This window comes from Cellulomonas gelida (assembly GCF_006538725.1).
GTDB classification, from domain to species: Bacteria; Actinomycetota; Actinomycetes; order Actinomycetales; family Cellulomonadaceae; genus Cellulomonas; species Cellulomonas gelida.
The window spans coordinates 1-57671 of sequence record NZ_BJLQ01000005.1 but is presented as its reverse complement, the minus strand read 5'-3'; the positions used below and the strand labels follow the sequence as shown (position 1 = coordinate 57671).

The following is a 57671-nucleotide window of genomic DNA, read 5'->3' as shown; positions in this document are numbered from 1 at the left end:
CGCCGAGGGGGAGACGCTCGACGACATCCTCGCGGAGGCCTTCGCGGCCGTGCGTGAGGCGTCGCGGCGCACCCTCGGGCAGCGGCACTTCGACGTCCAGCTCATGGGCGGCGCGGCGCTGCACCTCGGCAACATCGCCGAGATGAAGACCGGTGAGGGCAAGACCCTGGTCGCCACCGCGCCGGCCTACCTGAACGCGCTCACCGGCAAGGGCGTGCACGTCGTCACGGTCAACGACTACCTGGCGAGCTACCAGAGCGAGCTCATGGGCCGCGTCTTCCGCTTCCTGGGCCTGACGACCGGCTGCATCATGGGCACCATGACGCCGGCCGAGCGTCGTGAGCAGTACGCCGCGGACATCACGTACGGCACGAACAACGAGTTCGGCTTCGACTACCTGCGCGACAACATGGCGTGGAGCACGGACGAGCTCGTGCAGCGCGGACACAACTTCGCGATCGTCGACGAGGTCGACTCGATCCTCATCGACGAGGCCCGTACGCCGCTGATCATCTCGGGCCCGGCGTCCGGCGACGCGAACCGTTGGTACGGCGAGTTCGCCAAGGTCGTACGGCGTCTGCAGGCGGAGCGCGACTACGAGGTCGACGAGAAGAAGCGCACGATCGGCGTCCTCGAGCCCGGGATCGAGCGCGTCGAGGACTACCTCGGCATCGAGAACCTGTACGAGTCGCTCAACACGCCGCTCATCGGGTTCCTCAACAACGCGATCCGCGCCAAGGAGCTGTTCAAGCGCGACAAGGACTACGTCGTGATGAACGGCGAGGTGCTCATCGTCGACGAGCACACCGGCCGCATCCTGCCGGGGCGCCGCTACAACGAGGGCATGCACCAGGCCATCGAGGCCAAGGAGGGCGTGGCGATCAAGGCGGAGAACCAGACGCTCGCCACGATCACGCTCCAGAACTACTTCCGTCTGTACGGCAAGCTCTCGGGCATGACCGGTACGGCCGAGACCGAGGCGGCCGAGTTCCAGGGCACGTACAAGCTCGGTGTCGTTCCGATCCCGACGAACCGTCCGATGCAGCGCATCGACCAGAAGGACCTCGTCTACAAGAGCGAGAGCGGCAAGTTCGACGCGGTCGTCGAGGACATCGTCGAGCGGCACGCGAAGGGCCAGCCGGTGCTCGTCGGCACGACGAGCGTCGAGAAGTCCGAGCTGCTGTCGACCAAGCTCCGCAAGCTCGGCGTCCCGCACGAGGTGCTCAACGCCAAGCAGCACGCGCGTGAGGCGTCGATCGTCGCGCAGGCCGGTCGCAAGGGCGCCGTGACGGTCGCGACGAACATGGCCGGCCGTGGCACGGACATCATGCTCGGCGGCAACGCCGAGTTCATGGCGGTCGCGGACCTCGCCGCGCGCGGGCTGGACCCGGCCGAGAACGCCGACGAGTACGAGGCCGCGTGGCCGGGCGCGCTCGAGAAGGCGCGCGAGGCGGTCAAGGCCGAGCACGACGAGGTCGTCGAGCTGGGCGGGCTCTACGTGCTCGGCACCGAGCGCCACGAGTCGCGCCGCATCGACAACCAGCTGCGCGGTCGTTCCGGCCGTCAGGGCGACCCGGGCGAGTCCCGGTTCTACCTGTCGCTGCAGGACGACCTCATGCGCCTGTTCAACTCGGGCCTCGCGGAGTCGATGATGACGCGCGCGGGCTTCCCCGAGGACCTGCCGCTGGAGTCGAAGATCGTCACGCGCGGCATCCAGTCCGCGCAGTCGCAGGTCGAGGCCCGCAACTTCGAGATCCGCAAGAACGTCCTCAAGTACGACGACGTCATGTCCCGCCAGCGCGAGGTCATCTACGAGCAGCGTCGCCGCGTGCTCGAGGGAGAGGACCTGCACGAGCAGATCCGCCACTTCCGTTCGGACGTGCTCACGGCGTACGTCGAGGGTGCGACCGGCGAGGGGCGCCCGGAGGACTGGGACCTCGACGCCCTGTGGACGGCGCTGCGCGCGGTCTACCCGGTGACGATCACGCCCGAGGACGTCGTCGAGGAGGTCGGTGGCCCCACCCGCCTGACCTCGGACCTCATCCTGCGCGAGCTCGCGTCGGACGCGGACGTGGCCTACGCCGAGCGCGAGGAGCAGATCGGCTCCGAGAACATGCGTCAGCTCGAGCGGCGCGTCACCCTCTCGGTGCTCGACCGCAAGTGGCGTGAGCACCTCTACGAGATGGACTACCTCAAGGAGGGCATCGGCCTGCGCGCGATGGCGCAGCGTGACCCGCTCGTGGAGTACCAGCGCGAGGGCTTCCAGCTGTTCAACGCGATGACCGACGCCATCAAGGAGGAGACGGTCGGCTACCTGTACAACCTGCAGGTCCAGGTGCAGACCGACGACGCGCCGGCGGGTGAGGACGCTCCGGTGCTCACGGCCGACTCGGCCGCGGCTGCTGCGGGCAGCGGACCGCGCCTGGTCGCCAAGGGCATCGACGGTCCTGAGCGGCGGGTCCCGCTGCAGTACTCCGCGCCGTCGGTCGACGGCGACACCGGGGTCTCGGCGGATTCGGCGCCCACCGCCGACGAGCCGGGCGCGCCCGCAGCGCCCGCCGCGGGGGATGCGGGCAACCGCGAGGCACGCCGCCGCGCGGCCAAGCAGCAGAAGAAGCGCTGATGGCGCGACTCTGAGCGCGGCCGGTCGGTCGAGCACAGGGCAGCAGAGCGCACGAACGCCGCCGACGGGATCTCCCGTCGGCGGCGTTCGTCGTCCCTGGGGGTGTGCGCCGTCAGCCGATCTCGAGCGCGGTGACCCGCCAGGACTGCCGGTGGGCCTCGAGCCGCAGCGCCAGCGCGCGCACGCGGATGCCGTCGTCCACCACGGCGCTCGCCTCGACGACGCGCTCGTCGAGCCGGCACGTCCGCACGTTGCGCACGACGACGGCGCGTCCACCCGACCGCGGTCCCAGGACCCGCGCGGACGCGGTCGCACGCGCGTGCAGGGCGTCGTAGACGCCGGGGGTGAGCCACCGGGCGAGCTGCGCCACGGGCCGACGGCCCACGAGCGACTCGATGCTCGCGAGCGCCAACGAGCCGACGAGCGAGCGGTGGTCGACGGCGACGGCGGCGGGCTGGTCGTCGGCGGCCTCTTGGACGTGCGTGCGGTCGGCGCCGCGGAGCACGGAGATCCGGGTGCGCAGCGTGTGCACGGGCCGCAGGTCGTGCTCGACGCGGGGCACCGGAGCCAACGCGGGCCCGACCTCGGGCACGGGGCGCACGCGGGGGAGCGCGGCCCGGCGCGGGCGCGGACCCGGTCGAGGACGAGGGTGCGCGAGGCCTGCGGCCAGTGCGTCCTCGAGCGTCGACGTCGCCTCGGCCACCGTGAGCGCGGTCATCGTGCCGTCTCCATCGGGACCTCGAGGGACTGGCCGACGAGCAGCACGTCGGGGTCTGCACCGATCACCGTGCGGTTCGCCTCGTACCAGCGCGGCCACGCCGCGGCGATGGCGGCGTCGCTCGCGCCAGCAGGAAGGTGGGCCGCGGCGATCGACCACAGCGAGTCGCCCTGCCCGACGACGACGCGCGGGGCGACGTCCTCGTCCACGTCGACGAGGCGGTCTCCGTCGTGATCGGGGTCCGTGGACCGCTGCGCCGCGGCGCGCGTCGGGGACGTGGCGGTGACGGTGAGGTCTCCCGGTGCGTCAGCGGTGGCCGGAGCCGTACCGGTCGTCGCGTCACGTCCCTCGTCGGTCGCGTCGAGAGCGGGCGACGGAGCAGAGGACTCCTGCGGGTCGACGCGGGGAGCCTGCTCGGGCGTCGTGACCTGCCACGTGAGGGGCGGCGCTCCGGGGTCCGGTGCCGTCACTCCCGCGACCTCGGGTGCGACACCCGCGTCGCGGCCCTGTGCGGCACGTCCGCCCGCGCCGGGGGCGACGCCGACGAAGCCGTCCGCCCCCGTGTCGGCGCCCGTGCCTGCGTCGGTGCCGGTACCGGCGCCGACGCCGGTCCCCGCAGCGGTGCCCGCGGCGTCGGCGGCCGACGGTCGCCACCCGGTGGTCGCGGTGGAGTCCGCCGCCGTGCTCACTGACGTCGGCTCGACGACCGGAGCCGCGTGTGCACCGGTCGCGACCAACCCGAGCCCCAGGCTCGCCCCGACCGCGCCGGCGACGGCCCGTCGGACGACGACCGGCGCGCACCGCCGCAGCGCGATCTCGCCTGCCCGCCAGTGAGCGCCGAGCAGGCGCCCGGCGAGGCAGGCCCACCCGAGGGCGCAGGACGCCGCGAGCCAGGCGGCCGTCACCGCGCCGAGAGTCGCGACGCCTGCGCTGACCAGGTCCTGCACTGCGACCGGGCGGCCGGGGCGCGCCGCGGCCAGGGCGACCGCCGCCAGCACGACGGCCAGCAGCCCGGCGCCGAGCGCTCCCAGCGCCAGCAGCGTCAGCGTGACCAGCCTCCGTTGTCCCGTCCCAACCATCGTTTCCCCCTGCTTAGGTACTGATGATGCCGTTTGATTTCGTTTGAGGCCCCTAGGTCTACCGGGTGCGTGTCCGATCTGTCCAGTCCTGCCCGTCGTCAGGTGAGGAGGTGCGCCGTCCGGCCGGCGAGAAGGCCGGTCGCGTGCGCGCGCACGGCCCTACGGTGGGGCGGTGCGGTGGGAGGCGCTCTTCGCGGACCTGGAGGCGGGGCTCGACGCTGCGGCGGCGCAGGACCTGCGCGACGAGGTCGCCGAGCTCACGCGCGCGGAACGTGCTCAGGTGCGCCTCGCGGACCGGTTGCGGGCTTCACGTGCCACGCCGCTGCGGCTCGTGCTGCGCGACGGTCAGAGCGTCGACGGCGTGGTCGTCGACACGGCGCCGCAATGGGTGCTGCTCGCGCCCGACCCGGTGCGCCGCGCGCTCGTGCCGGTGCCCGCGGTGACCGCCGTCGTCGGGCTCGCGCCGTATGCCGCGCCGTCCGCGGGGGAGGTCGAGCGCAGGCTCGCCCTCGGGCATGCGCTGCGGGCGCTGGCCCGCGACCGGACGGCGGTCCGTGTCGACGCCGACGGCGTCAGCGTGTCAGGCCGGCTCGAGCGTGTCGGTGCCGATCACGTCGACGTCACCCCGATGCACGCGGAGCGTGCGACGGCCGCCTGGACGTTCGCCTTCGACGCGCTCGTCGTCGTCCGCTCGGGCTGACCCGGCGAGGGAACGCGCGGGTCCCGCCCCTGCGGAGCGGGCGGACGCCCGGCGGCCCGCGACCGGGCCCGAGGCGTGGCTCAGTCGGCGCGCTCCGCGTCGTCGTCGAAGCCCGCGCCGCTCGTGATGCGCTCGCGCGTGCGCGCCTTCGCGCGCTGCACGTAGGCCTCGAGGTCGTCCACGCCGACCCGCCAGATGTTGCGTCCGCCCATCTGGAACCCCTCGAGATCCCCGGATGTCACGAGCGTGCGCACCTGCCCGACCGAGACCCCGAGGATCTCGGCGACGTCGGCGAGGGAGAGGTACTGCTGCGGCATGCCCGCAGTCTGGCACGCGGGAGCGCGCGTCTCCGGTTATCCACAATGCTGCGGTTCGCACCCTTTGTCCGCTCGCCTGCGGCAGGATGCGACGCGCTGGACCTCACGACGAAGGAGCCCGCCTGTGGACACCGCCCTGCTCGACCTCCCCGCGCCGACGGCCGCGCGGCTGCGCCGCCCGGGCTGGCGCGACCCTCGCCTGCTGGCGGGGATCGCCCTGGTGGCCGCCGCCGTGGCGCTCGGTGCGTGGGCGGTGCGCTCGGCACAGGCGACGGTCCCGGTGTACGCGACGCGGGCCGTGCTGGTCCCCGGGACGTCGGTCGACGCCGCCGCGCTGGTGGTCGTCGACGTCAGGCTCCCGGAGATCGCGAGCGGGGGCTACCTGTCGGCGCTCGAGCCGTTGCCCGAGGACGTCGTGGCGCTGCGGACCGTCGGCGCGGGAGAGCTCGTGCCCCAGGATGCGGTCGGAGCGGCGGCCGACGTCGCGCTGCGGCCCGTGGCGATCCCCGTGCGCGCCGCGCCGTCGGACGCGGTGGTCCCCGGCGCGGTGGTCGACGTGTGGTTCACCCCCGCGCGCCCGACGGGTGCGGGTTCGGACGACGCGCCGGCGGCGGAGCTCGCGCCGCGCGCGCTGGCCACCGCGGTCACCGTCGCCGAGGTGCGGCGGCCGGACGGTGCGTTCTCCGCGAGCGGGGCGAGCGTCGTCCACGTCCTGGTGCCTCAGGACGCCCTCGAACCCCTGCTCGAGGCGCTCTCGGCCGACGGCGGGCTCGACGTGCTCCCCGTCCCGGGCGGGGCCCGCTGATGGCGGAGACGACGGCCCGCGCGGCTGCAGTCGGGGTGCTGTGCGGCGTGCGCGGAGGCGGCGAGGTGCTGGTCGTACGCGCGCTCGACGACGGACCGGGGCTGCGCGTCACGCGGCGTTGCGCCGATCTCGCCGAGCTGCAGGCCGCGGCCGAGGCGGGGCTCGGCAGGGTGGCCGTGCTGTCGGCCGATCTCGACCAGCTCGACCTGACGGCGGTCGCGACGCTGCGGGCGACGGGCGTGGCCGTGGTCGTCCTGCTCGACCCGGAACGGACGACGGCGGCCGAGCGCGCTCGCGTCGCGGGTGCCGACCTGGTGCTCGAGGCGCCCACCGAGCCCGCGGGTGCGGCCATGCTGGCCGACCGCGTCGCGGTGCTCGCGACGACGGTCGGGTCCGCGCACGTCGTGCATCCGCAGGAGCGCGTCTCGGCCGGCGGTGACCCGTGGGACGCGGTCGCCGCGCCGCCGGTGCAGCGCGGCAGGCTTGTCGCGGTCTGGGGGCCCACGGGGGCGCCCGGTCGCTCGACGGTCGCCCTGCACCTGGCTGCGGAGGTCGCCGCGAGCGGGACCGCGACCCTGCTGGCGGACGCGGACAGCTACGGCGGGTGCCTCGCCCAGCTGCTCGGCGTGCTCGACGAGGCGCCGGGGCTCGCCGCAGCGGCGCGTGCGGCGGGGCAGGGTTCGCTCGACCTCGTGATGCTCGCGCGTCTGGCCCCGTACGTGGCGCCCGACCTGCGGCTGCTGTCCGGCATCACGCGCGCGGACCGCTGGCCCGAGCTCGCGGCGACGGCGCTCGACGCCGTCTGGGTGGTCGCGCGCCGCCTCGCGGCCGTCGTGGTCCTCGACTGCGGCTTCTCGGTCGAGCAGGACGAGGTGCTCAGCTACGACACACGAGCGCCTCGGCGCAACGCGGCGACCCTGGGCGCGCTCGCCGCGGCCGACGAGGTCGTGGTGGTCGGTGCGGCGGACCCGGTCGGGATCCAGCGCCTGGTGCGGGCGCTGTCGGACCTGGCGGAGCTCGGGGTGAGCCCGCAGCACGTCGTCGTGAACCGGGTGCGGGCCTCGGTCGCGGGGCCGCAGCCGGCGCGGGCCGTGGCGCGCGCGCTCGAGCGCTACGCGGGCATCCGCGACGCGATCCTAGTGCCCGACGACCGCCCGAGCCTCGACGCAGCCGTGCTGGAGGCGCGCACGCTGCGCGAGATCGCGCCGGGGTCCCCGGCGCGTCGAGCACTGGTCGAGCTCGCGGGTCGCCTCGGCGGGACGAACGGCGCCGCGCGCGGCGAGGCCCCGCGGCGGTCAGCGGTCCCGGCGCCGTTCGCCTGAGGGCGCGCGCCGCCGTGCGCAGGCGGCCGTGCGAGCAGGCAGACTGACGACGTGCGCCTCTACCTGCCTGCCACGCTGGACGACCTCGCCCTCGCCGCCGACGGCGCCGTGACGCTCACGCCACGCGTGGCGCACGCGGTCACGCCGGAGCTGCGTGCGGCGCTGCCCGACGAGGACGAGGAGGGCCTCGAGTTCTCCGCGCACCTGGCCGCGGCCGACGACAGCCTCGCGCTGCTCGCGGTGGCCCCGGCCGCTCCGCAGCTGCGGCTCGTCGTGACGGTCGACGTCCCGGCGGGTGCCGTGCGGGAGGGGACTGCGACGGACGCGGGCCCCAGTGCGGTCGAGCTCGTCGAGCCCGTGGGACGCGACGCGATCGTGTGCGTGCACGTCGACGAGCCCGCGCTGCGCGACGACGTGCGCGCGGCGCTCGCGGGCGACGAGGCCGCGGCGGAGCGCGTCGCCGAGGCGGACCTGCTCTGGTACGACGTCGCGGAGCTCGCCGAGCTGCCACGCTGACCCGGACGGCGAGCGGCCGGCTCGAGCGCCGCAGCGCAGGGTGCCGAAGGTCGCGGTTTGGTCGCGGGGCTCGCGACCGGGTATCGTTCACGCCCGGTACGACGCCCGCCCGGGGACGTGTCGCGCAGGTCGCGGCGACGTCCGAGGAGCGGGGGTTATACCCCCATGGGGTATGGTGTAATTGGCAGCACGACTGATTCTGGTTCAGTTAGTCTAGGTTCGAGTCCTGGTACCCCAGCGCGAGCACCGCTGACCTGCGAGTTCGGAGCACTCCGGACCTTCGGGTAAAGTGTTCACACGCAAGCGAGGCCCACGGGTCACGCAGGCGATAGGCCCCCGTTGTGTAGCGGCCTAGCACGCCGCCCTCTCACGGCGGTAGCGCCGGTTCGAATCCGGTCGGGGGTACAGCGGAAGGCCCGGTCACCACGGTGACCGGGCCTTCGTCGTTCCTGAGCACTGCGACTCCCCGCCCTCGGCAACGACTGCCTGCGACCGCCTCGATGTCCGTGCGGCATGCGAAAGGCCCCGGGTCATCGTGACCCGGGGCCTTCGGCAGGCGTGGTGTTCGTCACTCCGCGGTGCTGTTCGTCACACCGCGGTGCGGCTCATCACTCCGCGGTGCGGCGCAGGACCTCCGTGAGGCGGTTGGCGGCCGAGACGACGGCTGCGGCGTGCAGACGGCCCGGCTGCCGTGTGAGGCGCTCGAGCGGCCCGGAGACCGACACGGCGGCCACGACGCGGCCCGAGGGCCCGCGCACGGGGGCGGAGACCGACGCCACGCCTACCTCGCGCTCCGAGACCGACTGCGCCCAGCCACGGCGACGCACGCCCGACAGGATCGTCGCGGTGAACTTGGCGCCCTGCAGCCCTCGGTGCAGCCGGTCCGGCTCCTCCCACGCGAGCAGCACCTGCGCGGCCGACCCGGCCTGCATGGTGAGGGTCGCGCCGACGGGGATCGAGTCGCGTAGGCCGATGGGCCGCTCGGCGGCGGCGACGCAGATGCGCTGGTCACCCTGCCGGCGGTAGAGCTGGGCGCTCTCACCGGTATGGTCGCGCACGGCCGCGAGCACGGGCCCGGCGGCGGCGAGCAGGCGGTCCTCGCCGGCGGCCGTCGCGAGCTCGGACAGTCGCGGTCCGAGCACGAAACGCCCCTGCATGTCGCGGGCGACGAGGCGATGGTGCTCGAGCGCGACGGCGAGCCGGTGGGCCGTCGGGCGAGCAAGATGGGTGGCGGTCACGAGCTGCGCAAGGGTTGCCGGCCCGGCCTCGAGAGCGCTGAGGACCGATGCGGCCTTGTCCAGGACGCCGACTCCGCTAGAGTTGTCCATAGGCCGATATTGGCGTCTCGAAGGCTGAGATGCAAGTACCGACACCAGAAGTCAGCCCGATTGGCCGAAGAACCGGGACGACCCCCACCCGGACGAGCAGAACAGGACCGCACCACATGGCCGGCACGTTGGCAGAGAAGGTCTGGGACGCGCACGTCGTGCGACGAGGCACCGACGGAGCGCCCGACCTCCTGTACATCGACCTCCACCTCGTCCACGAGGTCACGAGCCCGCAGGCCTTCGAGGGCCTGCGCCTGGCGGGGCGCAAGGTCCGCCGTCCGGACCTCACGCTCGCGACCGAGGACCACAACACCCCGACGCTCGACATCGACCTGCCGATCGCGGACACGACGAGCCGCACGCAGATCGAGACGCTGCGCACCAACGCGGCGGAGTTCGGCGTGCGCATCCACTCGCTGGGTGACGCGGACCAGGGGATCGTCCACCAGGTCGGCCCGCAGCTCGGCCTCACGCAGCCCGGCCTGACGGTCGTCTGCGGCGACTCGCACACCTCGACGCACGGCGCGTTCGGTGCCCTCGCGTTCGGCATCGGCACGTCCGAGGTCGAGCACGTGCTCGCCACGCAGACGCTCCCGCTGGCGCCGTTCAAGACCATGGCGATCACGGTCGACGGCCAGCTCCCGCCCGGTGCGACGAGCAAGGACATCATCCTGGCGATCATCGCCAAGATCGGCACCGGCGGTGGCCAGGGCTACGTCCTGGAGTACCGCGGCGAGGCCATCCGCAGCCTGTCGATGGAGGCGCGGATGACCATCTGCAACATGTCGATCGAGGCCGGCGCCCGCGCCGGCATGATCGCGCCCGACGAGACGACGTTCGCGTACCTCAAGGGTCGTCCGCACGCGCCCGAGGGTGCCGACTGGGACGCCGCGGTCGCGTACTGGTCGACGCTGCGCTCGGACGACGACGCGGTGTTCGACGAGGAGATCGTGCTCGCCGCGAGCGACCTCGAGCCCTTCGTCACGTGGGGCACGAACCCCGGCCAGGGCCTGCCGCTGTCGGGCAGCGTGCCCGTGCCCGAGGCGATCGCCGACGCCAACGAGCGCGTCGCGGCCGAGCGCGCGATCGAGTACATGGGTCTGACGCCGGGCCAGCCGCTGCGCGAGATCAAGGTCGACACGGTCTTCATCGGCTCGTGCACCAACGGCCGGATCGAGGACCTGCGCTCGGTCGCCAAGGTCGTGCGGGGCAAGAAGAAGGCCGACGACGTGCGCGTCCTCGTCGTGCCCGCCTCGGCGCGCGTGCGTCTGCAGGCCGAGGCCGAGGGGCTCGACCAGATCTTCCTCGACTTCGGCGCCGAGTGGCGCAACGCGGGCTGCTCGATGTGCCTGGGCATGAACCCCGACCAGCTCGCGTCGGGGGAGCGGTCGGCCTCGACGTCGAACCGCAACTTCGAGGGCCGCCAGGGCAAGGGCGGTCGCACCCACCTCGTGTCCCCGCTCGTCGCCGCCGCGACCGCGATCCGGGGCACGCTCTCGTCGTACGGCGACCTCGCCACCGGCGAGCCGGTGCCGGACGGCTCCCCGCTGGCCGACGTGGCCGGGCTCCAGACGGTCTGACCGGACGACGAGAGACGAGAGAAGGCAGACCATGGAGAAGTTCACCCAGCACACGGGCGTCGGCGTGCCGCTGCGTCGCAGCAACGTCGACACCGACCAGATCATCCCCGCCGTGTACCTCAAGCGCGTGACCCGGACGGGCTTCGAGGACGCGCTGTTCGCCGCCTGGCGCGGCGACCCGGCGTTCGTCCTCAACCAGGACGCGTACCGCTCGGGCTCGGTGCTCGTCGCCGGACCGGACTTCGGTACGGGCTCGTCGCGTGAGCACGCCGTGTGGGCGCTCAAGGACTACGGCTTCAAGGTCGTGATCGCGTCGCGGTTCGCGGACATCTTCCGCGGGAACTCGGGCAAGCAGGGGCTCCTGGCCGCTCAGGTCGCCCAGGAGGACATCGAGCTGATCTGGAAGATCCTCGAGACCAGGCCCGGCACCGAGATCACGGTCGACCTCGACGCGCGCACCGTGGTGTGCGACGACGTCGTCGTGCCGTTCCAGGTCGACGCGTACACGCGCTGGCGGCTCATGGAGGGCCTGGACGACATCGGCCTGACGCTGCAGCACGTCGACGAGATCGCCGAGTTCGAGGCGCGTCGTGAGCCGTGGCGTCCCGCGACGCTGCCGGCCAAGCACCTGCCGCCCGTCGAGATCAAGGCGGCGCGTCCGGTCGAGGTGTCGATCGGTCGTCGGCCCGCCTGAACGTGACGTGATGTGAGCCCGGCGCGCCCAGGGTGCGCCGGGCTCACGCGCGTGCGCGGCCCGCGCGCTACCGTGAGCGGGTGGCCCGCCGGGAAGAACGCGCGGCCGCCGCAGGTTGCGAAGGCGGTACGAGCGCGCCCCGGGGCGCGTGGACCACGGGCGAACGCCGTGCACGGGTCAGGCGCGAGCAAGCGAGACGTCACGGCGCGGTCATGGCCGTCGCCGGGTGCGTCAGGTCCGATCGCGGAGCGGTCGGGGGTCTGTGAAGGTGTGGTGCGAGGACGGTCGCGGGGTGCCCGAGAAGCGGGCCCTGCGCCGCGGGTAGGCGAGGATGGGCGCGTGAACGATCTGCTGTACGTCAACGGTGGTAACCCGCTGCGCGGGGACATCACGGTCAGGGGCGCCAAGAACTTCGTCTCGAAGGCCATGGTCGCCGCGCTCCTCGGCGAGACGCCGAGCGTCCTGCGCAACGTCCCTCAGATCCGCGACGTCGCGGTCGTGCGCGGTCTGCTCGAGCTGCACGGCGTCCGGGTCGACGCGGACGACGCGGCGGGAACGCTGCACCTGGACCCGAGCGACGTCGAGATCGCGCACGTCGCGGACATCGACGCGCACGCGGGCTCGAGCCGGATCCCGATCCTGTTCTGCGGCCCGCTGCTGCACCGCCTCGGTGAGGCGTTCATCCCCGACCTGGGCGGCTGCCGGATCGGCGACCGGCCGATCAACTACCACCTCGACATCCTGCGGCAGTTCGGCGCGGTGGTCGAGAAGCGCCCCCAGGGCATCTACCTGAGCGCCCCCAAGCGCCTGCAGGGCACGAAGATCGCCCTCCCGTACCCGAGCGTGGGTGCCACCGAGCAGCTCCTGCTGACGGCCGTGCGGGCCGACGGCATCACCGAGCTCGCAGGCGCGGCGATCGAGCCCGAGATCATGGATCTCATCAACGTCCTGCAGAAGATGGGCGCGATCATCTCGGTCGACACGGACCGGGTGATCCGCATCGAGGGCGTGGACCGGCTCGAGGGCTACCAGCACACCGCCCTCTCCGACCGCATCGAGGCGGCCTCGTGGGCCTCTGCGGCGCTCGCGACCGGCGGCGACATCTACGTCCGCGGCGCCACGCAGCCCGAGATGACGACGTTCCTCAACACGTTCCGCAAGGTCGGTGGCGAGTTCGTGGTCGACGACGAGGGCATCCGCTTCTATCACCCGGGCGGGGACCTGCGCTCGATCCAGCTCGAGACCGACGTGCACCCGGGCTTCATGACGGACTGGCAGCAGCCGCTCGTCGTCGCCCTCACGCAGGCCAAGGGTCTGTCGATCGTGCACGAGACCGTGTACGAGAACCGCTTCGGGTTCGTCGACGCCCTCGTCGGGATGGGCGCGACGATCCAGGTCTACAAGGAGTGCCTGGGCGGCCGGCCGTGCCGGTTCGGTCAGCGCAACTTCTACCACTCGGCGGTCATCAGCGGTCCGACGCCGCTGTCGGCGGCCGACATCGAGGTGCCGGACCTGCGCGGCGGGTTCAGCCACCTCATCGCGGCGCTCACCGCGAAGGGCACCTCGCAGGTGCGCGGCATCAGCCTGATCGACCGCGGCTACGAGCACTTCATGGACAAGCTGACGGCACTCGGTGCCGAGTTCAGCCGCGACTGATCCGCGCACGCCGGTACCGGGTAGCCTGCTCGTCGTGCGTTCCCCTGCTCGTTCCAACCGTGCCTACCGCAACGTCGCCAGGATCGTCCGTCCGCTGCTCAAGGCGACGACGACGCGCGACTGGCACGGTGCCGAGAACTTCCCGACCGACCGCGGTTTCATCGTCGCGGCCAACCACATGACGAACGTCGACCCGCTGACGTTCGCGCACTTCTTGTGGGACAACGGCGTGGCCCCGCGGGTCCTGGCGAAGGCGTCCCTGTTCAAGGTGCCCGTCGTCCGGTCGGTGCTGCACGCGACCGGGCAGATCCCCGTCTACCGGAACACCGCAGCCGCGGGGGAGTCGCTCCAGGCGGCCGTGCAGGCCATCGCCGACGGCGAGGTCGTGGCGGTGTTCCCGGAGGGCACGCTGACCCGGGACCCTGACCTGTGGCCGATGGTCGGCAAGACGGGTGTCGCGCGCCTCGCGCTGACCACCCGCGCGCCCCTCATCCCGGTCGCTCAGTGGGGTCCGCAGAACCTGCTCGGCCGCTACAAGAAGCTGCTCAAGCCGATCCCGCGCAAGAAGGTCACGATCGTCGCCGGCCCGCCGGTGGACCTCGACGACCTGTACGACCGGCCGCAGGACACCGCGACGCTGCGCGAGGCGACCGAGCGCGTCATGGACGCGATCACCGCGCTGCTCGTCGAGATCCGCGGCGAGGCCGCGCCCGCCGTGCGGTACGACATGCGCAAGCCCGACACCGGGCGGGTCGGCGGCGACCACGCGACGCGGCCCGAGCTGCCGTGACGGGCGTCGACGAGCAGGGTCTGCCGCTGCGCACCGCGGTCCTGGGGACCGGCAGCTGGGGGACGACCTTCGCCGCCGTGCTCGCGGACGCGGGCTGCGAGGTCACCGTCTGGGGCCGGTCGGCCGAGGTCGTGCGGCAGATCGCCGACCAGCACCGCAACGACGTGTACCTGCCGGGCATCGACCTGCCCGAGTCGGTGACGGCGACGACCGACGCCCGTGCCGCGGTCGCGGACGCGCGCATCGTCGCGGTCGCCGTCCCGTCGCAGGTCGCGCGCGACACCCTCGCCCCGCTGCGCGGCGCGCTGCGGGACGACGCGGTCGTCGTCTCGCTCATGAAGGGCGTCGAGCTGGGCACCGACCGTCGCATGAGCGAGGTCGTCGCCCAGACCCTGGACCTGCCCGACGAGCGTGTCGCGGTGGTCTCCGGGCCCAACCTGGCGCGCGAGATCGCCCGCCACCAGCCGACCGCGACGGTCGTGGCGTCCGCGTCACCGCAGACCGCGGCCCTCGTCGCGCGCGCCGTGGCATCGTCGTACTTCCGCCCGTACACCAACCCGGACGTCGTCGGTGTCGAGCTGTGCGGTGCGGTCAAGAACGTCATCGCGCTCGCGGTGGGCATCTCGCAGGGTCGCGGGCTGGGCTACAACACGATGGCGACCGTCATCACGCGCGGGCTCGTCGAGATCACCCGTCTCGGGCTCGCGCTCGGTGCCCAACCCGAGACCTTCCCGGGCCTCGCGGGCATGGGCGACCTCATGGCGACGTGCGCGTCGCCCGACTCCCGCAACCACACCCTCGGCGGGCACATCGGCCGCGGGATGGCGCTCGACGAGGCGATCGCGGCGACCGGCGGCACGGCCGAGGCCGTCAAGACGTGCCGGCCGGTGCTTGAGCTCGCGCGCCGGCTGGGCATCGAGATGCCCATCACGGAGGCCGTCGTCCGCGTGCTCTACGAGGGCCTGCCGGTCGACCAGCTCGCCCCGATGCTGCTGGCCCGCCCACGGCGCTCCGAGGTCGTCACCGGCTGAGCGAGCTCCGCTCGTCGCGCCCGAAGGACGTCACAGGGCGTCGAGCGCGTCCGCGAGGTCGCGCCACAGGTCCTCGACGTCCTCGATCCCGACGCTGAGGCGCAGCAGGTCCTCGGGCACCGTCGGCGACTCGGTGGCGAACCGCCGCCGGCGCTCGAGCGTCGACTCGACACCCCCCAGGCTCGTGGCCGGGACCCACAGGCGGACGGCCTCGACGAGCGCGTCGGCTGCGGCGGCACCGCCCGCGGGCCGCAGCCCGATGATCGAGCCGTACCCGTCCATGAGCCGGCTCGCGCGCGTGTGCCCGGGGTCGTCGGGCAGCCCCGGGTGGCGGACCGAGACGACCCGCGGGTGCGCCTCGAGACGGCGCGCGAGCTCGAGCGCGGACGCCTGCGCGCGCTCGACGCGCAGGGCCAGCGTGCGCAGGCCGCGCAGCGCGAGCCACACCTCGAACGGCCCCGCGATCGCGCCGTGCAGCGTGCGGTAGGCGTGCAGGCGTGCGTGCAGCGCGGAGTCGGCCGCGAGCGCCGCGCCCAGCACCACGTCGCTGTGCCCGGCGAGGTACTTGGTCACCGAGTGCACCACCACGTCGGCGCCGTGCTCGAACGGGCGCTGGACGAGGGGCGTGGCGAACGTGTTGTCGACGGCGACGAGCGTCCCGGCGTCGTGCGCACCCGCGACGAGCGCCGGCAGGTCGGCCACCTCGAGCATCGGGTTGGTCGGTGTCTCGACCCACAGCAGGTCCGCGGGCCCGTCGTCACCGCTGCCGCGCACGGCCGCGAGCACGGCGTCGGTGTCCGCGATGTCGACGAGCGTCACGCGCACGCCGCTGCGCTGCGTCAGGTCGGCCGCGTAGCCGAGCGTCACCTGGTAGCAGTGGCGGGGCAGGACGAGCCGACCGCCCGGCGGCACGAGGGAGAGCGCCGCGGCGATCGCGGCCATCCCGGACCCGAGCACGAGCGCGGGCTGCGGGCACCGCTCCAGCGCGCCGAGCGCCTCCTCGAACGCGTGCCAGGCCGGGGTGTCGTTCCTCGCGTACATCGGCTCGTCGGGCCCCGGCACGCCCTGCGACACGAAGGTCGAGGACAGGACGAGGGTCGGGTTGAGCGCCGCGCCCTGGGTGCGGTCCGGTCGCCCCGCGGAGACGACGAGCGTGGACGGGCTGACCGTGGGTGGGCTCACCCGGGACGGGTTCGGCGAGGTCACGGCGCCAGCGTACGCGGCGGGTAGGGTCGTCCCCGATGAACGCCGTGCCGACTCCTGCCTCAGCCGACCTCACCGGCCCGACCGCGACCCCCGACGCCGACCAGACCGCCGCGGACCCTGCCGTCGGGGACCCTGCTCGTCGTCCGCGGGTGATGGTCCTGTTCGGTGGACGCTCCGGGGAGCACGCGATCAGCTGTGCGACCGCCGGCGGCGTGCTGCGGGCGCTGGACCGCGACCGCTACGACGTGCTCGCGGTCGGCATCACGCGCGAGGGTCGCTGGGTGCTCGCGGACGACGACCCGGACCGCTGGACGATCGAGGACGGCCACCTGCCGCAGGTCGAGGACGCCGCCGCGCACGTGCTGCTGCCGCAGGACCCGACCGACCGCGCGGTGCGCGTACTCGGCGCGGACAGCCTCGCGCAGGCGGTCGGCGAGGTCGACGTCGTCTTCCCGCTGCTGCACGGGCCGTTCGGCGAGGACGGCACGTTGCAGGGCATGCTCGAGCTCGCCGACGTGCGGTACGTCGGCGACGGGGTGCTCGCCTCGGCGGTGGGCATGGACAAGCACATGATGAAGCTCGTCTTCGCGGGGCAGGGGCTGCCCGTGGGCCCGTTCGTCGTGCTGCTGCCCGGTGCCTACGAGCGCGACCCGCAGGGCCAGACGGAGCGCATCGCGGCGCTCGGGCTGCCCGTGTTCGTCAAGCCCGCACGTGCGGGCTCGAGCCTGGGCATCTCGCGCGTGGACGACCTGGCGGACCTGCCCGCCGCGATCGCGCACGCACGTGAGCACGACCCCAAGGTCGTCGTCGAGGCGGGCATCGAGGGCCGCGAGATCGAGTGCGGCGTGCTCGGCGGGCACCACGGTGAGCGGGCGCGCGCGTCGCTGCCCGGCGAGATCGTCGTGGACCACGGCAAGCACGCGTTCTACGACTTCGAGGCCAAGTACCTCGACGAGGCCGCGGTGCGGCTCGCCTGCCCGGCCGACCTGCCCGACGAGGTCACGGCACGCGTCCGGGAGATCGCCGTGCAGGCGTTCGAGGCGCTCGGCTGCGAGGGTCTCGCGCGCGTCGACGTGTTCGTCACGCCGGACGACGAGGTCGTCGTCAACGAGATCAACACCATGCCTGGCTTCACGCCGTTCTCGATGTACCCGCGCATGTGGGAGGCGTCGGGCGTGAGCTACCCCGAGCTCGTCGACGACCTCGTGCGCCTCGCGCTGGAGCGGCCCACCGGCCTGCGCTGAGCCGTCCGCCCTGGCTGCGGTCCGCAGCGGCTACAGGCACCCGCGCTCGCGCTCGGTGAGCGCCACGGCGGCGCCGAGCCGGTCGAGGAACGACGTCGGGTGCGTGCGGGCGATCTCCGCGGGGACGAGCACCTCGACCGCGGGGACGCGTCCGTAGGTCGTGAACGTCCAGTCGCTGCTGTCCTCGTGGTCGGGCTCGGACGCCACGATCACCCAGTCGACCGAGGTGCCGTCGGCGGCCTCGACGCTCTGGCAGCGGTCGGTGGTGGGCTCGAGCGGCGTCACGCCGCAGCGCAGCACGACGGCCGCCGACCCGTCGCTCCACGCCGTGGTCGCCTGCGCGTTGGTGTCCTGCCGGGTCAGGCCGTCCGCGAGCTCCTCGGGCGTCGCGAGCACGACCTGTGCGCACACCGGGTCGGTCGCGAACGGCCCCGGGGAGGTCGCGACGACGGACGAGCAGCCGGCGAGGGCGGCCGGCAGCAGGACGAGGACGACGAGGCGACGCGGGGCAGGCACATCCACCACCGTAACGAGTTGTCGACGACGTCCCGGACGGCGTTAGCGTGACGTCGTGCATGTCGCCGACCTGACCGAGGAGCAGCTGCTCGCGCTGATCGTCCCGGAGCTGCCCCTCGGGTCGTCGACCCTGCTCGGGCCCGGGGACGACGCCGCGATCGTGGCCGCGCCCGACGGCCGCTTCGTCGTGACCACCGACGTGCTGGTCGAGGACCGCCACTTCCGCCGCGCGTGGTCCTCGGGTGAGGACGTGGGCCGACGCGCCGCCGTGCAGAACCTCGCGGACGTCGCTGCGATGGGGGCCGTCCCGACCAGCCTCGTCGTGACGCTCGCCGTTCCGGGCGAGCTCGACGTCGCGTGGGTCGTCGGGCTCGCGCGCGGTCTGGCCGCCGTGTGCGGGCCGCTCGGGGTGGGGGTCGTCGGCGGGGACCTGTCGGGCAGCCCGCTCGTCGTCGTGAGCGTCGCGGCGCATGGTGACCTGCAGGGCCGCCCGCCCGTGCTGAGGTCGGGCGCTCGCGTCGGTGACGTCGTCGCGCACGCCGGGGTGCTGGGCCGGTCCGCCGCCGGGCTCGCGCTCGTCGACCGCGCGGCGGCCGGGGGGACCGCCGGGCCGGGCGACGACGACGTGTCCCACGACGGTCTCGTCACGGCCTACCTGCGGCCGACATCACCGCTGCCTGCCGGCCCGGAGGCGGCTCGCGCGGGCGCCACCGCGATGCTCGACGTCTCCGACGGGCTGCTGCGGGACGCGGGCCGGATGGCGCGCGCGAGCGGTGTGCGGCTCGACCTGCACGCGGACGCGTTCGCGGCGGACGTGACGGAGCTGGCGAACGCAGCACTGGCCGTGGGCGCGGACCCGTGGGCGTGGGTGCTGGGCGGGGGAGAGGACCACGGCCTGCTCGCGACGTTCGGTCCCGATGCAGTGGTGCCGGCGTCGTTCCGGGTGATCGGCCGGGTCGAGTCCCGGGCCGCCGACGACCCCGCGGTGACGGTCGATGCCGTCGCCCCCGCGGTCGGACCCGGATGGGACCACTTCGCGGGACGGCCGGACTGAGCGCGGCCCGCAGGAGGGCTCAGCCGCGGCGGTAGCGGACCTCGAGCAGCTCCTCGCCGCCGACGTCCTCGTAGCGCTCCACGCCGTCGGGCTGGAAGCCGTGGCGGCGGTAGAAGTGCCGTGCGCGCTCGTTGGCGGCCAGCACCCAGAGGCTCATGGGTGTGTTCTCGCCGGACTCGCCGATGACGGTGCGCATGAGCTCGCGGGCCACGCCGTGGCCCCAGGTCGAGGGCTCGAGGTAGATCGAGTACACCTCGAGCTCGCCGCGGGCCGCGTCCTCGTCGCGGCTCGGGCCGACCGAGGCGAACCCCAGCAGCCGCGGGCCGTCCTGCGCGATCCAGGTCCGCACGCCGTCGGCAGGCCCGTGCTCGAGGTGCCGGGCCCAGCGCACCGCGCGCTCGGCGGGGTCGAGCGAGGCGAGGTAGCGCTCGGAGACGATCCCCGCGTACGCCTCTTGCCACGAGCGCACGTGCACCGCGGCGATCGAGTTCGCGTCCGCGGGACCCGCGGTGCGGATCGTCAGCTCGTCGATCTGCTCGGCCATGGAGTCACCCTGCCACATGGGCACGACGACGCAAGGCCCGTGAGGACAATTCCTCACGGGCCTTGCGTCGATGTGCTGAAAGGTGCGACGCGAGCTCAGACGGCGCGCTGGACCTTGCCGGCCTTGAGGCACGAGGTGCACACGTTGAGACGCTTCGGGGTCCCCGCCACGACAGCGCGGACGCGCTGGATGTTCGGGTTCCAACGACGCTTCGTGCGGACGTGCGAATGCGAGACGCTGTGCCCGAAGCTCGGGCGCTTGGCGCAGACGTCGCAGGTGGCGGCCACGGTCTTCTCCTGTTGCTCTGGTCGAACATGAACAGCCGCGAGTACCGCGGCGAAGTCTGGTGGACGGACCCTGAGCCCCTAAGGGCAAGCATTCGGTCCACTCCGGGCGCGCCCGATCCCGTCGGGCAACCGGTCAAGACTAGCCCATGGCGGACGGGCGCCCCAAATGTGGGCGACGTGCGGCAGGGTGAGATGCGCCGCACGGGTCAGCCGCGCTGTGCCGCGGGCGCCGACGTGCACGACGACGAGACGACGAGACAGGGAGGTGCGCGCGTGACGTTGGAGGTCGACCAGGTCCTCGCCTGGGTCCACGGCGCGCGCACCGGGCTCGCCGACGCGCGCGGACGCATCGACGCGGTGAACGTCTTCCCCGTGGCCGATGCCGACACGGGCACCAACGCGTGGCTGACGATCGAGGGCGGTGCGCGCGCGGTCGACGACCTCGGCGCGGCCGAGCGCACGGCCGCCGAGGTCCTGGCGGTGTTCGCGCGCGGCGCGATGCTAGCCGCGCGCGGGAACTCGGGCGTGATCCTCAGCCAGTGGCTCGCGGGGTTCGTCCGGCGTACGACCGCAGCCGCGGCCGACGAGCCCGCGGGCGCCGTTCTCGCGCAGGCCCTGCGAGCGGCGGCACGCGCGGCGCGGCACGCGCTCGCCGAGCCTCAGGACGGCACCGTGCTGACCCTCGCCGACGAGGTCGCCGACGCGGCCGTGCTGGGCGCGGACTCGGGCGCCACGGCCCCGGCGGTGCTCGCGCAGGCCGCGACCGCCGGGCACCAGTCGCTCGCCCGGATCAGTGCGACGCACCCCGTCCTGCGTCGGGCGCACGTGCCGGACGCGGGCGCCTGCGCGCTGCTCGTCGTCGTCGACGCGCTCGTCCTCGCGGTGACGGGCGGCGCCCCGCGCAGCCCTGCCGAGTGGCTCCCCGAGCGTGGGAGTGCGCACGAGGCGCAGCCCGGCGAGTGCGGCACGGAGCACGCGGCGGCGGGTGGTGCGTTCGAGGTCATGCTCGTCGTGCGGGGTCTCGACCAGGGGGGTGGGGAGTCGTCAGCGCCCGACCTGGCCGACGGGCTGCGCTCGGTGCTCGGCGAGGTCGGCGACTCGGTCGCGGTCGTGGGCGCGGACGGCTGGTGGCACGCCCACGTGCACACCGACGACCCGGCCGCGGCGATCGCTGCGTGCGCGGTGGGCCGGCGTGAACAGGTCGTCGTGCGGCGGCTCGACGTGGTCGACCTCGGTGTCGTGGCAGGACCCGGACGGGGGTGGGGGCTCGTCGTCGTGACCGGGTCGCCCGCGCTCGCCTCCTGGTACGCGACCGCCGGTGCCGTCGTCGTCGTGCGGTGCCCCGAGGAGCCGGTGACGGCGGCCCACGTGCGCCGCGCGGTCGAGGACGCGGGCTGCCCGGACGTGCTCGTCGTGCCGGGAGGGGTGGTGTCGGGTCACGAGCTCGAGTCGTTGCTGGCGCTGGACGGCGTCGAGGTCCTGGGCGCGCACGACGAGGCGCGCGCGGCGGTCGCGACCCTCGCGTTCGTGACGAGCGACAGTGCCGCCCCGGTGCACGCCGCGGCGCTCGCCACCGGCCGTGTCCGGGTCGCGGAGCTCGCACCCCGGGACGCTGGCGCGGCGCTCGACGAGACGGTCGCCCGGCTCGTCGTGGCGCCCCCGTCCGACGACCGCGCGACCGGCACGCGGCCCGAGAGCCTGACGGTCGTCGTGCCCGGAGCGCTCGAGGACGCGCTCGCTGCCGACATCGAGGCCGCGGCCGCGGCGCACGGGCTGGAGCCGACGATCCTGAGCGACGCCACGGCCGACGCCGTGCTCGTCGCGGTGGACTGAGAGCACGAGGAGGGCACAGGTGTACGCGGACGGGGTCGTGCGCTCGAGTGCGCTGGACCGGCCGATCGGCTCGGTCGCAGCCCGCACCGGGCCGAAGTTCGAGGCGCTCGGCGTGCGCACGGCTGGTGACCTGCTGCGCTACTACCCGCGCCGGTACGCCGACCCGAGCCGGCTGACCGACATCGCCGGGCTCGAGATCGACGAGAAGGCGTCGGTCGTCGCCGAGGTGCGCTCGTCCTCCGGCGTGCTGCGCTCGCGGTCGTCGGGCAAGCTGCGCGTCGAGGCGCAGGTGACCGACGGCAGGTCGGTGCTGCACCTCGCGTTCTTCGCGCAGCGCGAGGGCATGGCCAAGAAGTTCGAGCGCGACCTGCGGCCGGGTCGACGCGGCCTGTTCACGGGGAAGGTCGGCTGGTTCAACGGCCGCGCCCAGCTCGCGAACCCCGCGGTCGTGTGGTTCGACGCCGACGACGAGGACGGCGTGGTCGAGCACGCGGAGCGACCGCTGCCCGTCTACCCGGCGAGCGGCCAGCTCGACAGCGAGAAGATCGCCGCGACCGTCCAGGTGGTGCTCGGCCCGCTGCGCGAGGGCGACGTGCCGGACCCGGTACCCGCTCAGGTGCGGGCCGCGCGCGACCTCGGCGAGCTGCTCCCTGCGCTGCGACGGCTGCACCGGCCGGAGACCGAGCAGGACTGGGTCCAGGCGCAGCGCCGGCAGCGCTACGAGGAAGCGTTCGTCCTGCAGGCCGAGCTCGCGCGGCGACGTGCCCGCGCGGCCGCGCAGCCCGCCGTCGCCCGGCCCCGAGTGGCCGGTGGCCTGCTCGACGCGTTCGACCAGCGGCTCCCGTTCGAGCTCACGACCGGCCAGCGTGAGGTCGGCGCGCAGATCGCCGACGAGATCGCCCAGCCCGTGCCGATGCAGCGGCTGCTGCAGGGTGAGGTCGGCTCGGGCAAGACCGTGGTGGCGCTGCGCGCGATGCTGCAGGTCGTGGACGCCGGGGGGCAGGCGGCGCTGCTCGCGCCCACCGAGGTGCTCGCGGCGCAGCACGCCCGCTCGCTGCGTGCGTTGCTCGGCGACCTCGCCGAGGGCGGCATGCTCGGCGGCGCGGACCAGGGCACGCGCGTCGCGCTGCTGACCGGCTCGGTGACCGGTGCCGCGCGACGCCAGGCGCTGCTGGACGCGGCCTCGGGCGCCGCCGGCATCGTCGTCGGGACCCACGCGCTGCTCGAGAAGACCGTGCAGTTCGCCGAGCTCGGGCTCGTCGTGGTCGACGAGCAGCACCGGTTCGGCGTCGAGCAGCGCGACCGGCTGCGGGCCAAGGCCTCCGCCCAGCCGCACCTGCTGGCGATGACCGCGACGCCGATCCCGCGCACGGTCGCGATGACCGTGTTCGGCGACCTCGAGACCTCGGTGCTCAGCGAGCTGCCCGCGGGCCGGTCGCCGATCACGTCGTTCGTCGTGCCGGCGGACCGGCCTGCGTGGCTCGCGCGGACCTGGAGCCGCGTGCGCGAGGAGGTCGACAAGGGCGGCCGTGCGTACGTCGTGTGCCCGCGGATCACGGGCGACGACGCCGACGGCGCCGACCTCGTCGCCGACGAGCCCGCGACGCTCGGCGAGGCGGGGACGGCGCCGCGGCGGCCCCCGAGCGCGGTCCTCGAGGTCGTCGAGGAGCTGCGCGCGCTGCCCGAGCTCGCGGGGCTCGAGATCGGCGTGCTGCACGGCCGGCTCGCGGCCGAGGACAAGGACCGCGCGCTCGCACAGTTCGCCTCGGGTGCGGTGCCCGTGCTCGTCTCGACGACGGTCGTCGAGGTCGGCGTGGACGTCCCCGAGGCGACCGCGATGGTGATCCTCGACGCCGACCTGTTCGGCGTCTCCCAGCTCCACCAGCTGCGGGGCCGCGTCGGCCGCGGCACCGCGCCGGGCGTGTGCCTGCTCGTCTCGGGCGCCCGGGAGGGCAGCCCCGGGCACCAGCGGCTCACGACCGTCGCCGAGACGCTCGACGGGTTCGCGCTCGCGGCGTTCGACCTCGAGCAACGGCGCGAGGGTGACGTGCTCGGCGCGTCGCAGTCCGGGGTGGCCTCGTCGCTGCGGCTGCTGCGCGTGACGCGCGACGCCGACCTGATCGAGCAGGCGCGCGCCGACGCGCGTGCGGTGGTCGAGCAGGACCCCGAGCTCGAGTCGCACCCCGCGCTGCGGGACGCGATCGACGTGCTGCTCGCGGGCGAGCGCGAGGAGTTCCTTGACCGTGCCTGAGGTGACGTCCGCCTGCTGCGGGCACCGCGACGTGACGCCCGGGCCGGTCGTGGGTGAGGCTGTGCGCACACCGCCCGCCCGTCCGGGCGCGGCGGGTGCGAGCCGGGACGGGAGGACGGCGTGACGAGGATCGTCGCGGGCAGCGTCGGGGGGCGCGTGCTGCAGGTGCCGCGTGCCGGCACGCGTCCGACGAGCGAGCGCGTGCGCGAGGCGCTCTTCTCGCGGCTCGAGCACCTCGACGTCATCGCCGGGGCGCGCGTCCTGGACCTCTACGCGGGCTCGGGTGCGCTCGGGCTCGAGGCCGTGAGCCGGGGCGCCGCCGCGGTCACGCTCGTCGAGGTCGCCCGCCAGGCTGCGGACGTGTGCCGGCGCAACGTCGTGACCCTCGGCGTGGGGGACCGGGTCGCCGTCGCCGCCGAGAGAGCGGAGCGCTTCGTCGAGCGACCCCCGCTCGCGCCGTGGGACCTCGTGCTGATCGACCCGCCGTACGACCTGCCCGAGGCCGACCTCGGGACGGTGCTGCGCGGGCTCGTCGGGACCCTCGGACACGGCGCGGTGGTCGTCGTCGAACGCTCGGGCCGTGCGCCCGAGCCCGACTGGCCCGACGGGTTGAGCCGCTTCGACGCGCGCTCCTACGGCGAGACCGCGGTGTGGTTCGCGGAGCCGGACGAGGCTGACGCCGTACGGGACGAGGAGAGGGAGCACGGATGACGCAGGAGCCCACGGCGCGCTCGGCGCGCGCCGACGACGTCCCGGCGATCCGGACCGTCATGGCCCGGGCGTTCCACGACGACGCGCTGGTCCGCTGGGCGCTGCCCGACGAGGCGACGCGGGACGAGGTGTGCGCGCGTGGTTCGGCGCGCTCGTCGACCGCTACGTCGCGGTCGGGCAGGTCGAGGTGGTCGAGGTGGACGGCTCGGTCGCGGCAGTGGCTGCGTGGCGCCCGCCGGACGTCCCGGACGACCACCCGGTCCTGGCGACCCTGCCGTCGGTGCCCGGCGTCGTCTCCGCCGTCGTCGGCCCCGAGCGAGCCGCCCATGTGTTCGCCACGCTCGGTCGCACGTCGGCGCTCGCGCCCGCCGAGACCGCGACGTACCTGCACCTGCTCGCGGTCCGCCCCGATCAGCAGGGCCGCGGTCTGGGCACGCTGCTGGCGACGCGCGGGCTCGCGGCGTCCGACCGCCGGGGCATCACCGCCTGGCTGTGCACGGCCGAGCAGCGCAACGTGGTGCTCTACGAGCGACTCGGGTTCGTCGGCGTGGGCGACGTGCTGCTCGACGACGCTGCGACGCTGCGCGTGATGCACCGGGCCCCGCGGGCCGCTGGCTAGGCTGACGCACGTGAGCCTCGCTGTCTGCCCCGGGTCGTTCGACCCGTTGACCCTGGGCCACGTCGACGTCGTGCGGCGCGCTCGGTCGATGTTCGACGAGGTCGTCGTGGGCATCGCACGCAACTCCGCGAAGTCCCCGCTGCTCGCGGCCGAGCACCGGGTCGCACTCGCGCGCGAGGCGTTCGCGGCCGACCCCGGGGTGCGGGTCGAGGTGGTGCCCGGACTGCTGGCGGACTTCGTGCGCGAGGTCGGCGCCGTGGCCGTCGTCAAGGGTCTGCGCGGGGGAGCGGACTTCGACGGCGAGCTGCCCATGGCGCTCATGAACCGTCACCTGACCGGCGTCGAGACCGTGTTCGTGGTGGGTGACCCCGCGCTCGCGCACATCGCGTCGTCCCTGGTCAAGGACGTGGCGCGGTTCGCCGGACCGATCGACGACCTCGTGCCGCCCGGGGTGGCGGACGCGGTGCGTGCGGCGTGGGCGGCGCGCGCGTGAGGCGCACGCACGGGCCCGGGGTGCGAGGCTGGGGGTTGCGCACCCGGGCGGCGGACGGCCGCCCAGGCGTCGGGAGGAGGAAGTCGTGAGCGAGGCCGAGGAGCGCACGGAAGGCCTGACGGGCGTGCTCGACGCGATCGAGGAGGCCGTGGTCGCGGCGCGGAACATGCCGATGTCGTCGTCGGTCCTGGTCAGCCGTGCCGAGCTGCTCGACCTCGTCGCGCAGGCGCGCGAGGTGCTGCCGGACCAGCTGACGCGTGCCGACCAGGTCCTCGCGGACGCGGACGCCGCGCGGACCGCGGCGCAGGAGGACGCCGACAGGATCCTCGAGCGGGCGCGCACGGACGCGGCCGACCTGGTCGCGCGGGAGACGGTCGTGACCGCGGCGCAGGAGCGTGCCGTCGAGATCGTCGCGGACGCCCAGCGCACCGCCGACGAGCTGCGCCGCGACGCGGACGACTACTGCGACCGACGCCTCGCGGACTTCGAGATCGACCTCGGCAAGGTGCTCGCGCAGGTCCAGGCGGGCCGGGCGAAGCTCGCCGGACGCCTCTCGACGGACGCCTGAGGGCGGCCCAGCCGACCGGGCGGTGCTCGGGGGCGCGGGTCGACCGCGGGAAGCGGCCGGACGTGGCCTCGGTCACGTCGGCGCGATTTGGGGGGCGTTCGCCCCGACCTGTAGAGTTGCGCGTTGGTCCTGCCGGTCGGCGGACCGAGATCTGCAGAAGCAGCAAGACGACGAGGGGACGGCCGTGCACCGCCCAGTTCACCTCGATCCCCGCTCGCCCTTCGTGCTCGACACCCACGAGCTCGGTCGACGTGCGGGATCGACGCGGATTGTGCAGCGCACCGTCTCCGCTCCTGCTGATCTCGGTACCGACGTGATCGGCATCCCCGAAGGGGCGGACGTCGAGCTGGATCTGCGGCTCGAGGCCGTCATGGAGGGGGTCCTGGTCACCGGATCCGTCCGTGGCCGGGCGATCGGGGAGTGCGTGCGCTGCCTGGGCGAGGTCGTCGAGGATGTCGACGTCACGCTCGCGGAGCTCTACGTCTACCCCGAGCGCCAGGCTGCTGCGACGGAGGCGGGCGACGAGGACGAGGACGTGCGTGAGCTCCAGGGCGACCTGATCGACCTGGAGACCGCGCTGCGGGACGCGGTGGTGCCGGCTCTGCCGTTCCAGCCGTTGTGCCGCGAGGACTGCCCGGGTCTGTGCTCCGAGTGCGGAGCGCCCCTGGCGGACGACCCTGACCATTCGCATGAGACGCTTGACCCTCGCTGGGCCGCCCTGGGCGGACTGGCGAGCCAGGACGACGAGACGAAAGAGAGCTAGCCGTGGCGGTTCCGAAGCGCAAGATGTCGCGCAGCAACACCCGTGCGCGTCGGTCGCAGTGGAAGACCACTGCCACGACGATCACCGCGTGCCCGACCTGCAAGGCCGACAAGAAGCCCCACACGGCGTGCCCGTCGTGCGGTGCCTACAACGGCCGGCAGTACGCCGAGGCGCTGCGCAGCGAGCACGACGCCCGCTGACGCGGGTGCGTGCAGTCGTGACGTCCAGGAGCTCGGCATGAACGCCGGCAAGGACGGCTCGGCCACTGAACTTCTCGAGAAGCTCGGGGTCCACCTGGACCCCGAGCTTCTCGTGCTGGCCCTGACCCATCGGTCGTTCGCGCACGAGGCCGGTGGCATCCCCACCAACGAGCGCCTGGAGTTCCTGGGCGACACCGTCCTGGGCCTCGTGGTGACCGAGTCGCTCTACCGGTCGCGTCCCGACGAGAGCGAGGGATCGCTCGCGAAGATGCGTGCCGCGACGGTCTCGCAGCGCGGCCTCGCGGGCGTCGCCCGCGAGCTGGACCTCGGGCGGTACGTGCTGCTCGGCAAGGGTGAGCTCGCGACCGGCGGGCGGGACAAGGACTCGATCCTGTCCGACACGCTCGAGGCCGTGTTCGGCGCGATCTATCTCTCGCACGGGCTCGAGACCGCGCGCGCGGTCGTCGAGCGCCTCGTCGGACCGACGCTGGCGAACGCGGCCCACCTCGGCGCGGGGCTCGACTGGAAGACGTCGCTGCAGGAGCTGTCGGCGGGCCTGGGTCTGGGCGCTCCGCACTACGACGTGCAGGGCGAGGGCCCGGACCACGCGCGGACGTTCACCGCCCACGCGGTCGTGGGCGGCGAGGTGCGGGGCACCGGCGTGGGCCCGGCGAAGAAGCTCGCGGAGCAGCAGGCGGCCGAGGCCGCGTACCTGGCCCTGCAGCGCGTCGCAGCCGACCTCCAGGGCGCCGACGTCGAGGGCGCGGGCCTCGCCACCTCCGCGGGCTGAGCCGTGCCGGAGCTCCCCGAGGTCGAGACCGTCCGAGACGGGCTCGAGCGGCACGTGGTGGGTCGTCGTGTGCTCGGCGTCGACGTGCGTCGCGAGTACAGCGTGCGACGGCACCTGGGTGGTCCCGCGGACCTCGCCGGACGCCTGCACGGCCGCACGCTCGCCGCGGCGGTGCGCCGGGGCAAATTCCTGTGGGTCCCGCTCGCGCGGCCCGAGGGCGAGAGCGACGACGCGATGCTGGTCCACCTCGGGATGAGCGGTCAGCTGCTCGTCCGCTCGGCCGAGGCGGTCGCGGCGGACGGGGCGGGGCACCCGCACCTGCGCGTGCGCCTGCTCCTCGACGACGGCGGGGCTCTCGACTTCGTCGACCAGCGGACGTTCGGCCATGTCAGCGTGCAGGACCTGGTCCCCACCGCCGACGGCGCACCCGGGGGCCGCGGCTCGTCGTCGCCGACCGTGCCCGAGCCGGTCGCGCACATCGCGCGCGACCTGCTCGACCCGGTGCTCGACCGCCCGGCGCTCGTGCGCGCGATCCGCTCCCGGCGCACGGGCATCAAGCGCGCGCTGCTCGACCAGGGCCTCGTCTCGGGCATCGGGAACATCTACGCCGACGAGGCGCTGTGGCGCGCTCAGGTGCACTTCGCACGTCCGACCGCGGCCCTGCGACCGGCCGACGTCTCGCGCGTGCTGGACGCGGCGGCCGAGGTCATGAGCGAGGCGCTGGTCCAGGGCGGGACGAGCTTCGACGCGCTGTACGTCAACGTCAACGGCGCGTCGGGGTACTTCGACCGCAGCCTCGCGGTCTACGGGCAGGAGGGCCGCCCGTGCCCGCGGTGCGGCACCCCGATCAGGCGGGTGGAGTTCATGAACCGCAGCGCGGCGTTCTGCCCGCGGTGCCAGCCGCCTCCGCGCGCGCCCCGCGACCCCCAGCGCCGCACGAAGCGCGGCTGAGCCAGGCCCGGGCCCGGCCCGGTCAGCGCCTCGGGGCGCTGGCGCCCGTGCGCGGCACGACGTTGGGCGGATCCTGGCCCGCGTCGTACGCGCGCAGGGCGGCCGTGAGGAACGTGCCCGCGTGCTGCGGCCGCCCGCCGGCGGCGTGCGGGCTCACGAGGATCCGCGGTTCGCCCCACAGCGGGCTGGACGCAGGCAGTGGCTCGCGCTCGAACACATCGAGCGCGGCGCCCGCGAGACGTCGCGTGCGCACCGCGTCGAGCAGCGCGGTCTCGTCGAGCGTGCTGCCCCGGCCGACGTTCACGACGAACGCCCGCTGCGGGAGCTGAGCCAGCACGGGCGCACCGATCGCGTGCCGCGTCTGCGGGGTCGCGGGCAGGATGCCGATCAGCACGTCCGCGGACGGCAGGACGGTGCCCAGCTCGTCGGGCGTGACGACGGGGAACCCGTGCCGCTCGCCCGCGCTCGTCGCGACGCCGGTGACGCTCGCACCGAGTGCGACGAGCAGCGGGGCGAGCCGCGCGGCGATCGAGCCGAAGCCCCACACGACGACGTGCGCGCCGGCCAGCGTGCGCACCTGCGTGTCGTGCACCGGCTGGACGCCGCCGAGCTCGCCCGCCCAGCGGCGCTCGTCCTGGGCGCGCACGAGGTCCGGCAGGCGACGCGCGCACGCCAGCACGAGCGCGAGGGCGTGCTCGGTCACGGGGCCGTCGTGCAGCCCTCGCCCCGAGGTCACCAGCACGCCGGGGTCGAACCCGGCGTCGTCGATCGCGTCGGTGCCGGCCGCGAGGCACGCGACCCAGCGCAGGTCGCCGAGGCGCTCGGCGGCGTCCGCGAGCGCGGCGCGGCGGTTGCCCCACACGACGAGGACCTCGGCGTCCTGACCCTCGGTCGGCAGCGGCAGGGCCGGGTCGTACGGGAGCGAACGCCACCCCGCAGGCAGGTCGACACGCTCGTCGAGCGTGGTGGGCAACAGGATCGTCCTCATGCCTGGATACGATGCCACCGTGCCGAACCTTGATGCCGCCCCCGGGAAGCAGGGACCTATCACGGTCATGATCGTCGACGACCACGAGGTCGTCCGACGAGGGATCGCCGAGGTCGTCGAGCGGACCGAGGGGATGACCGTCGTCGCCGAGGCCGGATCCGTGGCCGACGGTGTGCGTCGTGCGACGCTCGTCCACCCCCAGGTGATGCTCGTCGACCTGCAGCTCCCCGACGGGACGGGGATCGACCTCATGAAGCAGGTGCGCGAGGCACACCCTGCCGCTCGGGCGATCGTCCTGACGTCGTTCGACGACGACGACGCACTGGCCGCCGCGCTCGAGGCCGGCGCCGCCGCATACCTGCTGAAGTCCGTGCGCGGTGCCGAGATCACCGACGTGATCCGTAGCGTCGCCGCGGGCCGTACGCTCCTCGACGAGCGCACGGTCACGCGCCGTCGGGCGGGTCAGGACGACCCGACCGAGAACCTCACGCCCAGCGAGCTGCGCGTGCTCGACCTCATCGGCGAGGGCCTGTCGAACCGCGAGATCGCCGAGCGCCTCGGGGTGGCGGAGAAGACCGTCAAGAACCACATCACGTCGCTGCTGGCGAAGATGGGCCTGCAGCGGCGCACGCAGGTGGCCGCGTGGGTCGCGTCGCGCAAGCACTCGAGCTGGCGGGCCGAGCCCGGGCACTGACGCTCAGTCGAGCGCGACCTGCCAGCTCAGGAGCGTGCCGCGGCCGGCGGGTGCGGCACCGATCGTGAACGTGCCGCCGTGCTGACGCGCGCGTGAGGCGAGGTTGCCGGTCCCGGAGCGGCGGTCCCGCTGGGCGGGCAGCCCGACGCCGTCGTCCTCGACCTCGACGCGCACCGAGCCGAGCGGCCCCTGGCCGCGCACGTCGACGCGCACGGTCACCGACTGCGCGTGCGCGTGCCGCGCGGCGTTCGCCAGTCCTTCGCGCACGACGGCCACGACGTCGTCGGTGAGCGCGAGGCCGACGCGCTCGTCGAGCCGGTCCTCGTCGAGACCGTCGTCGGACAGGGGAGCGCCGTCGAGGGTCACGACGAGCGACGGGGCGAAGCCCAGCCCGGTGCGGGCCAGCGAGGCCTCGCGGCGCAGTCGCTCGACGAGGCCGGTCGCGGCGTCGGGGTCACGCAGCGCGTGCACGATCGTGCGGATCTCCCGGACCGAGGAGTCCACGTTGTCGAGGGCCTCCTCGACGATCGAGGTGAGCTCGCTGGCCTCGACTCCGCGTGCGGCGCGTCGCCGGACGGTTTCGAGCTGCATGCCCGTGGCGAACAGCTGCTGGATCGCCATGTCGTGCAGGTCGCGCGCGATCCTCTCGCGCTCGTCGAGCAGCGCCGCGATGTCCTGGGCGTGCCGGGCCTCGGCGAGCACGAACGCGAGCGCGGCCTGCGCCGCGAACGACTCGGCCGTGGTGAGGTCGCTCTCCTCGAACGGCAGGCTCCCGACGCGCCGCAGCAGGATGAGCACGCCGACGCCGCGGCCCGAGGTCTGCAGCGGTGCGAACATCGCCGGTCCGAACGCGCGCATCTGCTCGACCTTGACGTTGCGCGACGCGGACAGCGACGGCGTCAGCAGCCCGTGGCCCTCGGTCATCACGGTCCACGCGCGCCCGTGCTCGGGCATCGCGACGCCGACGAGCTCGTCGGCGTTGTGACCGTCGGCGAGCTCGATGAACAGCCGCCCGCCCACGCCGGGCAGCGCGAGCGCGGCGGTGTCGGCGCCGGCGACGGCACGTGCGGTCGCGGCGATGTGCGCGAGCGCGTCCTCCTCGTCGACGCCCTCGAGCAGCATCGTCGTGATCTCCTGACCGGCGCGCAGCCAGTGCTCGCGGCGCGCGGACTCGGCGTAGAGCTGGGCGTTCTCGACCGCGACGCCGGTCGCGGCGGCGAGGGCGATCACGGTCTGCTCGTCGGACTCGGTGAAGCCGCCGGGCTTCTCCGAGAGGTAGAGCTGGCCGAACACGTGCTCGCCGACACGCACCGACGCCCCGAGGAACGAGCCCATCGGCGGGTGGTTCGAGGGCCAGCCCTGGAAGGCGGGGTGCTCGCGCAGGTCGTCGAGCCGCAGCGCGCCGACCGCGGGGATCTGGCCGAGCACGCCGCGCGCGTGGGGGGCGTGCTTCATCATGCGGGCGACCGCGGTGGGGATGCCGGTGTAGACGAACGTCGTCGACGTGCCGTTGCCGTCGAGCACGTTGATGGCGCCGTACCGCGCTCCCGTGAGCTCGGCGCTGACCTGCACGAAGCGGTTGAGCACCGCCGGCAGCTCGAGCTCGCTGGCGACGGCGAGGATCGCATCGAGCAGGTCGGTGAGCGCGTCGCCGGTCAGCGGGACGGGGTTCGCGTGCGAGTCGGACATCACACCGCCGGTGAACGGGGTGCCGGCCACGGGTACCAGCCCGTCGTCACCCGACCCGATCAGGTCGGTGACGCTGGTGTCGTCGCTCATGCGCGGTCCTCGGTCTCGTGCCACACGGCCTCACGGTAGTCGGCGTCACGCGCCAGGAGGTCCGCGTGGGTCCCGCGCGCCGCGACGTGACCGTCGGCGAGCCGCAGGACCTCGTCGACGACCTCGAGCCCCGTCAGGCGGTGCGTGACGACGAGCACGCCGCGGTCGGCCTGCGCGCGCAGCGTGCGCAGCACCGCGTCGGCGCCGGTGACGTCGAGGTGCTCGGTCGGCTCGTCGAGCAGGAGCAGCGGCGCGGGAGCGACGAGCGCGCGGGCGAGCAGCAGGCGGCGCCGCTCGCCGCCCGACAGCGTGCGGCCGTCAGGCCCCAGCACGGTCGCCAGACCGTCGGGCAGGCCCGCGACCCAGGGACCGAGCCCGGCCAGCTCGAGCGCGTCGCGCGCCTCGTCGTCCCTCACGTCGCCGCGTGCGACACGCAGGTTCTCCAGGACGCTCGTGCCGAAGACGTGCGCGTCCTCGGCCGTGAGCGCGACCGCGGTGCCGGGCGTCAGCCGCGGGTCCGTGTCGAGCGTCAACGAGCCGCCCTGCGGCGGCAGCAGGCCCGCGAGCGTGAGCAGGAGAGTGGTCTTGCCGGTGCCGCTCGGGCCGACGACGGCGACGACCCGGCCGGGGCGCAGGTCGAGGTCGAGGCCGGAGACGAGCGGCGGCCCACCGGGCCAGCCCACGACGAGCCCGCGCGCGGCGAGGTGCGGGGTGGGCCCGTCGTCCGCGGGGGAGCCGAGGAGAGCCGCAGAGGTGGGCGACGGCCCGGGTGCGACGGCAGGCGGCGCCGCGATGCCTGCAGGGTCCGCAGGGTCCGCGGCATCCGCGGCGTCGACGAGCGCGAGGATGCGCGCCGCCGCGGCACGTGAGCGGTGCACCTGCACGGCGGCCTGGGGGAGCACCGACGTCGCCTCGAAGGCCGCGAGCGGCGTGAGCACCACGACCGCGAGCAGCACGGGGTCCAGGCGCCCGTCGCCGACGGCCGGCACACCCGTGACCAGGGCGGCGAGCACGGCAAGGCCCGTCGCGAGCAGCCCGAGCCCCGCTGCGACGGCGGCGGCGCCTGCCCCTGCGTCGACGGCGCCCCGCGCCCGGCGGTCCGCGTCGCGCAGCGCGTCCAGGCGCGCGGGCACGCGGCCCGCGACGGTGAGCGGACCGGCGTCGTCGAGCAGACCGAGCGCCTCGGCGTTCACGTCCGCCCGCGCCTGGGCGCCCAGGCGCTCGGTTTTGCGAGCGGCGCGGCCGGCGAGCCACGGGGCGACCACCCCGGCGAGCAGCAGGCACGCGACGAGCGCGAGCCCCGCCGGCGGCCAGATGAGGATCATCGCGGCGCTGGTCGCGACGCCGAGCGTGGCCGCGACGGCCGCGGGCAGCAGACCGCGCACCACGAGGTCGCCGACGTCGTCGACGTCCGCCCCGACCCGTGCGAGCAGGTCGCCGCGGCGCACGCTGAGCACCGCCCCCGCGCGACCGTCCGCGAGCCTCTCGTACAGCGTGGTGCGCAGCCGCGTCATGCCGGACAGGGCGAGGTCGTGGGAGACCAGCCGCTCGACGTACCGCAGCACGCCGCGACCGATGCCGAACGCGCGCACCCCGACCGTGGCGACGGACAGCGTGAGCACCGGCGGCATCTGCGACGCACGTGCGATCAGCCACGCGGAGACCGCCGCCAGCGCGACCGCGCAGCCGAGCGCGAGCGTGCCGAGCGCGACCGCGAGGGCGAAGCGTCGGCGGTCGACCTCGAGCAGGGCGACGGCACGGCGCAGCGTCCCGCGCGGGGGGACCGCGACGTCGTCGGGGCGCGCGGTCTCGGGGCTCGCGGTCATGGCGGTCGTCGTCATCGCGTCACCGCCGCGAGGTGCGCGTCGTCCAGCGTGACCACGTCGTCCGCGCACGCGAGCAGGGCGGCGCGGTGCGCGACGAGCAGGACCGCGCGTCCCGCGTCGCGCAGCGCGGCCACCGTGCGCAGGACGGTGCGCTCGGCGACGTCGTCCAGGTGGGCGGTGGGCTCGTCGAGGACCACCAGCGGCGCCGAGCCCACGAGCGCGCGGGTCAGCGCGACGCGCTGCGCCTGGCCGACGGACAGCCCGTGACCGCCGCGACCGATGCGGGTCGACCAGCCGTCGGGGAGGTCGACGACGACCGCGTCCAGCCCGGTCACCTCCGCCGCGCGCCGGCGTTGCTCGTCGTCGCCGCCGACGACCTGTGCGAGCGTGCCGGGCTCGAGGACCGGCCGCTGGGGGAGCCAGGCGACCTGCCGCCAGAACGTCTCGAGGTCCACGGCGCCGGGCTCGTGCGCGGCGACCACGACGTCGTCGCCGACCCGCACGACGCCCTCGTCGGGCGTGAGGAGCCCCAGCAGCACCTCGACCGCGGTCGACTTGCCGGACCCGGGCGGCCCCGCGAGCGCGGTCACGCGGCCCGGGACGACCGCGAACGACAGGTCACGCGGCGTCTCGCCGCGCGCGGTGCGCACGCTCACGTGCTCGACGCGGACACCGACGCGGGGGAGGTCGGGTGCCGGCGCGGTGCCCGACCTGTCCGGGGCGGGCTCGTCGAGCACCGCGAACGCGGCCTCGGCGGCGGCGACGCCGTCCGTCGAGGCGTGGAACTGCGCACCCACCGCGCGCAGCGGGGCGAACACCTCGGGGGCGAGCACCAGCACCGCGAGGCCCGTCACGAGGTCGAGGTCGCCGTGCACGAGGCGCAGGCCGATACCCACCGCGACGAGCGCGACCGACAGCGTCGACAACAGCTCCAGCACCATGCCGGACAGGAACGCGATGCGCAGCGTGCCCATCGTCGCGCGCCGGTGCGCGTCGCCCAGGGCGTGCACGCGGGCACCCGGGCCGCGTTCGCGACCGAGCGCGCGCAGCGTCGGCAGACCCGCGATGAGGTCGAGCACCTGTGCGGACAGCCGCTGCATCGCGGCGAGCCCGAGTTCCGAGCGGCCCTGCGTGAGCACACCGACGAGCCACATGAAGATCGGCACGAGGGGCAGGACCGCCACGAGGATCACCGCCGAGACCCACTCGAGTTCGAGGACGACGAGCAGGGTCGCGGGTGTGACCGTCGCGGCGAGGACGAGCTGGGGCAGGTACCGCACGAAGTACGGCTCGAGGTCGTCGAGCCCGCGCGTCGCGAGCGTGACCAGCTCGGGGGCGCGCCCGTCGCCGAGCCGGCGCGGCCCGAGGGCGGTCGCGCGCGCCACCACCTGCTCGCGCAGCTCGGCGACGGCCCGGGCGGCGGCCCGGTGGGCGTACCGCTCCTGCACGACCGTCACGAGCACGCGCGCCGCCACGACGAGCGCGAACCAGCCGACGAGCGGCGCGACCGCGTCCCATGCCCGCGCGCCGAGGGCGACGCCGTCGCTCACGGCGCGCCCGAGGGCGTGCGCCAGCAGGAGTGCCTGGGCCACGACGAGCGCGGCGGTGACGATGCCGAGCGCGACGGTCAGGGCGACGTACCACCGCGCCGCGCGGGCGTGGCGCAGCAGGCGCGGGTCGAGGGGCTTCACGCCTCGATCGTGCCGGATCCCTCGCCCGACGAGCCGGCCGCGACGGCCGCGGGCTCGTCGCGGCGGAACGTCAGGCCGGTGTGCGCCGGGATGTGGTCGGTGGTCAGTCGCTTGCGGAACACCCAGTACGTCCAGCCCTGGTAGAGCAGCACGAGCGGCGTGAGGACCACGGCGACCCACGTCATGACCGTGAGCGTGTAGTCGGTCGACGACGCGTTGTCGACCGTGAGCGAGTTCGCCGGGTCGAACGCGGGCATCACGTCGGGGAACAGCGAGCCGAAGATCAGCACGACGGCGCCCACGATCGCGACGGCCGAGGCGACGAACGCCTGGCCCTCGCGTCGTGCCCGCGTCGCGAGCACCACGAGCACGAGCGCGACGGCGGCGACCGCCACGGCGGCCCACGTCCACGCGTTGTCGGAGTAGGCGAGCTGCGCCCAGATCGCCCACGCGCCGGCGACGACGAGCGTCACGACCGACGAGCGCGCCGCGAAGTCTCCCGCGCGACGGCGGATGTCGCCGTCGGACTTCAGCGCCAGGAAGATCGCGCCGTGCGTGAGGAAGATCAGCGTGGTGACCGCGCCGCCGAGCAGCGCGAACGGGTTGAGCAGCGCGAAGAACCCGCCCACGTACTGGTGGTCGGCGTCGAGCTCGACCCCGCGCACGATGTTCGCGAAGGCGACGCCCCACAGCACGGACGGCAGCCAGGAGCCGAAGATCAGCGCGCGGTCGGCCCAGGTGCGCCAGCGGTCGTCGTTGATCTTGCCGCGCCACTCGAACGCCACGACGCGCACGATGAGCGCGATGAGGATGAGGAACAGCGGCAGGTAGAACCCGCTGAACAGGGTCGCGTACCACTCGGGGAACGCCGCGAACATCGCGCCGCCCGCGGTGAGCAGCCACACCTCGTTGCCGTCCCAGACGGGGCCGATCGTGTTGATCATGACGCGCCGCTCGCGCTCCTTGTCGCCCTTCTTGGGCAGGAGGCCGAGCAGCATGCCGACACCGAAGTCGAACCCCTCGAGCACGAGGTAGCCGGTCCACAGGACCGCGATGAGGACGAACCAGACGGTCGTGAGCTCCATGGTGATGTCTCCGTCTCGCGGCTCAGTAGGCGAAGGACAGGGTCGAGTCGTCGTCGGAGCCGTCGCGCCCGGCGGCGGCGCGCGCCTCGGGGCTCGGGTCCTTCTCGCTGGCGGCGACGCCCTCGACCGCGTAGCGGTGCATGAGGCGGTACCAGAGCACCGCGAGCACGCCGTACAGGAGCGTGAAGCCGATCAGGGAGATCCAGATCGTCGTCGGGCTCGTGACGACCGAGACGCCCCGTGCGGTCAGCAGCCACACGCCGTCGACGCCCGAGGAGTTCGGGTTCGGGGCGACCACCCACGGCTGCCGGCCCATCTCGGTGAAGATCCAGCCGAACGACGAGGCCAGGAACGGCGTGGCGATCGCGGCGATGCCGAGCGTGCCGAACCACTTCTTGTCCGTGACCGAGCCCTTCTTGCGCAGCAGCCACAGGGCGGCGAGCGACAGGGCCGCCGCACCGGCGCCGAAGCCGATCATGAGGCGGAACGACCAGTAGGTGATCGCGAGGTTCGGATAGAAGCGCGTGTCGTCGTCGAACGTGGGGGCGACGCCGTTGGCCTCCTCCCAGTCGCGGATCCACTGCGCGTAGTAGTCCTGCAGCTCGTCGACGCCCCGGACACGGGAGTCGAAGTCGCCGGTCGCGAGGAACGAGGTCAGACCCGGGATCTCGATGAGGTGCTTGACGCCCGCGCAGTCGTTGGTGAGGTCGCCGATCGCCAGGATCGAGAACGATGCGCCGTCGGCCGACTCGCACAGGCCCTCGGCCGCCGCCATCTTCGCCGGCTGCTGGTCGAACATGAGCTTGGCCTGCGCGTCGCCGGAGACCGCGACGCCCGCGCCGCCGACGAGCATCGCGACCAGCCCGAGGATCACGGCCGGTCGGTACACGTCGCGCGCCGTGGCGGCGTCGCCCGCGCGGACCTTCTTGACCATCCACCACGCGGCGATGCCGGCGACGAACGTGCCCGCGGTCAGGAGTGCGGCGGTGATCGTGTGCGGGAATGCGGCGAGCACGGTCGGGTTCGTGAGCACGGCGCCGATGTCGTTCATCTCGGCGCGGCCGGTCTCGAAGTTGTACGTGATGCCCACGGGGTGCTGCATCCACGAGTTGGCCGCGAGGATGAAGAACGCCGACAGGTTCGTCGCGATCGCGACCGCCCAGATGCACGCGAGGTGGATCTTCTTGGGCAGCTTGTCCCAGCCGAAGATCCACAGCCCGAGGAACGTCGACTCGATGAAGAACGCGGCGAGCGCCTCCATGGCGAGCGGCGCCCCGAAGACGTCCCCGACGAAGCGGGAGTACTCGCTCCACGCCATGCCGAACTGGAACTCCTGCACGATGCCGGTGGCGACGCCGATCGCGAAGTTGATCAGCAGGAGCTTGCCGAAGAACTTGGTCAGGCGCAGCCAGCGCTCGTTGCCGGTGCGGTACCAGATCGTCTGCATGATCGCGACGAGCGGCGCCAGGCCGATCGTGAGCGGGACGAAGATGAAGTGGTAGACGGTCGTGATGCCGAACTGCCAGCGGGCCAGATCGAGGGCGTCCACGTGTTCTCCGTGCGGTGCGGGCGGCGAATGGGTGGGGGCGTGCGTCAGAGCGCAGGGAGTCCTGCAGGCGGTGATCCCACCCGAGGGGAACGCTAGGGCGGGCACCCGGGCCAGGCCGGGACGAAGGTCCCGGGTGCTGACGACTTGTCGTCATCCCCTCGCGCGTCGCGAGCACGCCGGTTCCGGCGCTCTGTGCGATACTGGCCGCGGTTCGACGAGCGTCCACACCGCGAGGCGAACCCGTGAGCTCGCACCCAGTGCGCTGCGCGCGCCAGCCGCCGCCGCACCGTCGAGAGGCCCAACCGGGCCCGGACGGACGAGGCAGGCGAAGGCGCCCGCCGGCCCGGTGTGCGGCCGCGCCCGACGACTTCCGTCGCCACGCGCCGCGTGAGTGACGACCGACCGACCGAGGACCGCCACGCGTGTGGAGGGCGGTTCGCGGCACCCAGGAGCGCTCCGCGTGACCGATCAGAACACCCCCGACCTCGCAGCAGCGTCGACGCAGGAGGGGGCAGGTGCGGCCGCCGCACCCCCGCGCCGCCGACGCGTGTCCCGCCCGGCGGCGGCACCCGAGGCGGCCGTCCAGACCACCGCCGTCGAGACGCAGGCGGTCGAGACGCCGGCCGTCGAACCCGCGGCCGAGGCGGCCGCCGAGGCGTCGTCCTCCACCCGGACCCGCCGGGCGTCCTCGAAGTCGACGTCCGCGAAGTCGAAGGCATCCACGCTGGCCGCCGCTGCCGAGCCGGGTCTCGCCGAGTCCGGTGCCGCCGAGCCTGCCGCTGTCGAGTCCGGCGCCGTCGAGTCCGGCGCCGTCGAGTCGGCCCAGGTCTCCGAGGCGCCCGCGCGGGCGACCCGCCGCAAGCGGGCGACCCGGGCGACCGGTTCGGCCACGGCGGCCGACGACGCGAACGCCGCTGCGCCTGCCTCGCAGGACACCGGGGCGCAGGTCGACGTCGCCGGTTCGAGCATGCCTGCGGCCGACGAGGCCGCGCCCGAGAAGCCTGCTCGCCGTCGCCGCGCCGCGGTTCGCCCGGTCGCGGCTCCCGAGATCGAGCTCCCTGCTGCGAGCGACGCACCCGTCGCGGCGGCACCGGCCGGTGACGCCCCTGTGGCCGACGCGCCCGTGGCTGAGGAGGCGCCCGCGGAGAAGAAGCCCGCTCGCCGGCGCGGCCGTCGCGCGAGCGCGCCCGCCGACGAGCCGGCGCCCGCGGCGGACACGACCGTCGAGGACCAGGCGACGGACGAGCCTGCCGAGGACGAGGCGGCCGAGGACGCGGCGATCCGGGACGAGACGATCCAGGACGAGACGATCCGGGTCGAGACGACTCAGGGCGAGGCCGCCGTGGTCGAGGCTGCGGCCCCCGCAGCCAAGGAGCGCGTCGCCCCGCGCCTCGCCACGACCGCACTGCTCTTCCAGGCGCCCGACCCCGCGCAGGCCCGGCCCCGCCGCCGTCGCGTGACTTCGAGCGCGGGTTCGCCCGAGGAGATCTCGCAGGCCGCGCGTCAGGCGCTGCTCGACGCCGAGCGCGCGCAGGACGAGGCGTCTGCCGCGCCCGAGGCGACCGACGAGCCGCGCCAGGACGAGACCGCGGAGCAGACCGAGGAGCGGCCGAGCCGCCGGCGTGGCCGCCGCGGCCGTGGTGGCGCGGCGCGCTCCGGCGAGGCGCCCGTGGGCGACGAGCCGAAGGACGACGAGGTCGAGCCCGTTCTCGACGGGGGCGCGCCGGCCGACGAGTCGCCGGAGTCCGCCGAGGCCGACGAGCTGGTGGACGACCAGGACGACGACCAGCAGGACGAGGCCGACGGCCAGCCGGCGCAGCGTCGTCGTCGCCGCCGGGGTGGTCGTGGCCGTCGTCGGCCCGACGCGTCCGAGCGTGACGAGGACGGCGAGGCCCCCGCGACCGACGAGTCCGAGGAGCCCTCCGAGGCCGCAGACGAGCAGGACGCCGAGGACGACCAGGAGGACGGTGGCTCGAGCCGTCGCCGTCGTCGTCGCCGCCGGGGCTCGCGTGCGGGGGAGACCTCGTCGGAGCCCGCCGAGTCGCGTCGTCGGGGCAGCGACGAGGTCACCGCGCTGCGCGGCTCGACCCGGCTCGAGGCCAAGCGTCAGCGCCGTCGCGAGGGGCGTGACGCCGGTCGGCGCCGCCAGATCATCACCGAGTCGGAGTTCCTGGCTCGCCGGGAGTCGGTCGAGCGCTCGATGATCGTGCGCGAGCTGCACAACCGCATGCAGATCGCGGTGCTCGAGGACGGCGTGCTCGTCGAGCACTACGTCTCGAACCAGCAGCAGGCCTCGATGGTCGGCAACGTCTACCTGGGCCGCGTGCAGAACGTGCTGCCGAGCATGGAGGCGGCGTTCGTCGACGTCGGCAAGGGCCGCAACGCGGTCCTCTACGCGGGCGAGGTCAACTGGGACGCGGCCGGCCTCGAGGGGCAGCCGCGGCGCATCGAGCAGGCGCTCAAGTCGGGCGACTCCGTGCTGGTGCAGGTCACCAAGGACCCGATCGGCCACAAGGGCGCGCGTCTCACGTCGCAGGTGACCCTCGCCGGTCGCTACCTCGTGTACGTGCCGGGCGGCGGCATGACCGGGATCAGCCGCAAGCTGCCCGACACCGAGCGCAACCGCCTCAAGAAGATCCTGCGCGAGGTCGTCCCGGACTCGGCGGGCGTGATCGTGCGCACCGCGGCCGAGGGCGCGAGCGAGGACGAGCTGCGTGCGGACATCGCCCGCCTGCAGTCGCAGTGGGAGGCCATCGAGGCCAAGTCGAAGACCGCGTCCGCGCCGGCGCTGCTCCAGGGTGAGCCCGACATGGCGATCCGTGTGGTCCGTGACATCTTCAACGACGACTTCTCGTCGCTCGTGGTGCAGGGCGACGAGGCGTGGTCGACGATCTCGTCGTACATCGACGAGCTCGCGCCGGACCTCGCGCGCAAGGTCTCGAAGTACACCGGCACGGGCGACGTGTTCGCCGCGCACCGGATCGACGAGCAGCTCGTCAAGGGCATGGACCGCAAGGTCTGGCTGCCGTCGGGCGGCTCGCTCGTCATCGACCGCACCGAGGCGATGACGGTCGTCGACGTCAACACCGGCAAGTTCACGGGTTCGGGCGGCACGCTCGAGGAGACCGTGACGCGCAACAACCTCGAGGCGGCCGAGGAGATCGTGCGCCAGCTGAGGCTGCGCGACATCGGCGGCATCATCGTCATCGACTTCATCGACATGGTGCTCGAGTCGAACCGTGACCTGGTCCTGCGGCGTCTGGTCGAGTGCCTCGGGCGCGACCGGACCAAGCACCAGGTCGCCGAGGTGACCTCGCTCGGCCTGGTCCAGATGACGCGCAAGCGCGTCGGCCAGGGCCTGGTCGAGGCGTTCTCGGAGACGTGCGAGCACTGCCACGGCCGTGGGTTCATCGTGCACAGCGACCCGGTCGAGAAGAACGCGCGCCCGGACTCCGGTGCTCCGCAGCAGCCTGCGCCGTCGGCCGACGAGCCGAAGCGCTCGCGTCGCAAGCGCGGTGCGAAGGAGCCCGCACCCGCCGCGCACGCCCCGGTCCCCGTGCTGCCGCAGGAGCGTGCGGCGGTCACGGCCACGCTCGCGACGATCGCGGCCGCGGCCGCGCACGCTCACGAGCTGCACGACCAGCACCCGGCGGACGAGCAGCCCGGTGACGTGCGCCCGCAGGACGGGCCCGTTGTCGAGCACGGCACGCCGGAGCCGGACGCCGGCGCCACGGACGTCCAGGCGGCCGACGACGAGCACACTGTCGCGGAACCCGCAGGCGCCCAGCCGGTCGACACGGGAGCGGCGGGCGCCGGGCACACGCAGCCGACGCTCGACGTGCTCGCTGAGCTCGCGACGCTGCGTGGCACGGGCGCGCAGGAGGAGCACCTCGAGCTCACGCCTGTGGACCCGTCGGTGTTCGTGACGTTCGACTCCGACGAGTCGGAGCAGGACGCCGAGGACTGACGGCAGGGAGGGGCGTACCTCACGTCGGTCAGGTTTGACCGTGCGGCGTGGGGTCCGTACCCTAGAACACCGGCGCGTCTACGCGCGCTAGTCATGTGTGCCGCCATCAAGGCGCCGACGCGACACCCCCACGGCACCGGTCCTCACCGGACGTAGAGGGACGTGCGCGGGCGCAGGCGGGCACCGGCGAACTTTGGACCGAGCAGTTCGACGAGCAGAGATGAGCAGCAACGTGGTGTACGCGATCGTGAAGGCCGGCGGCCGCCAGGAGAAGGTCGCCGTGGGCGACATCGTCGTCGTCGACCGTCTCGCCGCCCAGGCGGGTTCGACCGTCGAGCTGCCGGCGCTGCTGCTCGTGGACGGCGAGAAGGTGACGACCGACGCGGGTGCGCTCGCCAAGGTCAAGGTCACGGCGGAGGTCGTCCGGGACGAGAAGGGCCCGAAGATCGACATCCTCAAGTACAAGAACAAGACCGGCTACCGCAAGCGTCAGGGTCACCGCCAGGCGCTGACCCGCCTCAAGGTCACCGGCATCAAGTGATCTCGCGCCGCGGCACGCCGCGGCTGCAGCGACAAAGTCTGAGCAACCCGAGAGCAGGTTCGTCATGGCACACAAGAAGGGCGCGAGCTCCTCGCGCAACGGTCGCGACTCGAACGCCCAGCGCCTGGGCGTGAAGCGCTTCGGTGGCCAGGTCGTCAAGGCCGGCGAGATCCTCGTCCGCCAGCGCGGCACGCACTTCCACCCCGGCAACAACGTCGGTCGCGGTGGCGACGACACGCTGTTCGCGCTGGCCGCCGGTGCGGTCCAGTTCGGCACGCGCCGTGGCCGCAAGGTCATCGACATCGTGGCCGCCGAGGTCTGAGTCTTTCGCTGACGCGTTCAGCGACGCGAAGGGGCGCACCGCACTCGGTGCGCCCCTTCGTCATGTTGTCGGTCGTCGCGGCCCGCCGCGGGCGCATGATCGACACGAGTAGTCCACTGCTCCCGACACCCCAGGAGGTCCACCATGGCGACGTTCGTCGACCGCGTGGTGCTGCACGCGACCGGTGGTGACGGTGGGCACGGCTGCGCGTCCATCCACCGCGAGAAGTTCAAGCCGCTCGCCGGCCCCGACGGGGGCAACGGCGGCAACGGCGGGTCGGTGATCCTCGCGGTCGACCCGCAGATCACCACGCTGCTCGAGTTCCACCACCTGCCGCACCGCCACGCGCCCTCGGGCACGCAGGGGATGGGCGACCACCGCGCGGGCTCCACGGGCGAGGACCTGGTCCTCGGCGTGCCGGACGGCACGGTCGTGAAGTCGCCCGACGGCGAGGTCCTCGCCGACCTCGTCGGCGTCGGCGCGCAGTACGTGGTGGCGGCGGGCGGCCGCGGTGGGCTCGGGAACGCCGCGTTGGCCTCGCCGCGTCGCAAGGCGCCCGGCTTCGCGCTGCTCGGCGAGCCGGGTTCGAGCGCGGACGTCGTCCTCGAGCTCAAGACGATCGCCGACGTCGCACTGGTGGGCTACCCCAGCGCGGGCAAGTCCAGCCTGGTCGCCGCGATCTCCGCGGCGCGGCCCAAGATCGCCGACTACCCGTTCACCACGCTGGTGCCCAACCTGGGCGTGGTGCAGGCGGGCGACGCGCGCTACACCGTCGCCGACGTGCCGGGTCTCATCCCGGGCGCCTCCGAGGGGCGCGGGCTCGGCCTGGAGTTCCTGCGCCACGTCGAGCGGTGCGCGGTGCTCGTGCACGTGCTCGACTGCGCGACGCTCGAGCCTGGCCGTGACCCGATCTCCGACCTCGACGTGATCGAGGCGGAGCTTGCGGCGTACGCGGGGGACCTGTCGATCGAGGGTGGCCGCGTTCCGCTGACTGAGCGCCCGCGCGTCGTCGTCCTCAACAAGATCGACGTGCCCGAGGCACGCGAGCTCGCCGAGCTCGTCCGCCCCGAGCTCGAGGCGCGTGGGCTGCGCGTGTTCGAGGTCTCGACCGCGAGCCACGAGGGCCTCCGGCCGCTGACGTTCGCGCTCGCCGAGATGGTCGCGAAGGCTCGTCGGGACGCGCCCGCGCCCGAGGCGACGCGCGTCGTCCTGCGGCCGCGCGCGGTCGACGACGCGGGGTTCACCGTGAAGCGTCGCGAGGAGGGCGGCTCGGTGTGGTTCCACGTCCGCGGCGAGAAGCCCGAGCGCTGGGTGCGCCAGACGGACTTCAACAACGACGAGGCCGTGGGCTACCTGGCCGACCGCCTCGCCCGGCTGGGGGTCGAGGAGCGTCTGTACGCAGCGGGTGCCGTCGCGGGTGACGAGGTACGGATCGGTCCCGACTCCAACTCCGTGGTGTTCGACTGGGAGCCGACGCTCATCACGGGCGCCGAGCTGCTCGGCCGCCGCGGTACCGACGCCCGCCTCGACGACCACTCGCGGCCGACCCGCGGCGAGAAGCGCACCGAGTTCAAGGAGCGCATGGACGCCAAGGCGGCGGCGCGCGCCGAGCTGTGGACCGAGCGGCAGCACGGCGTCTGGACGGACCCGGACAAGGACTGAGCAGGACGAACCCGGCGCCGGATCGCGGATCGGTCCGCGACTCGGGCGCGGGGACGGTGAGGCTGCACGGAGAGGCAGAATGCGCACGTGACCGCTGCTGCCTTGATCGCACGCTCCGAGCTCGGCTCGGCCGGCCGGGTCGTCGTCAAGGTCGGGTCGTCGTCGCTCACGAGCCCGGACGGGCGGCTGGACCCGGACCGCCTGCGTGCGCTCGTCGACGTGCTCGCGGCGCGGCGCGCGGCCGGCGGGCAGGTCGTCCTCGTCTCGTCGGGTGCGATCGCCGCGGCGATCGGCCCGCTCGGCCTCGCGGCGCGGCCGCGGGACCTGGCGACCCAGCAGGCCGCCGCGTCGGTGGGGCAGGGGCTGCTCGTCGCGCACTACACCAAGGCGTTCGCGGACCACGGGCTGCGCGTCGGGCAGGTGCTGCTGACTGCGGACGACACCGTGCGTCGCGGGCACTACCGCAACGCGCACCGCGCCCTGACCCGGCTGCTCGACCTCGGCGTCGTGCCGATCATCAACGAGAACGACGCGGTCGCGACCGACGAGATCCGGTTCGGGGACAACGACCGCCTGGCGGCGCTCGTCTCGCACCTCGTGCACGCCGACGCGCTCGTCCTGCTCACCGACGTCGACGCGCTGTACACGGCCGCGCCGTCGCAGCCCGGCTCGCGGCGGATCGCGCGGGTGGACGGCCCTCGGGACCTCGAGGGCGTCGACGTCTCGCGGCGCGGCTCCGCCGTCGGCACCGGGGGCATGGTGACCAAGCTGGAGTCCGTCGCCATCGCGACCGGGTCGGGCATCCCGGTGGTGCTCACGTCCGCCGCACAGGCCGCCCAGGCGCTCGAGGGCGACGACGTGGGTACCTGGTTCGCCGCGACGGGCCGCCGCAAGCCCATCCGGCTCCTGTGGCTCGCGCACGCCGCCCGGATGCGGGGTCGACTCGTGCTGGACGAGGGTGCCGTGCGTGCGGTCGTCGAGCGGCGGACCTCGCTGCTGCCCGCGGGCGTCACCGCCGTCGAGGGGACGTTCGAGGCGGGCGACCCGGTCGAGATCGTCGCGCCGGACGGTCGCGTCGTGGCGCGAGGCCTCGTGGCGTTCGGCGCCGACGAGGTGCCGAGCCTGCTCGGACGGTCGACGCACGACCTGCGGCGCGAGCTGGGCGCCGGCTACGACCGCGAGCTCGTGCACCGCGACGACCTCGTGCTCGTACGGCGTCGGCAGGCCTGAGCGGCGCCCTGCGACTCGTCGCACGTCCCACCGCCCGACGGACCGTGTGCAGGGTCACGACGGGCGTCCACCTGCACACGCGTGCCCACCCGGCCCCGCGGTCGTGGTGCGGCGTGCGACAATCGATACCGCTCGGCTCACGTACTGCGAGAGTCGCGCCGCACCAGTCAGCACTTACTCGAGCACCCGGAGGACCGCCGTGCACGCCGCCTTGATCGTCGCCGCCGAGGAAGCCGCCGAGAAGGCGCACGAGCTGCCGTTCCCTCCGATCGTCTTCGGGATCGGGGCGTTCGTCGGACTGGTTGCGATGCTGCTGTTCACGTACGCGTTCCGCCTCGTCGGCACCCGTCACTGACCGGCGTGCTCGGTCGGCAGGTGACGCGACTGGGCGTGATGGGCGGGACGTTCGATCCCGTCCACCACGGCCACCTGGTGGCGGCGAGCGAGGTCGCGGCGCGGTTCGGGCTCGACGAGGTCGTGTTCGTGCCGACGGGCGTCCCGTCGTTCAAGCAGGACCAGGACGTCACCCCCGCTGAGCACCGCTACCTGATGACCGTGATCGCGACGGCGTCCAACCCGCGGTTCACGGTCAGCCGCGTGGACATCGACCGTGGCGGTGTGACGTTCACCGTGGACACGCTCCGGGACCTCAAGGCGCAGCGTCCGGGTGCCGAGATCTTCTTCATCACCGGTGCCGACGCGATCGCACAGATCCTGACGTGGAAGGATGCCCAGGAGCTGTTCTCGATGGCGCAGTTCGTGGCGGTCACCCGTCCCGGGCATGCGCTCTCGATCGAGGGATTGCCGGAGGATCGGGTGCACGTGGTCGAGATCCCGGCACTGGCGATCTCCTCGACCGACGTGCGGGCCCGGGCACGGGCCGGCCAGCCGGTCTGGTACCTCGTCCCTGACGGGGTCGTTCAGTACATCGCGAAGCACCAGCTGTATCGAGGTTTGTCATGACGGAACCAGGAGCACGGCCGCGGCGCCGTGACCTGCACCGCAGCGACGAGGGAGTGACGGGGACGAACCCCGTCAGCCCCGAGCGAGCGCCCGGTGCCGGCGCGGCGACGCCGCACGCAGACGGCCCCGTGCCGGGCTCGCGTCGCGCACGCCGCGAGCAGAGCGGCGCCACGCCGAGCCCGTCGCCCCAGCAGGCGCCGCACTCCTACACGCCTCCGCCGGTCGCTCAGCAGCCTGCGCCGCAGCGGGTCTCGCCGACCGCCGCCCCGCCGACGGGTTGGTCGGGTGGACAGGGTGGCCCGTCCGCCCCGCGCCCTGCCGCCGACGGTCGTCAGCGTCCCGCGCCTGCCGGCCCGTCCGCCGTCCGCCCCGCCGCTGCGCCTGCGTGGGCCCCGGCCCAGCCGGCGGGCGCGCCCAGGCCGGCCGCTCCCGGGGCTCCCGGGGCCGGCCCGTCCGCGCCTGCTCCCACGCCGCAGGCCGAGCGGCAGCGCCGGTCCGCACGCGACACGATGCTCGACCCGACGAGCTCACGGTCGGTCCCCGCCCCGTCGAGCGCTCCGCGACAGCCCGCCGCGCCCTCAGCGGGCGCCGCACCTGCCGCGGCGCCCGCTGCGCCGAGCCCCGTGGTGCCCGCGGCGCGGACGTCCGCATGGCCGGGCGCGGCGACCGCTCCGGCCCCAGCGACGCCCGTGCCGGGCCGCACGCCCGCCGGCCCGGCACAGTCCGGCGCCGACGGGCCGCAGCTGCCTCGTCAGGGTGGCGTCCCGCCGCGCACGTCGACCTCGCGGCCGGCGGCCGCCCCGACGGCGCCCGCGGCCGCGCCGGCTGCGGGCACGGCACCGTCCTGGTCGTCGCCCGCGTGGCGTCCCGACCCTGCCGCGGCGGCACCGCCGCAGACCTCGAGTCCCGTGCCGCCCACCGGCTCCGCGCCCGCCGAGGCACCGGCCTCGTTCGCGCCGACGTCGGCGGCCGCTGCAGCTGCCGCGCAGGCGGCTCCCGCCGCAGCACCGGCCGGGACCTGGGCCCCGGGCGCCGGCGCGGGGTGGACCCCGACTCCCGCGGCGCCGGCCGCGCCCGAGCCGGACCAGCCCGCCGTGCCGGCGTGGGGTGCGACGCCCGTGAGCGCGGCCACCGAGTCGGAGCGACCCTTCGCCCCTGTCCCGGGCGCTGAGCACGACGACGACGAGGACGACGAGGTCGAGTCCCGTCCGCGCCACCCGTACACCTGGCTGCACCTGATCGTGCTGGCCCTCGTGGCGTTCGTGCTCGGCTTCCTGCTCGTCCTGCTCTATACCAAGGCCAACGACGGGGCGAGCGCCGCCTCGAGCGCGCTCAGCATCGTCACGACCGCACCGAGGGCCGGGCCGAGCGCCTGAGCCCGCCCCCGACACAAGGAGATCCGTGACCGCCACCGAACGTGCCGTCGAGCTCGCCATCGCCGCTGCCCGTGCAGCGTCCGACCTCAAGGCGCAGGAGATCATCGCGCTCGACGTGAGCGAGCAGCTCGTCCTGACGGACGTGTTCCTCATCGCGTCCGGGACGAACGAGCGGCAGGTCGGCGCGATCGTCGACGCCGTCGAGGAGGCGCTGTACAAGCTCGGTTCCAAGCCGGTGCGTCGCGAGGGCAAGGCCAGCGGGCGGTGGGTGCTGATCGACTTCGGCGACATCGTCGTCCACGTGCAGCACGCCGAGGACCGCGTCTACTACGCGCTCGAGCGACTGTGGAAGGACTGCCCGCTGATCGAGCTCCCCGAGGACGCGCGCGGCGGTGACGGCACCGCGGACGACGAGTGAGCGTCGGTCGTCTGCTGCTCTGGCGCCACGGGCGCACGGAGTACAACGCCACGGCCCGGCTGCAGGGCCAGGTCGACATCCCGCTCGACGACGTCGGTCGCTGGCAGGCGCGCACGGCCGCGGCCGCGATGCTCGCCCGGCACACGCCGACACGCATCGTGAGTTCCGACCTCGATCGTGCGCGTGAGACGGCGCAGGCGCTGGGCCGCATGGCGGGCGTCGTGGTCGAGGTCGACGCGCGCGTGCGCGAACGCGGGTTCGGCGAGTGGGAGGGCCTGAGCGGCGCCGAGATCGCCGAGCGCTGGCCCGAGGACTACGCGCTGTGGCGCGCGGGCGGCGAGCCGACGCGCGTGGGCGCCGAGACGCGCCAGGTGGTCGCACGGCGCACCGCCGAGGCGATCACGGAGCTGTCGCGGGCCATGTCGCGCGACGAGACGCTCGTCGTCGTCTCGCACGGTGCGGCGATCAGCTCCGCCGTCGGTGAGCTCCTCGGCATGCCGGCCGCCTGGCGGGGGATGGCCGGGATGCACAACGCGCACTGGGCCGAGGTCGTGCCGTCGTCAGGCGACGTGCTCCCGGCGTGGCGTCTCGTCGCCTACAACCTGGGGCCGACGGACGCCTCGACGGACTGGAACGCCGGTCCGGACCGCGCCGACGACGAGCAGGCAGGCTCGACGCGCGACCCCGACTGACCTCCCGCGGCGCGCGCCGGCCCGCACGTGCGGGACGTGACGCGCGTCGCTCGGAGCGGATTGGCGTCCGGGGCCGTCCTCGTCCTAGACTCTCCGAGCGTCCCCACGGGGGCGACAACTTCACACGGGGCTGTGGCGCAGCTGGTAGCGCACCTGCATGGCATGCAGGGGGTCAGGGGTTCGAGTCCCCTCAGCTCCACCGTGTGATGACGCGGGACATCGTCGATCGATGTCCCGCGTCGTCGTTTCTGCGGTCCCCACACCCGACCGGCGTCGAGTGGTCGAGGCGCGCCGCCCAGGTGCCGACCCGCGGTGAGGATGCGAGGGTGGACGGGCAGCGACGGGTCGGCGAGGTGCCTGCGACTGCCCAGCCGTGAGGAGTCGCCGTGCGTGCACTGACCTGGCAAGGAACCCAGGACGTCGCCGTCGAGGACGTCCCCGACCCGACGATCCAGGAGAGCCACGACGCGATCATCCGGGTCACGTCCACTGCGATCTGCGGCTCGGACCTGCACCTGTACTCGGTGCTCGGACCGTACCTGGCGCGCGGCGACGTGCTCGGCCATGAGGCGATGGGCATCGTCGAGGAGGTCGGACCGGACGCGGGGGACCTGCGGGTGGGGGACCGGGTCGTCGTCCCGTTCGGCATCGCGTGCGGCAGCTGCTCGATGTGCCTGCTCGGTCTGCAGTCGCAGTGCGAGACCACGCAGGTGCGCGAGCACGGTTCCGGTGCCGCGCTGTTCGGCTACACGGCGCTGTACGGGTCGGTGCCGGGTGGGCAGGCGCAGTACCTGCGGGTGCCCCAGGCGCACTACGGTCCGGTGGTCGTCCCCGACGACGGCACGCCCGACGAGCGCTACCTGTACCTGTCCGACGTGCTGCCGACCGCGTGGCAGGCCGTCGAGTACGCGTCGGTGCCGGACTCCGGGACCGTCGTGGTCGTGGGGCTCGGGCCGATCGGGCAGATGGCGGCGCGTGTCGCGCTGCACCGTGGGGCGTCACGGGTCATCGGGATCGACTCGGTGCCGGAGCGCCTCGCCATGGCGGCGCGGCACGGGGTGGACACGGTGGACTCCGGGGACGGCGTCCTGGAGGCGGTCCGTGAGCTCACCGGCGGCCGCGGCGCGGACGCGACGATCGACGCCGTCGGGATGGAGGCGCACGGCGCACCGTTCGCGCACGCCGCGCACCGGGTCACGGCGGTGCTCCCGGACGCGCTGGGGCGCAAGGCGATGGAGACGGTCGGCATCGACCGCCTCGCGGGTCTGCGGACCGCGATCGCGACCGCTCGGCGCGGCGGGACCGTCTCCGTGGTGGGCGTGTACGGCGGCGCGGCCGACCCGATCAACCTGCTGGACGTGTTCGACCGGCAGCTCACGCTGAGGTTCGGGCAGGCAAACGTGCGCCGATGGGTCGACGACCTGCTCCCGCTCGTGGCGGACCCGACCGACCCTCTCGACGTGCTGGGGCTGCGCACGCACCGGCTGCCGCTCGAGGACGCTCCGGGCGCGTACGAGATGTTCCAGCGCAAGGCCGACGGCTGCATCAAGGTCGTGCTGGACCCGGCGGCCTGACAGTGCGAGCGTCCTCCCGCGGGCACTCGTGCGTCAGGCGTGCACGGGGAGACTCCGAGCTCGTCGAGCAGGGTGAGGGTGAGCGTGCGGATCTCGTCGCGGATGGTGGCTGGGTGCCCAGACACATACCGGGCGGAACACGGGCGCGACGGACACGCAGGTGATCTTCGTGGAGCTCAAGGAGCCCCGACCCGAGGCGGCAGAGGTTCCGACGGCCCTCGGCCCGTGGACGGAGTGACCGTCGACACCCGGTGGCTCCACGCCGGGGGGCCGCGGACGGTTCGGGGCGAGCGGCAGGCGTCTGGCGCGCCGACGACGGGATCGGCTCAGCGTCCGAGATCGGCTGACCCTTCGTGCTCGCGGCCGCGGTGGCGCGTGACGGCGTAGAGCACCGCGCCGAGCGCGATCAGGATCGCGGCCAGCAGCCAGTGCTTGGCTTCCTGGCGCGTGAGCAGCACCAGGCACGTCCCGACGGCGAGCACCGGCAGCGGCGTCCAGGCACGGAAGTGCGCGTGCTCGACGTGGTCGCGGCGCAGCACCAGGACGGCGACGTTGGTGCTCAGGAAGACGAACAGGAGCAGCAGGACCACGGTCGAGGCCAGGTCGGCGAGCGACCCCGTCAGGGTCAGGACCATGGCGACCGCCGTGGTCGCCAGGATGGCCACGACGGGCGTCCGACGCTCGGGCAGCACCCGCCCGAACACCGACGGGAGCAGCCCTTCCTCCGCCATGCCGTAGGTGAGGCGGCTGGCCATGACCATGGTGAGGAGCGCGCCGTTGGCGACGGCGACGAGCGCTACGACCGAGAAGACCTCGAGCGGCACGCCCCCGGCGACCTTGACGACCTCGAGCAGCGGCCCGCTGGACGCCTGCAGGTCGTCCGGGGCGACGACCGCGGGAGCCACCAGAGCGACGAGCAGGTAGACGACGCCGGCGGTCGCGATCGCGCCGAACAGGGCGCGCGGGTAGACGCGCCGCACGTCACGCACCTCTTCCGCGATGTTGGCTGAGGTCTCGAAGCCGACGAACGAGTAGAAGGCGATGAGCGCGCCGCCGAGCGTCGCTGCGGCGACACCCGTGCCCGACGGCAGGTCGGCGAGCCGGGACACCTCACCCTCGCCCCGGCCGAGCACGAGCGCTCCGAGCACGACGACGAGCACGAGGCCGCTGAGCTCGACGGCGGTCATCACGACGTTGGCGCGCAGCGACTCCTTGATCCCGCGCAGGTTGAGCGCTGCCACGAGCGCGAGGAAGACGAGCGCGGTCGGGATGGTCGGCACGTCGAGGAACGTGCCGAGGTAGTCGCCCGCGAACGCGAGCGAGAGCCCTGCCGCGGAGGTGACCCCCGCCGCGAGCATGCAGAACCCGACGAGGAACGACACCAGCGGTCGTCCGAACGCTCGCTGCGCGTAGACGGCGGAGCCGCCCGCCTGCGGGTACTTGGTGACGAGCTCGGCGTAGGACGCCGCGGTGAGCAGCGCCATACCGAGAGCGACGAGCAGCGGGAGCCAGATCATGCCCCCGGCCTCGGCGGACAGCTCGCCGACGAGCGCGTACACGCCCGCACCCAGGACGTCGCCCAGGATGAACAGGAAGAGCAGCGGCGCGGTGACCGTCCGGGCGAGGCGGGTCGGGCGTTCTGTCGTGGCAGGCGCGGCAGTCATCGTCCGAGTGTGCGTTCGAGTGCGGAGGGCCGCACCCGGGGCGTGCGCTGCGGTCGGTCGGGCGCTCGCCGGGTCGGCGCGGGCTCGTCGGAGCATGATGGGGCCCATGGTGGGGGTCGGGCGGGTCTATGACGAGGTCGGTGACGGGAGTCGGCGCGTGCTCGTCGACCGGCTGTGGCCGCGCGGGTTCCGCAAGGACGACCCGCGGATCGACGAGTGGCTCCCGGAGGTCGCGCCGAGCACGGAGCTGCGCCGGTGGTACGGGCACCGCCCGGAGGAGTACGACGAGTTCGCGCGCCGGTACGAGGCCGAGCTGAACCAGGAACCCGGCGCGGACGGGTTCGCACGGCTCGCCGCGCTCGTCGGGCTCGAGCCCACGACCCTGCTCACGGCGACCCGCGAGGTCGAGCTGAGCCACCTGACCGTGCTGGTCAGGCTGCTGGACGAGCGGGCGCGCTGAGCACATGACGGGCGCCGGGTCCGCGGTCGACGACCCCCTCGTCACGACCACGCCCGCCGAGCAGCGGCCCGCGGTGAGCGCGGAACCCACCGTCACGGCCGAGCCGATGCCGCAGGACACGCAGTCGGCGGGGCCGACGCCGACGCCCGACGCGTCGCCGAGCCCCACGCCGCAGCCGTCGCCTGAGACGACCACCGCGGCGCCGTCGGCGACACCCTCGCCGACGCCCTCACCGACCGTGACGCGCTCGCCCGAGCCGTCGCCCACCTCGACGTCGACCGCGCCCGTGTGGAGCACGCCGCCGACGGTCACCACGAGCGAGGTCCCGGTCGCGATGATCGTCCTCGCGCTGCTCGTCCTGCTCACGGCCGCGGCGGCCCTGATGCTGGTCGTGCGCCGGGCACGCGAGCGACGGCCGGCGGTCGAGGTGGGCGATGCGCCGGGGGTCGCGGCCGGCGGGGCCACCGTTCCCGCGTCGGGCGGGCTCACCGGGCAGCCGTGGACGGTGGTGGAGGACACCACGGCTGGCCTGGCCGTGGCGGAGGTGCTCGCGGGGCCGGCCGAGGAGGCCGGTGGCGACGAAGGGCCGCGCGAGGCGCCCGCCTCGCCGGACGACACGATCCGGTTCTGCCTGCAGCTCGGCGAGGCGATGATCGACACGACCGCGCCGGTCGTGCAGGTGCAGGATGCGCTCGAGCACGTCGCGCGTGCGAACGGGATCCCCGACGTCGAGGTCGTCGCGCTGCCGACCGCGCTCGTGCTGTCCACGCCGCGTGCGCAGACGGCGCGCACGGTGGCGGTCACGGCCGGGTCCCGGTCGATGCGGCTCGACCAGGTGCAGGAGGTGCTCGAGGTCGCGGACCTCGCGCGCGCGGGCTCGATCGGGCCGACCGAGGGCATGCGCCGGATCGGCGACGCGCTCGAACGTTCGTCGCCGTACTCGGCGTGGCAGCAGGCGCTCGGATATGTCCTGTCGGCGGCTGGACTCGCCCTGGTGCTCGGCGGTTCGCTCACCGACGTCGCGCTCGCTGCCGCGCTCGGGGCCGCGGTCGTCGGGTTCGCGACGCTCACGGCCCGGTGGGCGGAGCCGTACCAGGCGATCGTCGTGCTGGTCTGCGCGTTCGCCGTCTCGACGGCGGTCTTCTCGCTGGCCCGCACGGGGCTGGACGTGTCGCTGCTGCCCGCGCTCGTGGCGCCGCTCATCACGTTCCTGCCCGGCGCGCTGCTCACGACGGGGGTGATCGACCTCGCCACGCGGCAGATGATCGCGGGCGCGGCGCGACTGTCCGCGGGCGTCATGATGCTCGTGCTGCTCGCCCTCGGGATCGTCGCGGGCGCGAACCTCGTCGGGATCCCCGCGTCCTCCCTGCACGCGGGGGGCAGCCAGGCGCTCGGCTGGGTCGGCGCCTGGGTGGGGGTCGGCATCTTCGGGGTCGGCGTGACGATCCGGCACAGCGCCCAGCGGCGCGCGGTGCCGGGGATCCTCGTCGTCCTCGTCGTCGCCTACGCGGGGCAGCTCGTCGGCGGGGCGGTGCTCGGGACCCAGGTGTCGGCGTTCGTCGGCGCGCTCGCGATGACGCCCGTCGCGCTCGTCGTCGCGCGGTACGCGGGTGGGCCGCCAGCGATGGTCAGCTTCCTGCCCGCGTTCTGGCTGCTCGTGCCGGGTGCGCTCGGGCTCGTCGGGGTCACGTCGGTGCTCGGGGAGTCGACGGACCAGGGGCTGACCGCGGTCGTGACGGCGGGCACGACGATGGTCGCGATCTCCCTCGGCGTGCTCACCGGGCTGGGGGCCGGCTCATGGGTGCTGGACAGCCGCTGGTGGGTGCGCCCGGACCGGCGGGATCACCCCGGAGGATGACGTACCGCGGGCAAACTGCTTGCCTTGGACAGCAGACGGGTGACAGGACTGGAATGGTCACCATTGCCCGGTTTGACTCGGTTACTCTCCACGCGGCACCCACCCTCCGGGTGCCCACACGAACGTGGGGAGACACAGCATGACCGTGAACAGCCAGAACGCCGCCGGGGGCACCAAGCGCGCTCGACTGATCGCCGTCCTGGCGGGCGTGGCGCTCGCCGCCTCGACCGCCGTCGCAGCGCCGGCCGTCGCCTCCGACGCCCAGCCGGCCGCCGTCACGGTGTCGGTCAAGTCGTTCGACCAGCGCAAGTCGGCGACCTCGTGCAAGTACATCTACTGGACGTTCACCGCGTCCGGCCTGAGCAGCAGCCAGACGTACTACGCCGACGCGTCGCTGAAGCGCTCGACCGACTCGATCAGCAGCTACACGGTCGAGAGCCAGGTGAAGAACGGGACCAACAAGGTCAAGTCCTTCGTCTGCTCCTCGCTCCACAAGGCGGGCACCTGGAAGGCCAAGGTCGTCCTCAAGTCCGGGGGCTCCACGGTTGCCTCGTCCGCCACGGTCTCGTCCGTCATCCGGGTGAAGCCCGCGCTGAAGATCAGCAACGTGTACGGCACCATCGGCGGCTCGGCCACGCTCAGCGGCTACGCGGACCCGAGCGTGGACACCAAGGGCAAGACGGTCAAGGTCTACTTCAAGAAGAAGGGCACCAAGACCTACAAGCTCATCGGGAAGACGACGATCTCCTCGTCGGGCTCCTTCTCGCTCAAGACGACGAAGCTCGGTCTCGGCTACACGTACGTCAAGACCGAGAAGTCGGACTTCCTGGTCTCGAGCAAGTCGTCGTCCGTCCAGATCGTCAAGACCTCGTCCGCCTCGGCGGCGTCGCTCGCGGTGAGCTGACCTCTCCTGTCTCACCCCTCGGGCCCGGCGTCGTCTCCTGACGCCGGGCCCGAGGCGTGTCCCGGCCGGCCCGCGGGCGGTCCCGCCTGCTCAGGCCGTGGACCGGGACACCGGGACGAAAGACCCGTGCCTTATGTTGTGCGCGTGACAGCACCCCTGGCTCCGCACGAGAACCGGCGCGGCTCGGCCCGCCACGAGGTCCCCGAACCGCTCCGCAACGACGTCCGGGTACTCGGGGAGTTCCTCGGCCGCGTGCTGCGTGAGGCCGGTGGCGAGGAGCTCCTGAACGACGTGGAGCGGCTGCGCGAGCTGTCGATCCGCGCGCACGACGAGCCCGAGGGCGACGCCCTGGCGCTCGCCGAGGAACTCGTCGCGGGCTTCTCGCTCGACCGCGCGGAGCAGGTGGCACGCGCGTTCACGTGCTACTTCCACCTCGCGAACACCGCGGAGGAGTACCACCGCGTGCGCGTGCTGCGCGAGCGCGAGGCGAACGCCGACCCGCACGCGCTGACCCCGGACGACTCGCTCCCGGCGGCCGTGGTGAAGCTCGCCGAGGAGGTCGGCGACGACGAGGCGCGGCGCCGGCTGCGCGAGGTCGAGTTCCGTCCCGTGCTCACCGCCCACCCCACCGAGGCGCGCCGCCGCGCGGTCTCGCGCTCGATCCGCCGCATCGCCGAGCTCGTCGCCGAGCGTGACGTGCGCAGCTCGGGTGGCGTCTCGCTCGCGGAGAACGACCGTCGCCTCCTCGCCGAGATCGACACCCTGTGGCGCACCGCGCCGCTGCGCCAGGCCAAGCCGAGCGTGCTGGACGAGGTCCGCACCGTGCTCGGCGTCTTCGAGTCGACGCTCGCCGACGTCCTGCCCGCGGTCTACCGCCGGCTCGACGACTGGCTCCTCGACGGTGAGGCCGGGACCACCCAGCCCGTGGTCCGGCCCTTCGCCCGGCTCGGCTCGTGGATCGGTGGCGACCGCGACGGCAACCCCAACGTCACCGCCGAGGTCACGCGCTCGGCCGCGCAGCTGGCGTCCGAGCAGGTGCTCATCGAGCTCGAGAAGTCGGCTCGTCGCACCGCGGCCGGTCTGACCCTCGACGGCGCCGGGACCCCCGCGTCGTCCGAGCTGAACGCCCTGTGGCAGCGCCAGCGGTCGCTCTCGGAGCCGATCGCGACGCGCGTGTCGGCCGAGTCGCCGAACGAGCCGCACCGGCGCGAGCTGCTGTTCGTCGTCGAGCGGCTCGCC

General features: G+C 73.9%; 54 protein-coding genes and 3 tRNA genes (1 of these 57 running past the window's edge). 41 read left to right on the top strand and 16 right to left on the bottom strand.

Annotation, left to right across the window (positions count from 1 at the left end; translation table 11 throughout):
- Positions 1-2623, top strand: the 3' portion of a protein-coding gene (secA, locus tag CGE01nite_RS03660) for a preprotein translocase subunit SecA (RefSeq protein WP_048341295.1). The gene continues 158 nt to the left of window position 1, outside the view; only the last 2623 of its 2781 coding nucleotides appear in the window; the start codon falls outside the window, past its left edge; its stop codon occupies positions 2621-2623.
- 112 nt (positions 2624-2735) lie between these two features.
- Here the strand turns inward: secA and CGE01nite_RS03655 are convergent, their stop codons facing one another.
- Positions 2736-3341, bottom strand: a complete 606-nt coding sequence (locus CGE01nite_RS03655; protein ID WP_141369047.1) for an Rv3235 family protein — start codon at positions 3339-3341, stop codon at positions 2736-2738.
- Positions 3338-4420 carry a LysM peptidoglycan-binding domain-containing protein gene (locus tag CGE01nite_RS03650; RefSeq protein WP_141369045.1) on the bottom strand — a complete coding sequence of 361 codons (1083 nt, stop codon included), beginning with the start codon at positions 4418-4420 and terminating at the stop codon, positions 3338-3340. Before CGE01nite_RS03650 ends, CGE01nite_RS03655 begins: the two co-directional genes overlap by 4 nt.
- A gap of 172 nt (positions 4421-4592) precedes the next feature.
- Here CGE01nite_RS03650 and CGE01nite_RS16875 point away from each other — a divergent pair, with 172 nt between their 5' ends.
- Entirely contained in the window at positions 4593-5120 is a 528-nt protein-coding gene (locus CGE01nite_RS16875; RefSeq protein WP_048341293.1) for a hypothetical protein, read from the top strand.
- A gap of 80 nt (positions 5121-5200) precedes the next feature.
- On the opposite strand, the gene CGE01nite_RS03645 is transcribed toward CGE01nite_RS16875, so the two are convergent.
- Positions 5201-5437 (bottom strand): helix-turn-helix domain-containing protein, encoded by a 237-nt coding sequence (locus CGE01nite_RS03645; RefSeq protein ID WP_048341292.1) that lies wholly within the window; start codon positions 5435-5437, stop codon positions 5201-5203.
- 124 nt (positions 5438-5561) lie between these two features.
- Between CGE01nite_RS03645 and CGE01nite_RS03640 the strand changes: the two genes are divergently transcribed.
- From CGE01nite_RS03640 to CGE01nite_RS03620, 5 genes are all read left to right on the top strand, one after another.
- Positions 5562-6242, top strand: a complete 681-nt coding sequence (locus CGE01nite_RS03640) for a hypothetical protein (protein WP_141369043.1) — start codon at positions 5562-5564, stop codon at positions 6240-6242.
- Complete coding sequence (locus CGE01nite_RS03635; protein ID WP_229747397.1) at positions 6242-7564, top strand: CpaE/TadZ family protein; 1323 nt, start codon at positions 6242-6244, stop codon at positions 7562-7564. The genes CGE01nite_RS03640 and CGE01nite_RS03635 overlap by 1 nt, the downstream gene beginning before the upstream one ends.
- A gap of 51 nt (positions 7565-7615) precedes the next feature.
- Entirely contained in the window at positions 7616-8080 is a 465-nt protein-coding gene (locus CGE01nite_RS03630) for a DUF6912 family protein (protein ID WP_141369041.1), read from the top strand.
- 166 nt (positions 8081-8246) lie between these two features.
- Positions 8247-8318 (top strand) — tRNA-Gln (locus tag CGE01nite_RS03625).
- A gap of 94 nt (positions 8319-8412) precedes the next feature.
- Positions 8413-8485, top strand: a tRNA-Glu gene (locus CGE01nite_RS03620).
- A 203-nt stretch (positions 8486-8688) separates the two neighbouring features.
- On the opposite strand, the gene CGE01nite_RS03615 is transcribed toward CGE01nite_RS03620, so the two are convergent.
- The gene (locus CGE01nite_RS03615) at positions 8689-9408 is read right to left on the bottom strand and encodes an IclR family transcriptional regulator (protein WP_048343457.1); all 720 of its coding nucleotides are present in this window, start codon (positions 9406-9408) and stop codon (positions 8689-8691) included.
- Between the two features lie 116 nt (positions 9409-9524).
- Between CGE01nite_RS03615 and leuC the strand changes: the two genes are divergently transcribed.
- The 5 genes from leuC (at position 9525) to CGE01nite_RS03590 (ending at position 15159) form a co-directional block, all read left to right on the top strand.
- The gene (leuC, locus tag CGE01nite_RS03610) at positions 9525-10988 is read left to right on the top strand and encodes a 3-isopropylmalate dehydratase large subunit (protein WP_141369039.1); all 1464 of its coding nucleotides are present in this window, start codon (positions 9525-9527) and stop codon (positions 10986-10988) included.
- Between the two features lie 31 nt (positions 10989-11019).
- On the top strand, positions 11020-11682 hold the full coding sequence (leuD, locus tag CGE01nite_RS03605; protein WP_048343459.1) for a 3-isopropylmalate dehydratase small subunit: 663 nt from the start codon (positions 11020-11022) through the stop codon (positions 11680-11682).
- Between the two features lie 339 nt (positions 11683-12021).
- Positions 12022-13338 (top strand): UDP-N-acetylglucosamine 1-carboxyvinyltransferase, encoded by a 1317-nt coding sequence (murA, locus tag CGE01nite_RS03600; protein ID WP_141369037.1) that lies wholly within the window; start codon positions 12022-12024, stop codon positions 13336-13338.
- A gap of 34 nt (positions 13339-13372) precedes the next feature.
- On the top strand, positions 13373-14128 hold the full coding sequence (locus CGE01nite_RS03595; RefSeq protein ID WP_048343461.1) for a lysophospholipid acyltransferase family protein: 756 nt from the start codon (positions 13373-13375) through the stop codon (positions 14126-14128).
- Complete coding sequence (locus CGE01nite_RS03590; protein WP_229747398.1) at positions 14125-15159, top strand: NAD(P)H-dependent glycerol-3-phosphate dehydrogenase; 1035 nt, start codon at positions 14125-14127, stop codon at positions 15157-15159. The genes CGE01nite_RS03595 and CGE01nite_RS03590 overlap by 4 nt, the downstream gene beginning before the upstream one ends.
- Before the next feature lie 30 nt (positions 15160-15189).
- On the opposite strand, the gene CGE01nite_RS03585 is transcribed toward CGE01nite_RS03590, so the two are convergent.
- Positions 15190-16365: a trans-sulfuration enzyme family protein gene (locus tag CGE01nite_RS03585; RefSeq protein ID WP_229747399.1), complete on the bottom strand. Its 1176-nt coding sequence runs from the start codon at positions 16363-16365 to the stop codon at positions 15190-15192.
- A gap of 35 nt (positions 16366-16400) precedes the next feature.
- Between CGE01nite_RS03585 and CGE01nite_RS03580 the strand changes: the two genes are divergently transcribed.
- Positions 16401-17609, top strand: coding sequence for a D-alanine--D-alanine ligase family protein (locus CGE01nite_RS03580; RefSeq protein WP_082156413.1), 1209 nt, complete (start codon positions 16401-16403; stop codon positions 17607-17609).
- Positions 17610-17639: 30 nt separating this feature from the next.
- Here the strand turns inward: CGE01nite_RS03580 and CGE01nite_RS03575 are convergent, their stop codons facing one another.
- Positions 17640-18125, bottom strand: a complete 486-nt coding sequence (locus tag CGE01nite_RS03575; RefSeq protein ID WP_048343478.1) for a DUF3515 family protein — start codon at positions 18123-18125, stop codon at positions 17640-17642.
- Between the two features lie 55 nt (positions 18126-18180).
- Between CGE01nite_RS03575 and CGE01nite_RS03570 the strand changes: the two genes are divergently transcribed.
- Positions 18181-19179: a thiamine-phosphate kinase gene (locus tag CGE01nite_RS03570; protein WP_141369035.1), complete on the top strand. Its 999-nt coding sequence runs from the start codon at positions 18181-18183 to the stop codon at positions 19177-19179.
- A gap of 19 nt (positions 19180-19198) precedes the next feature.
- Here CGE01nite_RS03570 and CGE01nite_RS03565 read toward each other — a convergent pair whose 3' ends face one another.
- Positions 19199-19723: a GNAT family N-acetyltransferase gene (locus tag CGE01nite_RS03565; RefSeq protein ID WP_048343479.1), complete on the bottom strand. Its 525-nt coding sequence runs from the start codon at positions 19721-19723 to the stop codon at positions 19199-19201.
- A gap of 95 nt (positions 19724-19818) precedes the next feature.
- Positions 19819-20010, bottom strand: coding sequence for a 50S ribosomal protein L28 (gene rpmB, locus CGE01nite_RS03560; RefSeq protein WP_048343462.1), 192 nt, complete (start codon positions 20008-20010; stop codon positions 19819-19821).
- Between the two features lie 273 nt (positions 20011-20283).
- Between rpmB and CGE01nite_RS03555 the strand changes: the two genes are divergently transcribed.
- From CGE01nite_RS03555 to mutM, 10 genes are all read left to right on the top strand, one after another.
- Entirely contained in the window at positions 20284-21843 is a 1560-nt protein-coding gene (locus CGE01nite_RS03555; RefSeq protein ID WP_170210885.1) for a DAK2 domain-containing protein, read from the top strand.
- Positions 21844-21862: 19 nt separating this feature from the next.
- Positions 21863-24094, top strand: coding sequence for an ATP-dependent DNA helicase RecG (locus CGE01nite_RS03550; RefSeq protein ID WP_053071693.1), 2232 nt, complete (start codon positions 21863-21865; stop codon positions 24092-24094).
- A 120-nt stretch (positions 24095-24214) separates the two neighbouring features.
- Positions 24215-24805, top strand: a complete 591-nt coding sequence (gene rsmD / locus CGE01nite_RS03545; protein WP_048343463.1) for a 16S rRNA (guanine(966)-N(2))-methyltransferase RsmD — start codon at positions 24215-24217, stop codon at positions 24803-24805.
- 130 nt (positions 24806-24935) lie between these two features.
- Complete coding sequence (locus CGE01nite_RS03540; protein ID WP_229747400.1) at positions 24936-25424, top strand: GNAT family N-acetyltransferase; 489 nt, start codon at positions 24936-24938, stop codon at positions 25422-25424.
- Between the two features lie 10 nt (positions 25425-25434).
- Positions 25435-25917, top strand: coding sequence for a pantetheine-phosphate adenylyltransferase (gene coaD, locus CGE01nite_RS03535; RefSeq protein ID WP_141369031.1), 483 nt, complete (start codon positions 25435-25437; stop codon positions 25915-25917).
- A gap of 85 nt (positions 25918-26002) precedes the next feature.
- Complete coding sequence (locus CGE01nite_RS03530) at positions 26003-26485, top strand: hypothetical protein (protein ID WP_048343466.1); 483 nt, start codon at positions 26003-26005, stop codon at positions 26483-26485.
- A gap of 184 nt (positions 26486-26669) precedes the next feature.
- Positions 26670-27248, top strand: a complete 579-nt coding sequence (locus CGE01nite_RS03525) for a YceD family protein (RefSeq protein WP_141369144.1) — start codon at positions 26670-26672, stop codon at positions 27246-27248.
- Positions 27249-27250: 2 nt separating this feature from the next.
- Positions 27251-27448 carry a 50S ribosomal protein L32 gene (gene rpmF, locus CGE01nite_RS03520; RefSeq protein ID WP_048343468.1) on the top strand — a complete coding sequence of 66 codons (198 nt, stop codon included), beginning with the start codon at positions 27251-27253 and terminating at the stop codon, positions 27446-27448.
- A gap of 37 nt (positions 27449-27485) precedes the next feature.
- Entirely contained in the window at positions 27486-28238 is a 753-nt protein-coding gene (rnc, locus tag CGE01nite_RS03515; RefSeq protein ID WP_141369029.1) for a ribonuclease III, read from the top strand.
- 3 nt (positions 28239-28241) lie between these two features.
- Positions 28242-29189: a bifunctional DNA-formamidopyrimidine glycosylase/DNA-(apurinic or apyrimidinic site) lyase gene (gene mutM / locus CGE01nite_RS03510; RefSeq protein WP_141369027.1), complete on the top strand. Its 948-nt coding sequence runs from the start codon at positions 28242-28244 to the stop codon at positions 29187-29189.
- A gap of 22 nt (positions 29190-29211) precedes the next feature.
- Here mutM and CGE01nite_RS03505 read toward each other — a convergent pair whose 3' ends face one another.
- On the bottom strand, positions 29212-30177 hold the full coding sequence (locus tag CGE01nite_RS03505) for an NAD(P)-dependent oxidoreductase (protein ID WP_141369025.1): 966 nt from the start codon (positions 30175-30177) through the stop codon (positions 29212-29214).
- Between the two features lie 67 nt (positions 30178-30244).
- Between CGE01nite_RS03505 and CGE01nite_RS03500 the strand changes: the two genes are divergently transcribed.
- The gene (locus tag CGE01nite_RS03500; protein ID WP_048343472.1) at positions 30245-30871 is read left to right on the top strand and encodes a response regulator; all 627 of its coding nucleotides are present in this window, start codon (positions 30245-30247) and stop codon (positions 30869-30871) included.
- Between the two features lie 3 nt (positions 30872-30874).
- Here the strand turns inward: CGE01nite_RS03500 and CGE01nite_RS03495 are convergent, their stop codons facing one another.
- From CGE01nite_RS03495 to CGE01nite_RS03475, 5 genes are read right to left on the bottom strand one after another with little or no spacing between them, the layout of a single operon-like run.
- The gene (locus tag CGE01nite_RS03495; protein ID WP_141369023.1) at positions 30875-32650 is read right to left on the bottom strand and encodes a GAF domain-containing sensor histidine kinase; all 1776 of its coding nucleotides are present in this window, start codon (positions 32648-32650) and stop codon (positions 30875-30877) included.
- On the bottom strand, positions 32647-34491 hold the full coding sequence (gene cydC, locus CGE01nite_RS03490; protein WP_229747401.1) for a thiol reductant ABC exporter subunit CydC: 1845 nt from the start codon (positions 34489-34491) through the stop codon (positions 32647-32649). The genes CGE01nite_RS03495 and cydC overlap by 4 nt, the downstream gene beginning before the upstream one ends.
- Positions 34488-36167 carry a thiol reductant ABC exporter subunit CydD gene (gene cydD, locus CGE01nite_RS03485; RefSeq protein ID WP_141369021.1) on the bottom strand — a complete coding sequence of 560 codons (1680 nt, stop codon included), beginning with the start codon at positions 36165-36167 and terminating at the stop codon, positions 34488-34490. Before cydD ends, cydC begins: the two co-directional genes overlap by 4 nt.
- The gene (cydB, locus tag CGE01nite_RS03480) at positions 36164-37252 is read right to left on the bottom strand and encodes a cytochrome d ubiquinol oxidase subunit II (protein ID WP_141369019.1); all 1089 of its coding nucleotides are present in this window, start codon (positions 37250-37252) and stop codon (positions 36164-36166) included. The genes cydD and cydB overlap by 4 nt, the downstream gene beginning before the upstream one ends.
- Positions 37253-37274: 22 nt before the next feature.
- Positions 37275-38801 carry a cytochrome ubiquinol oxidase subunit I gene (locus CGE01nite_RS03475; protein WP_048341736.1) on the bottom strand — a complete coding sequence of 509 codons (1527 nt, stop codon included), beginning with the start codon at positions 38799-38801 and terminating at the stop codon, positions 37275-37277.
- Between the two features lie 460 nt (positions 38802-39261).
- On the opposite strand from CGE01nite_RS03475, the gene CGE01nite_RS03470 reads away from it, so the two are divergent.
- The 7 genes from CGE01nite_RS03470 (at position 39262) to nadD (ending at position 47486) form a co-directional block, all read left to right on the top strand.
- Complete coding sequence (locus tag CGE01nite_RS03470) at positions 39262-42768, top strand: ribonuclease E/G (protein ID WP_141369017.1); 3507 nt, start codon at positions 39262-39264, stop codon at positions 42766-42768.
- Between the two features lie 232 nt (positions 42769-43000).
- Positions 43001-43309, top strand: a complete 309-nt coding sequence (gene rplU, locus CGE01nite_RS03465; protein WP_174773416.1) for a 50S ribosomal protein L21 — start codon at positions 43001-43003, stop codon at positions 43307-43309.
- A gap of 64 nt (positions 43310-43373) precedes the next feature.
- The gene (rpmA, locus tag CGE01nite_RS03460) at positions 43374-43631 is read left to right on the top strand and encodes a 50S ribosomal protein L27 (RefSeq protein WP_048343210.1); all 258 of its coding nucleotides are present in this window, start codon (positions 43374-43376) and stop codon (positions 43629-43631) included.
- 144 nt (positions 43632-43775) lie between these two features.
- A complete protein-coding gene (obgE, locus tag CGE01nite_RS03455) occupies positions 43776-45293 on the top strand; it encodes a GTPase ObgE (protein WP_048343211.1) in 1518 nt (505 codons plus the stop codon).
- Positions 45294-45380: 87 nt separating this feature from the next.
- Positions 45381-46523, top strand: coding sequence for a glutamate 5-kinase (gene proB / locus CGE01nite_RS03450; protein WP_048343212.1), 1143 nt, complete (start codon positions 45381-45383; stop codon positions 46521-46523).
- Positions 46524-46722: 199 nt separating this feature from the next.
- Positions 46723-46878, top strand: coding sequence for a hypothetical protein (locus CGE01nite_RS16870; RefSeq protein ID WP_170210884.1), 156 nt, complete (start codon positions 46723-46725; stop codon positions 46876-46878).
- 38 nt (positions 46879-46916) lie between these two features.
- A complete protein-coding gene (nadD, locus tag CGE01nite_RS03445; protein WP_048343214.1) occupies positions 46917-47486 on the top strand; it encodes a nicotinate-nucleotide adenylyltransferase in 570 nt (189 codons plus the stop codon).
- Between the two features lie 751 nt (positions 47487-48237).
- On the opposite strand, the gene CGE01nite_RS03440 is transcribed toward nadD, so the two are convergent.
- Positions 48238-48618: a hypothetical protein gene (locus tag CGE01nite_RS03440; protein ID WP_141369015.1), complete on the bottom strand. Its 381-nt coding sequence runs from the start codon at positions 48616-48618 to the stop codon at positions 48238-48240.
- Between CGE01nite_RS03440 and CGE01nite_RS03435 the strand changes: the two genes are divergently transcribed.
- From CGE01nite_RS03435 to CGE01nite_RS03415, 5 genes are all read left to right on the top strand, one after another.
- Positions 48605-48862 carry a hypothetical protein gene (locus CGE01nite_RS03435; RefSeq protein WP_141369013.1) on the top strand — a complete coding sequence of 86 codons (258 nt, stop codon included), beginning with the start codon at positions 48605-48607 and terminating at the stop codon, positions 48860-48862. The genes CGE01nite_RS03440 and CGE01nite_RS03435 overlap by 14 nt on opposite strands.
- Positions 48863-48887: 25 nt before the next feature.
- On the top strand, positions 48888-49280 hold the full coding sequence (rsfS, locus tag CGE01nite_RS03430; protein WP_048342993.1) for a ribosome silencing factor: 393 nt from the start codon (positions 48888-48890) through the stop codon (positions 49278-49280).
- Positions 49277-49972: a histidine phosphatase family protein gene (locus CGE01nite_RS03425; RefSeq protein ID WP_141369011.1), complete on the top strand. Its 696-nt coding sequence runs from the start codon at positions 49277-49279 to the stop codon at positions 49970-49972. Before rsfS ends, CGE01nite_RS03425 begins: the two co-directional genes overlap by 4 nt.
- 126 nt (positions 49973-50098) lie before the next feature.
- Positions 50099-50171, top strand: a tRNA-Ala gene (locus tag CGE01nite_RS03420).
- Positions 50172-50358: 187 nt separating this feature from the next.
- The gene (locus CGE01nite_RS03415) at positions 50359-51546 is read left to right on the top strand and encodes a zinc-dependent alcohol dehydrogenase (protein ID WP_141369009.1); all 1188 of its coding nucleotides are present in this window, start codon (positions 50359-50361) and stop codon (positions 51544-51546) included.
- Positions 51547-51872: 326 nt separating this feature from the next.
- Here the strand turns inward: CGE01nite_RS03415 and CGE01nite_RS03405 are convergent, their stop codons facing one another.
- A complete protein-coding gene (locus CGE01nite_RS03405; RefSeq protein ID WP_141369007.1) occupies positions 51873-53210 on the bottom strand; it encodes an APC family permease in 1338 nt (445 codons plus the stop codon).
- A 106-nt stretch (positions 53211-53316) separates the two neighbouring features.
- On the opposite strand from CGE01nite_RS03405, the gene CGE01nite_RS03400 reads away from it, so the two are divergent.
- From CGE01nite_RS03400 to CGE01nite_RS03385, 4 genes are all read left to right on the top strand, one after another.
- Complete coding sequence (locus CGE01nite_RS03400) at positions 53317-53670, top strand: DUF488 domain-containing protein (protein WP_229747402.1); 354 nt, start codon at positions 53317-53319, stop codon at positions 53668-53670.
- Positions 53671-53674: 4 nt separating this feature from the next.
- Positions 53675-55528, top strand: coding sequence for a threonine/serine exporter family protein (locus tag CGE01nite_RS03395; RefSeq protein WP_141369005.1), 1854 nt, complete (start codon positions 53675-53677; stop codon positions 55526-55528).
- A gap of 139 nt (positions 55529-55667) precedes the next feature.
- Entirely contained in the window at positions 55668-56432 is a 765-nt protein-coding gene (locus CGE01nite_RS03390) for a hypothetical protein (protein WP_048342997.1), read from the top strand.
- 144 nt (positions 56433-56576) lie between these two features.
- Positions 56577-57671, top strand: a 1095-nt coding sequence (locus tag CGE01nite_RS03385) for a phosphoenolpyruvate carboxylase (RefSeq protein ID WP_255318468.1), incomplete at its 3' end; no start/stop codon positions are given.

Coding starts and splice junctions, on each gene's coding strand:
- CGE01nite_RS03400 (WP_229747402.1), top strand. CDS start 53,317: ATGGTGGGGGTCGGGCGGGTCTATGACGAGGTCGGTGACGGGAGTCGG.
- CGE01nite_RS03565 (WP_048343479.1), bottom strand. CDS start 19,723: ATGGCCGAGCAGATCGACGAGCTGACGATCCGCACCGCGGGTCCCGCG.
- CGE01nite_RS03505 (WP_141369025.1), bottom strand. CDS start 30,177: ATGAGGACGATCCTGTTGCCCACCACGCTCGACGAGCGTGTCGACCTG.
- CGE01nite_RS03650 (WP_141369045.1), bottom strand. CDS start 4,420: ATGGTTGGGACGGGACAACGGAGGCTGGTCACGCTGACGCTGCTGGCG.
- obgE (WP_048343211.1), top strand. CDS start 43,776: ATGGCGACGTTCGTCGACCGCGTGGTGCTGCACGCGACCGGTGGTGAC.
- leuC (WP_141369039.1), top strand. CDS start 9,525: ATGGCCGGCACGTTGGCAGAGAAGGTCTGGGACGCGCACGTCGTGCGA.
- CGE01nite_RS03580 (WP_082156413.1), top strand. CDS start 16,401: ATGAACGCCGTGCCGACTCCTGCCTCAGCCGACCTCACCGGCCCGACC.
- cydB (WP_141369019.1), bottom strand. CDS start 37,252: ATGGAGCTCACGACCGTCTGGTTCGTCCTCATCGCGGTCCTGTGGACC.
- cydC (WP_229747401.1), bottom strand. CDS start 34,491: ATGACGACGACCGCCATGACCGCGAGCCCCGAGACCGCGCGCCCCGAC.
- CGE01nite_RS03615 (WP_048343457.1), bottom strand. CDS start 9,408: ATGGACAACTCTAGCGGAGTCGGCGTCCTGGACAAGGCCGCATCGGTC.
- CGE01nite_RS03405 (WP_141369007.1), bottom strand. CDS start 53,210: ATGACTGCCGCGCCTGCCACGACAGAACGCCCGACCCGCCTCGCCCGG.
- rpmA (WP_048343210.1), top strand. CDS start 43,374: ATGGCACACAAGAAGGGCGCGAGCTCCTCGCGCAACGGTCGCGACTCG.
- nadD (WP_048343214.1), top strand. CDS start 46,917: ATGGGCGGGACGTTCGATCCCGTCCACCACGGCCACCTGGTGGCGGCG.
- CGE01nite_RS03495 (WP_141369023.1), bottom strand. CDS start 32,650: ATGAGCGACGACACCAGCGTCACCGACCTGATCGGGTCGGGTGACGAC.
- CGE01nite_RS03645 (WP_048341292.1), bottom strand. CDS start 5,437: ATGCCGCAGCAGTACCTCTCCCTCGCCGACGTCGCCGAGATCCTCGGG.
- CGE01nite_RS03635 (WP_229747397.1), top strand. CDS start 6,242: ATGGCGGAGACGACGGCCCGCGCGGCTGCAGTCGGGGTGCTGTGCGGC.
- CGE01nite_RS03390 (WP_048342997.1), top strand. CDS start 55,668: ATGACCGTGAACAGCCAGAACGCCGCCGGGGGCACCAAGCGCGCTCGA.
- rnc (WP_141369029.1), top strand. CDS start 27,486: ATGAACGCCGGCAAGGACGGCTCGGCCACTGAACTTCTCGAGAAGCTC.
- CGE01nite_RS03500 (WP_048343472.1), top strand. CDS start 30,245: ATGATCGTCGACGACCACGAGGTCGTCCGACGAGGGATCGCCGAGGTC.
- CGE01nite_RS03395 (WP_141369005.1), top strand. CDS start 53,675: ATGACGGGCGCCGGGTCCGCGGTCGACGACCCCCTCGTCACGACCACG.
- leuD (WP_048343459.1), top strand. CDS start 11,020: ATGGAGAAGTTCACCCAGCACACGGGCGTCGGCGTGCCGCTGCGTCGC.
- CGE01nite_RS03655 (WP_141369047.1), bottom strand. CDS start 3,341: ATGACCGCGCTCACGGTGGCCGAGGCGACGTCGACGCTCGAGGACGCA.